This window comes from Sphaerisporangium sp. NPDC005289, assembly GCF_040607455.1.
In the GTDB taxonomy this organism is placed as follows: Bacteria; Actinomycetota; Actinomycetes; order Streptosporangiales; family Streptosporangiaceae; genus Sphaerisporangium; species Sphaerisporangium rhizosphaerae.
On sequence record NZ_JBEXGS010000031.1, the window covers coordinates 55,271 to 110,546 of the forward strand.

The 55,276-nt window shown below is 70.6% G+C and carries 47 protein-coding genes and 1 tRNA gene (1 of these 48 only partly in view); 27 read left to right on the forward strand and 21 right to left on the reverse strand.

The window, feature by feature from the left end:
* Positions 1 to 537, reverse strand: the 5' portion of a protein-coding gene (locus tag ABZT47_RS36070; protein WP_354852332.1) for a copper chaperone PCu(A)C. Its footprint begins 90 nt before the window's first position; 537 of the gene's 627 nt are visible here — the first part of the coding sequence; the start codon lies at positions 535 to 537; the stop codon falls past the left edge of the window.
* A 263-nt stretch (positions 538 to 800) separates the two neighbouring features.
* On the opposite strand from ABZT47_RS36070, the gene ABZT47_RS36075 reads away from it, so the two are divergent.
* From ABZT47_RS36075 to ABZT47_RS36085, 3 genes are all read left to right on the forward strand, one after another.
* Positions 801 to 1,283, forward strand: coding sequence for a CarD family transcriptional regulator (locus ABZT47_RS36075; RefSeq protein WP_184978896.1), 483 nt, complete (start codon positions 801 to 803; stop codon positions 1,281 to 1,283).
* Positions 1,284 to 1,300: 17 nt separating this feature from the next.
* Positions 1,301 to 1,759: a 2-C-methyl-D-erythritol 2,4-cyclodiphosphate synthase gene (gene ispF / locus ABZT47_RS36080; RefSeq protein ID WP_354852334.1), complete on the forward strand. Its 459-nt coding sequence runs from the start codon at positions 1,301 to 1,303 to the stop codon at positions 1,757 to 1,759.
* Between the two features lie 252 nt (positions 1,760 to 2,011).
* Positions 2,012 to 2,281, forward strand: a complete 270-nt coding sequence (locus tag ABZT47_RS36085; protein ID WP_354852336.1) for a GlsB/YeaQ/YmgE family stress response membrane protein — start codon at positions 2,012 to 2,014, stop codon at positions 2,279 to 2,281.
* Between the two features lie 660 nt (positions 2,282 to 2,941).
* On the opposite strand, the gene ABZT47_RS36090 is transcribed toward ABZT47_RS36085, so the two are convergent.
* On the reverse strand, positions 2,942 to 4,783 hold the full coding sequence (locus ABZT47_RS36090) for a DUF2637 domain-containing protein (RefSeq protein WP_354852338.1): 1,842 nt from the start codon (positions 4,781 to 4,783) through the stop codon (positions 2,942 to 2,944).
* A gap of 515 nt (positions 4,784 to 5,298) precedes the next feature.
* Here ABZT47_RS36090 and cysS point away from each other — a divergent pair.
* The 3 genes from cysS to ABZT47_RS36105 all read left to right on the forward strand — a co-directional run bounded on the left by cysS (position 5,299) and on the right by ABZT47_RS36105 (position 7,854).
* The gene (gene cysS, locus ABZT47_RS36095; protein ID WP_354852339.1) at positions 5,299 to 6,696 is read left to right on the forward strand and encodes a cysteine--tRNA ligase; all 1,398 of its coding nucleotides are present in this window, start codon (positions 5,299 to 5,301) and stop codon (positions 6,694 to 6,696) included.
* A 21-nt stretch (positions 6,697 to 6,717) separates the two neighbouring features.
* Positions 6,718 to 7,695: a 23S rRNA (guanosine(2251)-2'-O)-methyltransferase RlmB gene (gene rlmB / locus ABZT47_RS36100; RefSeq protein ID WP_354852341.1), complete on the forward strand. Its 978-nt coding sequence runs from the start codon at positions 6,718 to 6,720 to the stop codon at positions 7,693 to 7,695.
* Between the two features lie 86 nt (positions 7,696 to 7,781).
* A tRNA-Thr gene (locus ABZT47_RS36105) sits at positions 7,782 to 7,854 on the forward strand.
* Positions 7,855 to 7,919: 65 nt separating this feature from the next.
* Here the strand turns inward: ABZT47_RS36105 and ABZT47_RS36110 are convergent.
* Together ABZT47_RS36110 and ABZT47_RS36115 are read right to left on the reverse strand one after the other, a co-directional pair.
* A complete protein-coding gene (locus ABZT47_RS36110; protein ID WP_354852343.1) occupies positions 7,920 to 8,783 on the reverse strand; it encodes a tyrosine-type recombinase/integrase in 864 nt (287 codons plus the stop codon).
* The gene (locus tag ABZT47_RS36115; RefSeq protein WP_354852345.1) at positions 8,738 to 9,175 is read right to left on the reverse strand and encodes a hypothetical protein; all 438 of its coding nucleotides are present in this window, start codon (positions 9,173 to 9,175) and stop codon (positions 8,738 to 8,740) included. Before ABZT47_RS36115 ends, ABZT47_RS36110 begins: the two co-directional genes overlap by 46 nt.
* A gap of 446 nt (positions 9,176 to 9,621) precedes the next feature.
* Between ABZT47_RS36115 and ABZT47_RS36120 the strand changes: the two genes are divergently transcribed.
* Complete coding sequence (locus tag ABZT47_RS36120) at positions 9,622 to 12,330, forward strand: RICIN domain-containing protein (protein ID WP_354852346.1); 2,709 nt, start codon at positions 9,622 to 9,624, stop codon at positions 12,328 to 12,330.
* Positions 12,331 to 13,106: 776 nt separating this feature from the next.
* Here ABZT47_RS36120 and ABZT47_RS36125 read toward each other — a convergent pair.
* From ABZT47_RS36125 to ABZT47_RS36135, 3 genes are all read right to left on the reverse strand, one after another.
* A complete protein-coding gene (locus ABZT47_RS36125) occupies positions 13,107 to 13,700 on the reverse strand; it encodes a hypothetical protein (RefSeq protein WP_354852348.1) in 594 nt (197 codons plus the stop codon).
* Positions 13,701 to 13,865: 165 nt separating this feature from the next.
* A complete protein-coding gene (locus ABZT47_RS36130) occupies positions 13,866 to 18,155 on the reverse strand; it encodes an AAA family ATPase (protein WP_354852349.1) in 4,290 nt (1,429 codons plus the stop codon).
* Between the two features lie 56 nt (positions 18,156 to 18,211).
* The gene (locus ABZT47_RS36135; RefSeq protein WP_354852351.1) at positions 18,212 to 18,619 is read right to left on the reverse strand and encodes a hypothetical protein; all 408 of its coding nucleotides are present in this window, start codon (positions 18,617 to 18,619) and stop codon (positions 18,212 to 18,214) included.
* A 222-nt stretch (positions 18,620 to 18,841) separates the two neighbouring features.
* On the opposite strand from ABZT47_RS36135, the gene ABZT47_RS36140 reads away from it, so the two are divergent.
* On the forward strand, positions 18,842 to 19,285 hold the full coding sequence (locus tag ABZT47_RS36140) for an NUDIX domain-containing protein (protein WP_354852353.1): 444 nt from the start codon (positions 18,842 to 18,844) through the stop codon (positions 19,283 to 19,285).
* A 42-nt stretch (positions 19,286 to 19,327) separates the two neighbouring features.
* Here the strand turns inward: ABZT47_RS36140 and ABZT47_RS36145 are convergent, their stop codons facing one another.
* The 4 genes from ABZT47_RS36145 to ABZT47_RS36160 all read right to left on the reverse strand — a co-directional run bounded on the left by ABZT47_RS36145 (position 19,328) and on the right by ABZT47_RS36160 (position 21,478).
* Positions 19,328 to 19,768 carry an ATP-binding protein gene (locus tag ABZT47_RS36145; protein WP_354852355.1) on the reverse strand — a complete coding sequence of 147 codons (441 nt, stop codon included), beginning with the start codon at positions 19,766 to 19,768 and terminating at the stop codon, positions 19,328 to 19,330.
* A gap of 118 nt (positions 19,769 to 19,886) precedes the next feature.
* Positions 19,887 to 20,735 carry a helix-turn-helix transcriptional regulator gene (locus tag ABZT47_RS36150; protein WP_354852357.1) on the reverse strand — a complete coding sequence of 283 codons (849 nt, stop codon included), beginning with the start codon at positions 20,733 to 20,735 and terminating at the stop codon, positions 19,887 to 19,889.
* A gap of 13 nt (positions 20,736 to 20,748) precedes the next feature.
* Entirely contained in the window at positions 20,749 to 21,258 is a 510-nt protein-coding gene (locus tag ABZT47_RS36155) for a DUF6879 family protein (RefSeq protein ID WP_354852359.1), read from the reverse strand.
* Positions 21,236 to 21,478 (reverse strand): hypothetical protein, encoded by a 243-nt coding sequence (locus ABZT47_RS36160; protein ID WP_354852361.1) that lies wholly within the window; start codon positions 21,476 to 21,478, stop codon positions 21,236 to 21,238. Before ABZT47_RS36160 ends, ABZT47_RS36155 begins: the two co-directional genes overlap by 23 nt.
* A gap of 194 nt (positions 21,479 to 21,672) precedes the next feature.
* Here ABZT47_RS36160 and ABZT47_RS36165 point away from each other — a divergent pair, with 194 nt between their 5' ends.
* Complete coding sequence (locus ABZT47_RS36165; protein WP_354852363.1) at positions 21,673 to 22,929, forward strand: glycosyltransferase 87 family protein; 1,257 nt, start codon at positions 21,673 to 21,675, stop codon at positions 22,927 to 22,929.
* A 315-nt stretch (positions 22,930 to 23,244) separates the two neighbouring features.
* Complete coding sequence (rph, locus tag ABZT47_RS36170; protein ID WP_354852365.1) at positions 23,245 to 25,842, forward strand: rifamycin-inactivating phosphotransferase; 2,598 nt, start codon at positions 23,245 to 23,247, stop codon at positions 25,840 to 25,842.
* A gap of 36 nt (positions 25,843 to 25,878) precedes the next feature.
* Here rph and ABZT47_RS36175 read toward each other — a convergent pair whose 3' ends face one another.
* Positions 25,879 to 27,105 (reverse strand): YbfB/YjiJ family MFS transporter, encoded by a 1,227-nt coding sequence (locus ABZT47_RS36175; RefSeq protein WP_354852367.1) that lies wholly within the window; start codon positions 27,103 to 27,105, stop codon positions 25,879 to 25,881.
* Positions 27,106 to 27,428: 323 nt separating this feature from the next.
* Here ABZT47_RS36175 and ABZT47_RS36180 point away from each other — a divergent pair, with 323 nt between their 5' ends.
* Together ABZT47_RS36180 and ABZT47_RS36185 are read left to right on the forward strand one after the other, a co-directional pair.
* Entirely contained in the window at positions 27,429 to 28,355 is a 927-nt protein-coding gene (locus tag ABZT47_RS36180) for a LysR family transcriptional regulator (RefSeq protein WP_354852369.1), read from the forward strand.
* 110 nt (positions 28,356 to 28,465) lie between these two features.
* Positions 28,466 to 28,837 carry an SgcJ/EcaC family oxidoreductase gene (locus ABZT47_RS36185; protein WP_354852370.1) on the forward strand — a complete coding sequence of 124 codons (372 nt, stop codon included), beginning with the start codon at positions 28,466 to 28,468 and terminating at the stop codon, positions 28,835 to 28,837.
* 60 nt (positions 28,838 to 28,897) lie between these two features.
* Here the strand turns inward: ABZT47_RS36185 and ABZT47_RS36190 are convergent, their stop codons facing one another.
* Positions 28,898 to 29,887, reverse strand: coding sequence for a S66 peptidase family protein (locus ABZT47_RS36190; protein ID WP_354852372.1), 990 nt, complete (start codon positions 29,885 to 29,887; stop codon positions 28,898 to 28,900).
* A 119-nt stretch (positions 29,888 to 30,006) separates the two neighbouring features.
* Here ABZT47_RS36190 and ABZT47_RS36195 point away from each other — a divergent pair, with 119 nt between their 5' ends.
* The gene (locus ABZT47_RS36195) at positions 30,007 to 30,798 is read left to right on the forward strand and encodes a maleylpyruvate isomerase family mycothiol-dependent enzyme (protein WP_354852374.1); all 792 of its coding nucleotides are present in this window, start codon (positions 30,007 to 30,009) and stop codon (positions 30,796 to 30,798) included.
* Between the two features lie 87 nt (positions 30,799 to 30,885).
* On the opposite strand, the gene ABZT47_RS36200 is transcribed toward ABZT47_RS36195, so the two are convergent.
* Positions 30,886 to 33,183, reverse strand: coding sequence for an ATP-binding domain-containing protein (locus ABZT47_RS36200; RefSeq protein WP_354852376.1), 2,298 nt, complete (start codon positions 33,181 to 33,183; stop codon positions 30,886 to 30,888).
* Positions 33,184 to 33,339: 156 nt separating this feature from the next.
* Positions 33,340 to 33,714 (reverse strand): STAS domain-containing protein, encoded by a 375-nt coding sequence (locus ABZT47_RS36205; RefSeq protein WP_354852378.1) that lies wholly within the window; start codon positions 33,712 to 33,714, stop codon positions 33,340 to 33,342.
* A gap of 169 nt (positions 33,715 to 33,883) precedes the next feature.
* Here ABZT47_RS36205 and ABZT47_RS36210 point away from each other — a divergent pair, with 169 nt between their 5' ends.
* The 9 genes from ABZT47_RS36210 (at position 33,884) to ABZT47_RS36250 (ending at position 41,876) form a co-directional block, all read left to right on the forward strand.
* The gene (locus ABZT47_RS36210) at positions 33,884 to 35,665 is read left to right on the forward strand and encodes a glycosyltransferase family 2 protein (RefSeq protein ID WP_354852380.1); all 1,782 of its coding nucleotides are present in this window, start codon (positions 33,884 to 33,886) and stop codon (positions 35,663 to 35,665) included.
* Between the two features lie 256 nt (positions 35,666 to 35,921).
* Positions 35,922 to 36,980 (forward strand): energy-coupling factor ABC transporter permease, encoded by a 1,059-nt coding sequence (locus tag ABZT47_RS36215; RefSeq protein ID WP_354852382.1) that lies wholly within the window; start codon positions 35,922 to 35,924, stop codon positions 36,978 to 36,980.
* On the forward strand, positions 36,980 to 37,744 hold the full coding sequence (gene cbiQ / locus ABZT47_RS36220; RefSeq protein ID WP_354852384.1) for a cobalt ECF transporter T component CbiQ: 765 nt from the start codon (positions 36,980 to 36,982) through the stop codon (positions 37,742 to 37,744). The genes ABZT47_RS36215 and cbiQ overlap by 1 nt, the downstream gene beginning before the upstream one ends.
* Entirely contained in the window at positions 37,741 to 38,493 is a 753-nt protein-coding gene (locus ABZT47_RS36225; protein WP_354852386.1) for an ABC transporter ATP-binding protein, read from the forward strand. The genes cbiQ and ABZT47_RS36225 overlap by 4 nt, the downstream gene beginning before the upstream one ends.
* A gap of 85 nt (positions 38,494 to 38,578) precedes the next feature.
* Positions 38,579 to 38,920 (forward strand): STAS domain-containing protein, encoded by a 342-nt coding sequence (locus ABZT47_RS36230; protein ID WP_354852388.1) that lies wholly within the window; start codon positions 38,579 to 38,581, stop codon positions 38,918 to 38,920.
* Positions 38,921 to 38,968: 48 nt separating this feature from the next.
* Positions 38,969 to 39,742, forward strand: a complete 774-nt coding sequence (locus ABZT47_RS36235) for an SDR family NAD(P)-dependent oxidoreductase (protein ID WP_354852389.1) — start codon at positions 38,969 to 38,971, stop codon at positions 39,740 to 39,742.
* A 31-nt stretch (positions 39,743 to 39,773) separates the two neighbouring features.
* Complete coding sequence (locus ABZT47_RS36240; protein ID WP_354852390.1) at positions 39,774 to 40,538, forward strand: crotonase/enoyl-CoA hydratase family protein; 765 nt, start codon at positions 39,774 to 39,776, stop codon at positions 40,536 to 40,538.
* Between the two features lie 180 nt (positions 40,539 to 40,718).
* Positions 40,719 to 41,360, forward strand: a complete 642-nt coding sequence (locus tag ABZT47_RS36245; RefSeq protein WP_354852392.1) for a rhomboid family intramembrane serine protease — start codon at positions 40,719 to 40,721, stop codon at positions 41,358 to 41,360.
* 105 nt (positions 41,361 to 41,465) lie between these two features.
* On the forward strand, positions 41,466 to 41,876 hold the full coding sequence (locus tag ABZT47_RS36250) for a BlaI/MecI/CopY family transcriptional regulator (protein WP_354852394.1): 411 nt from the start codon (positions 41,466 to 41,468) through the stop codon (positions 41,874 to 41,876).
* 21 nt (positions 41,877 to 41,897) lie between these two features.
* On the opposite strand, the gene serC is transcribed toward ABZT47_RS36250, so the two are convergent.
* Positions 41,898 to 43,016, reverse strand: a complete 1,119-nt coding sequence (gene serC / locus ABZT47_RS36255) for a phosphoserine transaminase (protein ID WP_354852396.1) — start codon at positions 43,014 to 43,016, stop codon at positions 41,898 to 41,900.
* A 210-nt stretch (positions 43,017 to 43,226) separates the two neighbouring features.
* Positions 43,227 to 44,333 carry a citrate synthase 2 gene (locus tag ABZT47_RS36260; protein WP_354852398.1) on the reverse strand — a complete coding sequence of 369 codons (1,107 nt, stop codon included), beginning with the start codon at positions 44,331 to 44,333 and terminating at the stop codon, positions 43,227 to 43,229.
* 170 nt (positions 44,334 to 44,503) lie between these two features.
* On the opposite strand from ABZT47_RS36260, the gene pdxH reads away from it, so the two are divergent.
* The 4 genes from pdxH (at position 44,504) to ABZT47_RS36280 (ending at position 49,941) form a co-directional block, all read left to right on the forward strand.
* On the forward strand, positions 44,504 to 45,160 hold the full coding sequence (pdxH, locus tag ABZT47_RS36265) for a pyridoxamine 5'-phosphate oxidase (RefSeq protein WP_354852400.1): 657 nt from the start codon (positions 44,504 to 44,506) through the stop codon (positions 45,158 to 45,160).
* A 96-nt stretch (positions 45,161 to 45,256) separates the two neighbouring features.
* A complete protein-coding gene (locus tag ABZT47_RS36270; protein WP_354852402.1) occupies positions 45,257 to 46,519 on the forward strand; it encodes an MFS transporter in 1,263 nt (420 codons plus the stop codon).
* Positions 46,520 to 46,839: 320 nt separating this feature from the next.
* Positions 46,840 to 47,544 (forward strand): metal-dependent transcriptional regulator, encoded by a 705-nt coding sequence (locus ABZT47_RS36275; RefSeq protein WP_354852403.1) that lies wholly within the window; start codon positions 46,840 to 46,842, stop codon positions 47,542 to 47,544.
* Positions 47,545 to 47,712: 168 nt separating this feature from the next.
* Positions 47,713 to 49,941: a SpoIIE family protein phosphatase gene (locus ABZT47_RS36280; protein WP_354852404.1), complete on the forward strand. Its 2,229-nt coding sequence runs from the start codon at positions 47,713 to 47,715 to the stop codon at positions 49,939 to 49,941.
* Between the two features lie 9 nt (positions 49,942 to 49,950).
* Here ABZT47_RS36280 and ABZT47_RS36285 read toward each other — a convergent pair whose 3' ends face one another.
* The gene (locus ABZT47_RS36285; protein WP_354852406.1) at positions 49,951 to 50,607 is read right to left on the reverse strand and encodes a TMEM175 family protein; all 657 of its coding nucleotides are present in this window, start codon (positions 50,605 to 50,607) and stop codon (positions 49,951 to 49,953) included.
* 163 nt (positions 50,608 to 50,770) lie between these two features.
* Here ABZT47_RS36285 and ABZT47_RS36290 point away from each other — a divergent pair, with 163 nt between their 5' ends.
* A complete protein-coding gene (locus ABZT47_RS36290) occupies positions 50,771 to 50,941 on the forward strand; it encodes a hypothetical protein (protein ID WP_354852421.1) in 171 nt (56 codons plus the stop codon).
* A gap of 102 nt (positions 50,942 to 51,043) precedes the next feature.
* On the opposite strand, the gene ABZT47_RS36295 is transcribed toward ABZT47_RS36290, so the two are convergent.
* From ABZT47_RS36295 to ABZT47_RS36305, 3 genes are read right to left on the reverse strand one after another with little or no spacing between them, the layout of a single operon-like run.
* A complete protein-coding gene (locus ABZT47_RS36295; RefSeq protein WP_354852408.1) occupies positions 51,044 to 51,712 on the reverse strand; it encodes a response regulator in 669 nt (222 codons plus the stop codon).
* Positions 51,709 to 54,282, reverse strand: a complete 2,574-nt coding sequence (locus tag ABZT47_RS36300) for a DUF4118 domain-containing protein (protein ID WP_354852410.1) — start codon at positions 54,280 to 54,282, stop codon at positions 51,709 to 51,711. Before ABZT47_RS36300 ends, ABZT47_RS36295 begins: the two co-directional genes overlap by 4 nt.
* A 13-nt stretch (positions 54,283 to 54,295) precedes the next feature.
* Positions 54,296 to 55,153 (reverse strand): potassium-transporting ATPase subunit C, encoded by an 858-nt coding sequence (locus ABZT47_RS36305; protein ID WP_354852412.1) that lies wholly within the window; start codon positions 55,151 to 55,153, stop codon positions 54,296 to 54,298.
* Between the last annotated feature and the right edge of the window lie 123 nt (positions 55,154 to 55,276).

Here is a 55,276-nt window from a genome sequence, read left to right on the forward strand (position 1 = left end):
CGCGGCCGGCAGGCCGGCGTACTCACGGCTGCGCGTGACCACCGGGACGTTCATCGGGATGTCGCCGGCGTTGGCGAACTTCAGGGTCAGCTGGATCGTCTCGCCGCCGTACAGAGGCTTCTGGGTGCCCTCCAGGATGACCTGGGCGGGCTTGCCGCTGTTGACGAGCTGACCGGGGGGCACCGAGATCGGGCCGGGCGCCTTGACGGACGAGGCCACCTGGGGCGCCACGGCGACGCCTTCGAGCCGGTCGGCCGCCGTGCCGTAGTTCGCCATCGACAGGTAGAGCGGAAGCGAGCCGCCCGCCGCGATCTGGGCGCCGGACTCGGGGCCGAGGAGGAACGCCTGGGCGATCTTGATGCCGTTCCTGCCGTAGGTCTTGGCGGAGCCGTTGCTGTCGATGAGCACGTTCGCCTCGGTCGGCGCGTAGGCATTGCTCGTGTTGGCGTCGGTGCCCGCGCCACACGCGGCCAGCGCCGGAGCGGCTGCGAGCAGCGCGGTGATCATGATCACCCTTCGACGGCTGGTGCTGGTCACAGTCTGGGGTCTCCTTGGTACACATGGGTATGGCCAGTCGCAACCTTATCCGTGCGCAGGAGCCGTCGCTCAGGGGGGCCGGTGACGGCGCGGAGGCGGCAAGCGTCGCAGGTCATGGGGCCTTTTCGGACCCGGAATTCACACCGTGGAGCGGTTGTCAAGTCCCAAATCGAGGCTTTGACCTGCAGTTATGTTGATTTCACTGTTCCGGGAGGGGACTGACGCGTGGTATCCTGGAGTACAGCGGAAGGGGTACTTGTCACATGACTTTCCAGGTCGGCGACACTGTCGTCTACCCCCACCACGGGGCTGCTCGGATCGAAGCCATCACGACCCGCACGATTAAGGGCGAGGACAGAACCTATCTGGTGCTGAAGGTCGACAAGGGCGACCTTACCGTACAGGTGCCGGCGGACAACGCCGAGCTCGTCGGTGTGCGTGACGTCGTGGGCCAAGAAGGCCTTGAGCGCGTCTTCGACGTACTGCGCATGCCCCACACCGAAGAGCCCACCAACTGGTCCCGCCGGTACAAGGCGAACCTTGAGAAGCTGGCGTCCGGCGACGTCAACAAGGTTGCCGAGGTCGTGCGCGATTTGTGGCGGCGCGATAAGGAGCGCGGTCTGTCCGCCGGTGAGAAGCGCATGCTCGCGAAGGCCAGGCAGATACTGGTCAGCGAACTGGCTCTCGCCGAGAAGACCAACGAGGACAAGGCCGAGGCGCTTCTCGACGAGGTTCTCAACTCCTGAACACGACACGGCCAAGGGTGGGCGTCGGAGTCGACGTCCACCCTTTCGCATCCGGCCGCGAGCTGCGTCTGGCCGGCCTCCACTGGCCGGGCGAGACCGGGCTCGCGGGTCACTCCGACGGCGACGCCGCCGCACACGCCTGCTGCGACGCGCTGCTGTCCGCGGCCGGGCTCGGTGACATCGGCGGGCTGTTCGGCACCTCCGACCCACGCTGGGCGGGCGCGTCCGGCGTCACCCTGCTCGAGGAGACCGCGCGTCACCTACGAGCCGCCGGGTTCGAGATCGGCAACATCGCCGTGCAGATCATCGGCAACCGTCCCAAGCTGGCGCCACGCCGCGCCGAGGCCGAGAAGGTCCTCGGCGAAGCCGCGTCGGCCCCGGTCAGCGTCACCGCCACCACGACCGACGGCCTGGGCCTGACCGGCCGAGGTGAAGGCATCGCCGCCATGGCCACCGCCCTCGTCTTCGCCCCCTGACCCCTCCTCTGTTCCGCGGATGGCGGGTGGGCTTTCGCGCGCGCCTGTGCCGTGACGAGTCTCCTGTTGCCTCTGCGTGCTTCTGGGACGGGTGTGGAGCCCGTCCGAACCCCTCCATGGCGGTGCCGAGAGGATTGCATGGCGTCTATATGGCGGTCTGATCAGGGTTTTCTTACTTTCTAGGATTAGTACGCGATGTGGGGGTAGCCATCTTGTCAGCGTGAAGGTGCGACCCTCAATCGGAGGCTCAATATGTCCATTCAGACCATCCTCGGCGCCATCGTCATCGGTGCGATCATCGGCGCGCTCGGCCGGCTCGTGCTGCCGGGCCGGCAGCCCATCGGGTGGCTTCTGACCATCATCGTCGGCATCGTCGCCGCGCTGATCGGTACGGCCATCGCCCAGGTCATCGGTGTCGCGACCACCGACGGCATCGACTGGATCGAACTGGTCCTCCAGGTCGTCCTCGCCGTGGTGGGTGTCGGCGCCGTCGCCGCCATCAAGGGCCGGGAAAGGGTTTGATCTCTGGCGGAGCGCGCCACCCGGTGACCTTCGCCTGATCTTCGCCGCCTTTCCCCCGAGGGAACTGGCCTCTCGGCCCTAGGGCCCTGAGACACGACGGTCCAAGAAACACGGTGTCGCGCCTTCGACACCTTCGAGATCCGCCTGGTCCACCCGGACCAGGCGGATCTTCGTCGCTCCACCACCACCCCGGACGGCCCAGCCGTCTCCCCGGACGGTCCAGCCCGTCTCCCCGGACGGTCCAGCCCGGACCTCCGGGACGGTCCAGCCCGTAACCCGGCGGATCGCGCGGACGCGGGGGCGGCCTGAGGGCAAGACCGAGGTGTCCTGCGCCCACAACGCCAGGCCACGACCGTACGACCGGCGCGTGCACTCGCCAGGGCCCGCGAAGTTGACGGGGCGTGTGAGGCAAGGCTGAAGCGCCATAACGGGCCGGCGCCCGGCATCCATCGAGAGACGCCGAACCCGGACCAAGGTGGGCCGGGTGACCGGGAGCCGGGCCCTCGGCGCGCGCAGGTGACGGGGCGCACGCGGAGGCCTGAGGCGCGCCGCAGAGGCCGACGTCCGGCCTCCGGCTTCGAAGCGCGGGACTCGGTCGATCGGGCGGCCGGTTCAGGTCGGTCCGGTCACTCCTCGGGCGGCCGGGCAAGGCCGGGCCGGTCACTCCTCGGGCGGCAGGGGGGTGCTGCGCATCCGGCCGGAGGGCGGGGCCGCGGTCTGAGGCGTGTACGGCGGACGCCCGCTCTGGAGCGCCTCGTCCTCGTCCGCGCTGTCGGCGCCATCGTGGGCGGGGTCGGGCGCCGCGTCGGCCTCCCACGCCTCCCCGGACTCCCACCCCGCGACGTCCTGCGCCGCGACGTCCTGCGCCGCGACGTCCCACCCCGCGACGTCCTGCGCCGCGACGTCCTGCGCCGCGACGTCCTGCGCCGCGACGTCCTGCGCCGCGACGTCCTGCGCCGCGACGTCCTGCGCGGCGACGTCTTGCGGTGGGGTGTCGTGGGAGGGGAGGTCGTGCGGAGGAGCGTCCTGGGGCGACGCCTGTTCCTGCGGCGCCACATCGTGGGGCGCCCGGTCGGACAGCGGGCTGGCCTCCTCGCGCAGGTGCGGGTACGGCTGGGTGTCGGCGGACTCCTCTTCCGGCTCCATGTCCGCGGCCGTGTCCGGCGAGGACTGTGCGGACGCGGGATGGGTGACATTCGGATACGGCTGAGTGTCACCCAGCTCGCGCGTCGGCTTGGGCAGCGGATGGACCAGCACGTCACCGGCGCTGGGACGGACCAGGTCGCCCCAGCGAAGCGGCCGGCCCGGGTCCCTCTCGGCTCGCGGGCCCGCGGCCCGCTCGCGCGGCTTGGGCACCAGTCGCTGCTCGGGCTCAGGCGCCGGCGCCTCATGCGCGGCCTCCGGCAGCGGCGGAGCGGCCTCGGACAGCGGCGGGGCGGCCTCGGGCACCCGGCGCCCGGCACCCTGCGACGCCGGCTCCCCGGCACCCCGCACCGGCTCCCCAGCACCATGCACAGGCCGCCCGGCACTTTGCACCGGCTGCCCCGCACTTAGTACCGGCTCTCCGGCATCCTGAACCGGCTGCGTGACCCCTGAGGCCGGCCGTGCCGCGGCCCGCGCTTCCGGCGCGGCCGCAGGCGTGGCGGGAGCGGCCTGCGGCGGGGTGTGGGCGCCGGCGGCCGCCGCGCCGGCGTTCGGCCCGTCCGCCTGCGCTCCGTCCGCCTCCTCCGCCTCGTACGCGGTGTCGCCGCTACCGGCGGGATCGGTCGTGGCCGTGCCAGGGGCGTCGGCTCTGGACGGGGCGGGCTGGGGGGTGGGTTCCCTGCGAGGCGCGCGGAAGCCGTCGTCGCTCCGCAACGGCGGCAGTTCGTCCACGGTAGGCGTCTCGGGGGCGGGGGTGGGCGGCACCACCGGCACCACGTCCGGTTCGAGGTCGTCCGGCGAGGCGAGGTGCGGGACGATCTCGCGGTCATGGCCGGTCGTGTGGACGGCCGTCTCCAGCGGAGGGGCGAGGCCCGGGTCGCGCTCCTCCCGTCCGAACGGAAGGATGTCGTGCCCCGCGCCCTGGCCGGTGGGCCCCTCGGACGGCTCGTCATCGGCGGCCCGGGCCTGGAGGTGCCCGGCGGGGAGCAGGAACAGCCACAGCCCGACCAGCAGCATCACCCATGGCGCCACGGCGACGCCCACCGCGAGCTGTCGGCCTTCCACGGTCGTGTGCGTGGCCGCCAAGACGTTCGCCGCGCCCGCGGCCACGATGAGGACGGCCAGGATCAGCCAGGCCTGCAGGCGCATCAGCAGCCGGGCGGAGCCCAGCAGCAGCACGGCGATCAGGGCGATCACCAGCAGCGCGTCGAAGCCCGCCGGGTACAGGTAGGCGAGGTCGGCGCGCGCCCCGCCGGACAGGGCGATGGCGCGGATCGCGTCGAACGACAGCACGCAGGCGACGCCGGCGAGCGCCACCAGGGCCAGGCCGGCGACGGCGGTCGCGATGCGGCGCAGCACCAGTGCCATTCGGGACGGGCGGGCGGAGGCGGGCGGAGGACCGGGCCGGCGGGCGGACTGACCTGCCGCCAAGGGGGGTGTGACTTCCATGGCGCTTCGAGCCTACAGAATCGGCGTTGCCGTACCGGGAACGCCGCGCGGCGTCCCCCGAACCAGGACACGACCACAGGCCCACGATGTGCCCCGGGCGCCGGCGCGACCCGTGCCATCGGGCGCGAACCCCCACGGGCCGCGAGTACGGCCACCGGGACGCTCCCTTGAGACGCAGGTGCGAACGGCCGGAGGGTCCCCGGCGACCATGCCTCGTGGATGTACCGGAGGGGGCGAGACGGGAGCTTTAGGTATAAGCGGGGAGGCCATTGGACAAATCTTCAGGGACAAGCAGTCATGAAATGGAAGAATCCGGTCAAGCGTGGGCCCGGTGGGAAAGGCCGGCGGATTCACATTGCTTTTGCGCGTGTGTGAGGTCGGGCAACCCGTCCTGTCACGGCCTGCGAGGCATTAGCCTTGCGTTCGTGAGTCTGCGCCTATACGACACCAGCACCCGTGCGGTCCGCGACTTCGTCCCCGTCCAGCCTGGCCGGGTCTCGATTTACCTGTGCGGGGCCACTGTGCAGGCTCCGCCGCATATCGGGCACATCCGGTCGGGCGTCAACTTCGACGTCATCCGCCGGTGGCTGACCCGGTCGGGGTACGAGGTCTCGTTCTGCCGCAACGTCACCGACCTCGACGACAAGATCATACGTGTCGCCGCCGAAGAGGGCGTCCCCTGGTTCGTGATCGCCGAGCGCAACCAGCGCGCGTTCACGTGGGCCTACGACGCCCTCGGCTGCATCCCGCCCACCGTCGAGCCCCGGGCCATGGGCCACATCCCCGAGATGATCGAGCTGATCCAGCAGCTGATCGACAAGGGCCACGCCTACGCCGCCGGCGGCGACGTCTACTTCGACGTCATGTCCTACGCCGAGCGTTACGGCCGCCTCTCCAACCAGCGTCCCGAGAACATGCGGGCCGCCGGGGACACCGACACCGACTCCGCCAAGCGCGACGGCCGCGACTTCGCGCTGTGGAAGGGCGCCAAGCCCGGCGAGCCCACCTGGCAGACCCCGTGGGGCGCCGGCCGCCCCGGCTGGCACCTCGAGTGCTCGGCCATGGCCACCAAGTACCTCGGCGAGACCTTCGACATCCACGGCGGCGGCGTCGACCTGATCTTCCCGCACCACGAGAACGAGGTCGCGCAGTCGCAGGCGGCCGGCGACGGGTTCGCCCGCTACTGGCTGCACAACGGCATGCTCAAGATCGGCGCCGAGAAGATGAGCAAGTCCCTCGGCAACTCCCTGCTGGTCCCGGCCATGCTCACCAAGGTGCGCGCCGTCGAACTGCGCTACTACCTGGTCGCGGCGCACTACCGCTCCGCCATCGACTACTCCGAGGAGGCCCTGGCCGAGGCCGCCACCGGATACCAGCGCATCGAGGGCTTCGTCACCCGCGCCGCCGAGGTCATTCACGACGTCGACGCGGCGGCCCCGCTCCCGCAGGCGTTCGTGGACGCCATGGACGACGATCTCGGCGTGCCGCAGGCGCTCGCCGTGGTCCACGAGATCGTCCGCGAGGGCAACGTGGCGCTCGCCAACGGCAACAAGGAGCAGGTCGCCCGGCTCCTCGCCGAGACGCAGAACATGCTGGACGTCCTCGGTCTCGACCCGCGAAGCGCGCAGTGGCGCGAGTCCGGCGCCGACAGCGGCCTGCGCGACACGGTGGACGACCTGGTCAAGGTGGCTCTGGAGCAGCGCCAGGCGGCCCGCGCCCGCAAGGACTACGCCGCCGCCGACGCCATCCGCGACCAGCTCGCCGCCGCGGGCGTCATGGTCGAGGACACCCCCCAGGGCCCGCGCTGGGAACTGGCCCGCTGATCGCGCCGGTAGGCTGACAGCATGGCAGGTGGCGGTAAAGGGTCGGGCAGGCCCGGCAAGAGGCAGGGTGCCACGCGTGGCACCGGTGGGCAGGGCCGCAAGACCCTGCAGGGCAAGGGCGCGACTCCGCCTGCGCACGAGAGGCACTGGTACAAGGACAAGCAGCGGGCCGCCAGAGCCGCCGTGGCCGCGGCCGGCGCCCCGACCAGCTCCGCCGACCGGCCGGCGCGTCCGGCCCGCGGCGGCAAGCGGGAGGACGGCCCCGAGTTCATCGGCGGGCGCAACCCGGTGCTCGAGGCGCTCCGCGCCGAGGTGCCCGCCACGGCGCTCTACGTCGCCCAGCGCGTCGACAACGACGACCGCATCCGCGAGGCGATCAAGATCGTTTCCAACCGCGGCATCGCCCTGCTCGAGGCCGGCCGCGACAAGCTCGACAGGCTGACCGAGGGCACGATCCACCAGGGTCTCGTCCTCCAGCTTCCGCCCTACGAGTACGCCCACCCCGAAGACCTGGTCGAGCGGGCCCAGGAAGCCGCCGAGGTCCCGCTGATCATCGCTCTCGACGGGGTCACCGACCCGCGCAACCTCGGAGCCATCGCCCGCTCCGCCACGGCCTTCGGCGCCCACGGCATCCTGGTGCCCTCGCGCCGTTCGGCGGGCGTGACCGCGGGCGCGTGGAAGACCTCCGCGGGCACCCTCGCCCACCTGCCGGTCGCCCGGGCCGCCAACCTCACCAGCACCCTGCGCGAGTATCGCGACCAGGGCCTGTTCGTGGTCGGCCTGGACGGCGAGGCCTCCGCCGACATCGGCGACGTCGAACTCGCCACCGAGCCCCTGGTCGTCGTGGTCGGCTCGGAGGGCAAGGGCCTGTCCCGGCTGGTCCGCGAGTCCTGCGACGTCGTGGCCCGCATCCCCATGAACGCCGCCGCCGAGTCACTCAACGCGGGCGTGGCCGCGGGCATCGCCCTCTACGAGATCAACCGCCACCGCCGCCGCTGACCTCCCGCCCCCTCGTACGCTCTCGCCACACCAACATCGGTGACGGTGCCCGCGCCATACGACTAAACTCGTAACGCGCCACCCCCGCCGACGTAGCTCAATCGGCAGAGCAACGGTCTTGTAAACCGTAGGTCAGGGGTTCGATTCCCCTCGTCGGCTCCCACGTCAAAGGCCCCTTGCGATCACCACAAGGGGCCTTTTGCTAACACCTTTGCTAACAGCGGCTACGCGGCGGCGTCCTTGACGACGCTCGCGAAGACATCGGCCGCCATCGCCATCTGCTCGTTGATCACGTGCGCGTACACGCGAAGGGTGATCGCGGGGTCGGCATGGCCGAGCCGAGCCGCGACCACATGGACCGGAACGCCGGCCAACAAGAGCGTCGTCGCGTGGACGTGCCGTAGGTCGTGCAGCCTCGCGTGGGGGAGCGGCTTCTTCGGTCGGGGGCGGTCCTTGGGCGCGTTGTAGGCGGCGATGAGCTTCGCAACCAACGAGGTGACCGTGTCCGGGTAGATCGGCTCACCCCAGCCGGTCGTGAACACGTAGTCGTCCGTGCCCTTCCACTCCTCGCCGGCCACCAGCTTCTCGGCGACCTGACGGGCGCGATGCTCCCGGAGGACCTCTGCCGTCTCCTCGTCCAGGCTCACCACGCGCGACCGGCCGCTCTTGGTCGTGCCCTCCACCCGCTTGCCGTCGATCACGGATGAGCTTCCCTTGATCCGGACTTCCGGTACGTCGAGGTCGATGTCCCGCCATCGGAGGTTGAGCAGCTCTCCGCGCCGGGCACCGGTGTACGCGGCGAGCCGGTAGAACGCGAACAGCCGATGCCCTTCGGCGACCTTGAGGAACTCCCGGAGCTGCGCCGGGGTCCAGACGTTTCCCGGTTCGGCACGCTGGTTGCGCGGGAGCTTGGCGCGTTCAGCGGGGTTGTTCGGCAAGATCTCGTCAATGACCACCGCATCGCGCAGAGCTTTGCGGACCACGGTGTGGACGTGCGCGATCGTCGTAGGCGATAGCGGCTTGCCGTTCCTCCCGCCGCCATTCAGCAGGTCGCGGTACAGCTTCGTGATCGTCGCCGACCGAACCACCTGGAGGCGGAGATTCCGATGCGGGGGACGATATACAGCCTGATCAGCATTCGGTAACCGTGGAGCGTCTTGGGCTTGATCTCCACGGAGTGAGCCTCTATCCACTCTTCCAGGTAGTCACCGACGGTGATCGCGTTGCGGTTGACGTACTCGCCCCGTCGGGCGGCCATACGCGCCTCGTCCCGGGCGGCCTTGGCGTCATCCTCGGTGGTGAAGCCACCGACCCACTTGGGCTTGCTGACCCCGGTTTCCGGGTCGGTGACCCGGATGACGTACGACCAGGTTGTGCCGCGCTTCATCACGCCGTCACGCAGCTTCGGCGTGTTCTTCCTGGCTCCGTGCTTGCGGTTCGAGTCGTCCGGCCCCGGAGTCGCTGCGAAAGTGTTCCTCACGCTGCGGCCTCCTTCGCCAGGGGCGCCCGACGGCATCGAATCGATCCGTTTAACTGTGGGAAAGTTCGACACAGGTCTGGATGGTCCTGAGCATGCCGATTCGATCTTGAACCGTGTTCTAGGCGTCCAACGCAGCCTGAAAATTACATGCCGTCTAGGACCGCGTGATCTCATCAGGCGTGATGGGAGCCAGACGGCCGAAGTGATCTGATCTCTGTAGAACCCTGAGCATTGACGGGTGGGAGCGTGGGCCTTACGTATGATGTCGGCCATGCCGTCGAACCGATACGACGATCCCATTACGAGGAGACAGGATGCCCCCCCTCAAGCCGTCGGCTTTCACTGACGAACGGCGACGGCCTGAACGGCCGGGCGGTGGCGCCTGCGGAGGGGCGGCCGGACCCGGGAAGTGCCTCACAAACGGGATTCACCCGAAAGGATCACCGATGAAGCGGAGCGACCCCTCCTCCCGTCCTCGACGTACGGCGAGCAGGTGGCCGGCTGTGGTGGCGGCCCTGCTGGTCGCGACGATCGGAGCTCAGCCGGCTGTGGCGGCACAGCGGCCCGCGGTGAAGCCGTCGGACTCCGCCGCGACGGTCGCCGCCGCCGCTGGGGACATCGACGGCTTCACCGCGGGCAATGCCGCGATCGCCTCGGTCGATCTCGCCGGGACGTGGAGCTTCACCCCGGCGGGCCGGTCGACGACGTCGATCAAGGTGCCCGGAGGCGGCTGGTACAAGCAGGGGTTCACCGATGTGTCCCAGGCGGTGTACTCGCGGACGGTGACGGTGCCGGACTCCGGGCAGCCGCAATCGGCGTGGATCGAGTTCGGCGCCGTGAACCACCAGGCGACCTTGTCGGTGGACGGCCGCGTGGTCGCGACGCAGACCACGGCCTTCACCCCGTCGAAGTTCGACATCAGCGCCTACGCCGCCCCGGGGACCACTCATACGATCAGCGTCGACGTGAAGGGCCGCGGCGCGTTAAAGGCATCCAACGGCCGGTACCTGGTGCCCGACGCCGCCGAGTGGTCCGAGGCGGTCCCCCAGGGGATCTACCGTTCGGCGTTCCTGCGGGTGTACCCGGCGGTGTACGTCAGCGACACATTCGTGCGTACGTCGGTGGCGAACAAGACGTTGAGCTACGACGTGTCGGTGCGTAACACGTCGGGCAGTTCCCGGTCGGTGACGTTGACCGGGTCGCTGTCGTCCAACAACGGAACGGCTTTCAGCTACCCGGAACTGCCCAGCCGTACGGTCACCGTGGCGGCCCACTCGACCGGGACCGTGACCGTCGGGCCGGTCGCGTGGAACCTCGACAGCACCTCGTATTGGTGGCCCAACGTGCCGTACCGGTCGGGGTACCGGGCGCAGCTGCACCGGCTGACGGTGCATGCCGACACCGATGACGGGCACACCAGCGACGCCACGTACCGGTTCGGGTTCCGGGAGGCCACCCAGAACGGCGAGTACTACTACCTCAACGGCGTGCGCGTGAACTTCCGCGGCGACAACCTCCAGGGTGCCGACTACGACCGGATCAACAACGGCGGCAAGGGCGACGCCTACGACACCCTGCCCGGATTCCTTCCGCCTTCGTCGGGCAACGGCGGCTGGCCGCAGGCCGTGGACAACTACCAGCGGCTCAACTACAACGTGGTGCGCGTCCACCAGGAGCCGGCCAGCCCGTACATGTTGGATGTCGCCGACGAGATGGGCCTGATGCTCATCGACGAGGTCGCGATCCGCGGCTCCCAGTCCGGGCAGGATTGGATCACCGGGCACGACAACATGGTCAACCACGCCCGTGCGCTGGTCCTGCGCGACCGCAACCACCCCGCGGTCATCCGCTGGAGTCAGAACAACGAGCCGAACCAGAGCGGCCAGGATTCCGAACAGTTCGAGAAGGACCTGTACGCGGCGATGAACGGCGCCGACGGCACCCGGCCGATCATTGCCGAGCTGGGGGTCGGCGCGAATCTCAACGCGTATCCCGGGATGACGTACGCCAACTTCGCGGTGATCTCGCACTACGTCGACGGCTTCGGCAGGTACGGGGAGGGCCTGATCACCGTGAATGGGCGGCCCGACGGCGAGGGCGAGTACATCTGGCCGGCATGCAACACCAAGCAGGGCTTCGAGTGGTTCGCCACGGCAACCCTGGCCAAGCGCGGCAAGAACGCCACCGACTTGCGTCCGTACACGCTGCTGTCCGCGTGGGCCGGTTTCGTGCCCGGCGTGCGTTCCACGGACTTCACCCCGGAGGAGGGCGGTCATCCGCTCTACGGCGTGGACAACCTCCCGGACCCCTGGAGCAACCCGCAGATCCAACGCGTGCAGGCGGCGTTCAACCCGGTGGCAGCGGTCGACCTCCCGTACTGGTCCGCCTCCGGCGCCTCGGACTCGAACGGCACCTTCCCTCTGCCGCAGGCCGTGCCCACCTACGCCCGGAACGCCACGGTCACCCGCAACATCACCGTCTTCAACGACGACTTCGCCGACACTTCGGTGGGCTTCACCTGGACGGCGCGGCTCGACGCGCCGGACGGCGCGGTCGTCGCGTCCGGAAGCACGACCCTGACCGTCCCGCTCGGCTCGCGGGTCACCCAGCCGGTGTCCTTCACCACCCCGGCCACCGGCAACCGCGTGTACCTGCAGCTGTCGACCACGAAGTCCGGTAGCCCCGTCTTCACCGACGCGGTGGAGTACTTCAACCTCGGCGGAAGCAGCGGGAGCGGACCCGCACCGGGCACCTACCGCATCGTCAACCGCAACAGCGGCAAGCCGCTCGCTGTCGCGGGCAACTCCACCGCCGACGGTGCCAAGGTGGTCCAGCAGAGCGGCACCGCCACCTGGACCATCGCCACAACCTCCGACGGCTCCTACACCCTCAAGTACGTCCCGAGTGGAAAGATGCTCGACGTCAACGCCGGCAGCAGCACGGCCGGGCTGCAACTGCAGCAGTGGACGGCCAACGGCGGCACCAACCAGATGTGGTATCTGCGGTCCACCGGCAACGGCTACTACACCATCGTCAGCCACGACAGCGGACTGGTGGCGGACGTCTCCGGTGCGGCGACGAGCGACGGGGCACAGGTCGTGCAGTGGGCCGCCAACGGCGGGGCCAACCAGCAATGGCAATTTAACCAGAACTGACCGGACGACTCGGTTCTCGCGTGCTGCCGCGGCGTCGACCGCTACCCCTGGCCGCTCGGCCCTGCGGCCAGGGGTAGCGGCGAGATGTCAACTCCGAACGTCGGCAAGCGACCACCATCGAGTACCTTGTCTCCGCTCCCATCGGTACGGGCGGGCAGTCCACCGCAGTGAACGCATTGAACCGCCTCGCTCGCGAGCGGTAGGCGCTCGTCATTGATCGAACCCCCATGGGGGTTCGATCAATGACGGTCAATGGACCCCACGCTGATGGAGGTTCCGCAACAGTCGGCCGGCTCCTACAACCATGAGGAGATCCACATGGCTTGTTCGCACAGCTCGGGGGCCGCAGCGTTCGATGGTCCATGGTGAAGGGCGCTACGGCCGTCGTGTTGGTTCAATCACCGCCGCCATCCCTATAAAGGGCGTTATGGAATCGCAGTCCGAGCAAGAACGCCAGAGGGGGAAGCATGTTGGCCATCGCCTTCATCGCGCATCCCCGTGGGGGCGATAAGCCGCCTCCGGTGCGCCGGGTGACGATCTTGCTAACGCGGATCCTGACCGAGTCCCGAGACGGCCGTAGACGTCGACAGAAGACGATCAAGCCAGTCAGCCCGCTGAGCAGGCGGGAAGAGACGCTGAGGGACAGGAGTAGACGATCTTCTTCCGGCTTGTGAACCGTAGGTCAGGGGTTCGATTCCCCTCGTCGGCTCCCACGTCAAAGGCCCCTTGCGATCATCACAAGGGGCCTCCTGCCAACAGGTTCGCTAACAGCTGGGCTAGCAGACGCCGGGTAACTTACACACCTTGGCGGCCATCTTCCTGGCGTTCTTGGTCAGTCGGCCGGGGTCGTAGATTCCCTCGTCGGTCGTGTAGATCATCAGTGCGCGGCCCCGGCGCGCGGCGATGCCGGTCATCGTCACGTTCACGCTGCCGTCCTGCCAGGTCTGGTAACCCATGCCCATGGCCTCGTCTCCCGCCTTGGCCTTACTCGTCCGCCATTGGATCTTGAGTTGGGGCGCCGACGGGTCGCCCTTACGTGCGCACCGCTTGACCTCGGCGCGCAGACGGGTGAGCGCGGAATGGGCGCTCCGGGGGCTGTTGTAGATGACGAGCTGTTCGGAGGAGCTGCTGGGGCCGCTGGTCCAGTGCGTGATCGTGCGGGCGGCCACCCGGCCGCGGTCGACGGCGTGCCGGTGCCGGCACGGGTTCAGCTCCAACGGCTTGGTGAGCTTGTCGCTGATCTCGTAGCCCTGTTCGTCCGCCTCATGGGGGTCCTGGACCCTGCGCGCGTCGCGTTCGGTGAGCAGGAAGTTCTTCGGAATCTCGGTCACGGTCGCGGGGGACAGGGCCAGCAGCAAGGAGAGCGTCACGCTGATCATGAAGAGTTGGACGACGGCGGGAACGGCTTGGTTCTCGGTCCTCTCGCCGGATCGGCTCAGGCAGGTCGGGGTTGAACCGCCTGCGTCCCTTTCCGGCCGCGCATCCGTGGCCCTGGCATCCCTCGTCGGCTCCCACGTCAAAGGCCCTTGCGATCATCACGAGGGGCCTTCTGCTCGGTTGCTCATGCCGTCGCAGGAGCGCTCGTAGGGCAGTTGGGGGATGAGGTTCTTCCAGCCGTCGGGAGTGATGTCGGGCTTGCTGAGCCGCCCGCATATCTGCTCGGCGACCCGTCGAGGGTCGATGTTCCACGCCAGTGGCGGGCCGATCCCGGTGGCGACCACGGTCCGGTTCCGCGCGTCGTAGGCCACAGCGACGATCTTGTGGTCGGCGGGCAGGCTGGTCAGCAGGGTCTTGTCGCGTATCTTCCAGATGCGCACGGTCATGTCATCGCTCGCGCTGATGAGGGTCGCGCCGTCCGGGGCGTACACCAGGTCGTTGATCTGGGCGGTGTGCGCGTGCAGAGTGGCGGACACCTTCCTGGTGGCGAGATCGTAGAGGCGGATGAGGGTGTCACCGCCTCCGCCCGTGGCGAGCGTGCGGCCGTCGGGGCTGAAGGCGAGCGCCGGCACGCTCCCGGGTTGGGAGAGCCGGTCGTCGACCAGTGAGTTCCGGCGCGTGTCCCAGAGACGGACGATGCCTTCGAAGCTTCCGGTGGCCAGGGTCCGCCCGTCCGGGCTGTAGGCCAGCGACTGGACGCCCTGTGTCAGGGCCGTCGCCCGGGTGAAGGCGGGGTCGCCGCCGTTGCCCTCGAGCGTCGCGCGAAGTGAGCCGTCCGCCGGGTTCCACAGGCGGACCGTGGGGTCGTAGATGGCGGAGGTGGCCAGCGTGCGGCCGTCCGGGCTGAAGGCGATCGCGTTCATCACGCCGTGGTGGTGGGTCGTGATGGTCCTGAGCAACTTCTGACCGGGGACGTCCCACAGGCGCACGGTGCCGTACCGGTCGGACCGGTCGCCGGACGCGACGGCCAGCAGCGTCCCGTCCCGGCTGAAGGCGACGGCCATGGGGGTATGGCCCAGACCGGGGAATGTCGCCACGCGCCGGCGCGCGGGCATCGAGTACAGGACGACGTCGGACATCTCGGCCACCGCCAGCAGGTTCCGGGCGGGCGAGAAGGCCACCGTGATACCAGGGCTGAAGCGGCCGTTGAGGAAGTTGCCACGCGTGCTCCACAACTGGACGACGCCGTCGGAGCCGGCGCTGGCCAGTGTCGCGCCGTCAGGGCTGAATTCGACGCTGTTCACCTGGGCGATGTGACCGGTCAGATCGGCGAGCGGCCTGTCGCCCGCCGCGTGGTCCCATATCCGCACATGAGAGTCGTAGCCACCTGCGGCGAGGAGACTGCCGTCCGGGCTGAACGCCAGGCTGGAGACACTCCTGCCGGCGTCGTCACCCGCGATGGTCTTCATCTGCCTGCGCCGGGGGAGGTCCCAGAGCAGCACTCCACCGTCCTCGGCCGACACGGCCAGGGTGCGGCCGTCCCGGCTGATCGCCAGCCTGGTGTTCAGTTTCGCGGCGTGGCGGGTCAGCGAACGGGTGAACCGGCGGTGACGTACGTCCCAGAGTCGCACGGTGCCGTCGGGGGAGGCGATGACCAGAGTCCGTGTGTCCGGAGTGAAGCCCGCGTGGCTTCCCTGGCCGACCTCGAACGGCGCGACGACCAGGCGGCGGCGGACGACATCCCAGAGGCGCAGCTCGCCCCCGGCGCTGATGCCGGTCAGCAGCCTGCCATCGCGACTGAAAGCACCGAAGGTGACTTGTTCGTCGTCACCTGTCTCCAGCGCGGGCAGAGCCTTCGGATGACCACGGTCGGTCACCTCCCACAGGCGGATCATCCCCCTCATCGTGGCGGCCAAGGTCGTGCCGTCGGGACTGAAGGCGACGGTCGTGATGTTCATGGTCGTGCCCGGTTCGGCGGGGTTGGGGATCGTGGTGATCTGCCGATGGGTCGTGGCATCCCACAACTCCACCTCTCCGTTCTTGCCTCCTGTGGCGATCGTCTTCCCGTCAGGGCTGTAGACCGCCTTCCAGAGAAGCGGCGGGACGTTCCTCGGATCGAGCGTGTCGTCGAAGTGCTGGTTCTGGGTGCCGAGCAGCGCGCTGATCGCCTGGACGCTGTCCGGGGCCAGGCGGTAGGCCTCCACCGCCAGTTTGTGCGAGCCGAGGGGATTACCGGTCGCGTACTCGGACGCCACCTGGGGGGCGATCTGGCCGGACACCGCCACGCGATGCTGTTGCTCGGCGGCGGCCCTGCTCTCCCGGATCGTGACACCACCCGCCACGGCCACCATCAGGATCAGGACACCCAGCGCGGCGGCGAGGCGCGTCCTGATCCTCCCCCTTCTCCGGGTACGTCGGCTCTGGCGGAGGAAGTCCTGTTCCAGGGCGCCGAGTTCGTGGTCGTGCCCGGCCGCCCACGACTCCGCGGACTCCAGTGACGCGCCGCGCAACAGCAGGTAGGGATCACGATTCTGCTCGTGCCAGGCCGTCGCCGCCGTCGCCAGCCGTTGACGCAGGCGCAGCTCGTCGCGGTCCTCGGCGATCCACTCACGCAGCCGTGGCCAGGCGCGCAGGAGCGCCTCGTGGGATATCTCCGCGCCCTTCTCCGTCACGCTGATCAGACGGGCTTTGACCAGCGCGTCCCGCGCCGCGATGACAGGGGCGGGGGTGACGCCGGCCCTCGCGAGAAGCCCCGGCAGGTCGATCTCGCGTCGTGTGTCCTCCGTCTCCTCGCCGATCTGGACGCCGGCGAGGAGGATCCTCCGGATGGCCTCGCGCCCCTCGTCGTCCAGGCTGTCGTGCACCTTCTCCGCGCTCGTGGTGACCGACCGCCAGATCCCTCCCGCGGCGCGGTAGCCGGACATGGTGAGGGTCTTGCCCTCCCTGTTCCGCCAGGTGGCCAGGAGCGCGTGGGAGAGCAGGGGAAGCGCGCTGAGCACATCCTCCTCGCCGGGCCGTAGATCATGGAGCAGGAGGTCCACGAGTCCCGGCTCCAGTGACAGCCCGGCCGTCTCGGCGGGGCCCTCGATCGCCCGGCGCACCTGCGGCTCGGTCATGGGCCCGACCGGCACGTGCCCCGCGCCCAGGGCGGTGAGCAGGCCCGGATACGCCAGGCAGTGGCCGTAGAAGTCGGCTCTGACGGCCGGTACGACCAGTGCGCGGGCAGGGTCGGCCGTGCACAGGGCGTGGATGAAGGCGTTTCGCTCGGCGGGGTCCTGGCAGCGGGTGAACACCTCCTCGAACTGGTCGACGACCAGGATCAGGCGGTCGGTGGGCCGGCCCTGGTCCTGCATGGTCCTTTCGATGAGGCGGTTCACGGCGTGCGGGGCGTCGAAGAGTTCGTCGGCCGCGTCGTCGCCGGCTTCCTCAGGGGACATCGCCTGCACCAGCGCGGTCAGAGGGCTGTCGCCGGGGGTGAGGATGAGGGGCAGCCATCCGTCCTCGGCACCGGCCAGTGCCGGCAACAGTCCCGCGCGCAGTACCGAGGACTTTCCCGAACCCGAGGGGCCGATCACGAACAGGGGACCCGTTCGCCGGACGCCGACGGTCCGCACGAGTTCCCCGACCAGTTCCTCTCTGCCGAAGAAGAGACGGGCGTCGTCGGCGGTGAACTCGAATGGCTCCAGGCCCCGGTAGGGACAGGGCCCCTCCGCCGGAGGGATTCTGGTCTCGGGGCCGGGAAAGGTGTAGGCCCGATTCTGGGTGAGGGCGATTTCCCCCGCCCGTCCGAAATGCTGGGGAAAGTGTTGCGGAAATCCCCGCCTGGGCAGTTCCCGGTCGAGATAGCGGCTGATGTCGTCCAGGCTCAGCATGCGTGGTCCGAGTTCGTCGCCCTCGCGCAGGACGGTCAGCAGACATCCTGTGTACGCGGTGTGCCGCGCGCCCATGGGAGCCAGGGCCTGCTCGTCCCGGGCGGCGGCCGCCAGCAGGTGGCTGCGCCGCACCCGCATCCGTCCGAAGGCGTCGCTGATGGCGCTGGCCGCCGCGCCGTTCGCCCGTCCGGCGAAGCAGCAGTCCAGGACGACGATGATCGTTTCCGCCGGGCTGGCGATGAGCGCCTCACGCACCGCGGAGTAGGGCAGCGCCTTGTACGTGAGTCCCGTGCTCGGCCCGTCGGTGGCGGAGGTGGCGAGGTAGAGCTCACCGTGTGCGTCGAGGAGCCCGTGTCCCACGAAGGAGAACAGAAACGTGCCGCGCGCCTGCGAGGCCGCCCTGGCCAGCGTGCTTCCCAGCTCCGCCGGGTTCGCCGGATCCACGAGCGTTTCCAGGCGGCCGGGGGCGAGCCCACAGCACTCGACCAGGGCGAGCCCCAGGTCCCGCGCCGTCGTGGCGGCCGCCTCGACGTCCGGCAGGGCGGAACCCCGGACATGGCGGGCGGTGCCGGCCACGAGCGCCCGGCTTCCCGGGCGTTCAAGCGCTCGGCCGGCCGATTGCGTTCCGAGGATCACCCGCGCTCCGAGGGCCCTGGTAACTCCTGGTCCCGAGTTCGGGGAGTTCCTCCGTCTTCGCCCATGGCGCCTTCGAGCCGGCGGGTCAGTTCCGTGAGTTGTCCCGAGTCGAGCCTTCGGACGTTCCTGGCGGTGAGCGTGATCTCCCCGCCGTCCGGCCGGCGGACGGTGATCTCGACGTCTCCCACCCGCCGCCGCAGCCACGCCACCAGTGCGCTCGCCAGTGCGGTCGCGATTCCCCCCTGGCCGACGGCGGCGACGAGCACCTCAAGTGCCCCCAATCGCCCTGGACCGGGTGGGGTTCCCTGAGCCCGTACGTTTCCCAACAAGTCAGGATCGTCGTCCAGCCAACGTCGCAGAGCGTCGACGCTTTCCTCGCCCGTGACGGCGATCTGCACATCCATGGCGTCCACCCTATAGAAATTCGCCTATTGGCGGCATGCGCCACGAAAGCATCTCCGAACATCAAGATCGATCTTGATCTTTGGTGTAGCCCTGATGGTGGGGATTTCGCGTTCTTCGACTGCTAATTCAGCTTTGTACGAGATTGAGCCGTTTCATGGGCTGGTTAACGAATATCGGCGAAGGCTCTCGCGGCGCGGACTCCCCCCTGAAAGGATGGAGGGATGTCCGCTCCGCGAATCCGCGTCGCTGCCTACGTGATCCGTTACCGATGCACCCCGGAGCTCCTGGTCTTCGATCACGTGGGCGCGCCCGGTGCCGGTACTCAAGTGCCGGCGGGAGGGGTGCGGCCGGATGAAAGCCTGGAAGAGGCTGTTGTGCGGGAAGTCGCGGAGGAGACCGGCGTGACCGGGGTCTCCATCGTCCGCCTCATCGCGGTGGACGACAGACCGCACCCCAACACCGGACAGCCGCGGCGGACCACGTTCTTCCATCTCAGAGTTCATGCAGATGGCGATGATGCGTGGCACCACCATGTTCACGGCGACGGCGCGGATGCGGGCCTTCTGTTCGCGTGCCGCTTCGTTCCGATACCGCTGGTAGAGCGGCTGGCCGACGCTCAGGACGCCTGGCTGAGCGGCATCGACCGGCGAACGGGAAGGCGGTGAACTCGTGATAGGGCCTATTTCTGCTTCTGAGGTCAGGTCATCTCACAGGCTGCCGGGGTGTGCGCGCTCATCTCTGACGTCGGGCGAAGGCGGGCGCTCGTAGGCCACTTCGAACCATACGGTCCGCCCCGCCTCGTCCTCGTAGACCGACCAGGTCTTCGACATCAGATCGACGAGCATCAGGCCTCGCCCGCCCTCGGCATACGGGTCGTGGCAGACCTGCGGGGTGCTCTCCCCGCCGGCGTCCACCACGTCGACGTGGACGAAGTCCTGGCAGTCGGCCAGCGCCAGCGTCACCGTCCCTCCGTCTCTGGAGTCGGAATGGACGACGGAGTTGGTCACGACCTCGGAGACCAGGAGTGTCACCTCGTCGAGCGCGGGATGGCCGGCGCCGAGCTTCCGCCGTACGTACTCACGGGCCAGAGCGACCGATTCGGGGACGCCGACTAGATCGACAACGCCCAACAGGTGTCCAGTCACCATGCGCTCGCCTTCGTTCGCGGAAGTCCGCGTCGAAACTCACGGAGTCACGCGGGGGGCACGCTGGGACACTAGGAGCGGGTGATCGACCGGCTCAACCAACTTGCACGGACTTGCACGATCAGCTGAGAGCTCCGAGCGCCTTGGTGATCAGAGCGCGGGCCTTGCCGCCGTAGACCGCGTGCGCGGCCAGTTCCGTGAACCCTTTGACGTAGAGCGCGATCTCGCGAGGCTGGGTCACCGTCACGGCCGCCGACAGCATCTCCACGAACACCCGCTGGTCGTCGTAGATCGAGAAGGTCTCCATGGTCCACAACTTCCGGCGAGCCGCGAAGGGGATGATTCCCAGGGACACCGACGGCAGCGACATGCCTTCGAGCAGCTGCCCGAGCTGGCCGGCCATCACGTCATCGTCCGCGACACGGTCGTACAGGACCGACTCCTCCACGACCATCGCGAACCGGTGATCCCCCTCGTAGAGGAGCCGGGTACGTGCCGCGCGCGCCTCCACGGCCTCGTCGATGTCCCGCGGAGCCTCGTGGAACTCGGCGAACGATGTCAGCACCGCGCGCATGTAGCCGGGCGTCTGGAGGGGCCAGGGCATGAAGCTGGAGCAGTAGAACCGGAACAGGCGGGTCTGTTCGTACAGCGACACCCGCGTCTCCTGTAGCCGCTTCATGCTGCTGCGCTGTAGCCGCCGCCACTCCACGTACATGCTGTCGGCGTCACGAGTGGCGGCGATCAGGTCCGCGGCCTCGCCTTCGGCGTCGCAGATCCGGCACCAGGTGCGGATGTCCTCGTCCGAGGGAAGGGTGCGCCCGCGGATGAGGCGCGAGCACTTGGATTCGTCCCAGCCCGCGGCCTGGGCCAGGGCGCGGGCGGTCAGTCCTGCGTCCCGCAGGAGGTCGCGGAGGCGGTTTCCGATGGCCCGGCGGGCCTGCTCGGCGCTGGAGGAGGGGGAGGTGGACACGCGCGGCAGGTGGTCAGAGCGGCTTGTACTCGGCGTGGTCGATGCCGCGTTCCCACACGCGCTCGAAGGCCGTCAGGCAGAGCTTGACCACAGAGGGATCGTCGCACAGCTCGTGGCCGGCGGGCTCACCGGACCCGGAGTGGAAGTGGAAGAGGACCACGCGCTCGTCGAAGAGCCAGAAGTCGTTCCCCGGGAGCGCGAGGTCGGAAGCTCGTCGTCGTGACAGCCAGCGGACCTGCTCGCCGCCCGCGAGGTTCGCGAACGGCGTCGCGGAGTGCTCGTACCGGATGTAGTCGCTGACCGGCTCGGAGACCAGCCGCGCACGACGGATGACCACACCCCGGGCGACGGTCCTGCGGACCAGGTTCACCCACGGAGCGTCGAAGGCGGTGCGGTCGAAGGGAACGCCGTCCCGCCATGCCCGGAAGCCGGGGCTCGCGGTGCCATAGCCGTCGCGCATCTCCAGGTGCAGCGCGGAGCGCCGGCACTGAGCGAACAGGTCATCCCATGTCGCGGTCGCCATCACGGCACGCCTCCAGCAAGTAGTCACGCATCCGCGCGGGAAGCCTAATGATCATCTCGTCCGGTGCGAGAGGACTCCTGGCGACCACTTGGGCCACGTCCACAGGATCATCGACCACGATGCCCTGGATCACCACGCTGCCGTCCGCCTCGTCCACCCAGATGGAAGGGCAGCCGCCGTGCTCGCTGTCCGTGTCGATGCCGATGAACCGTAGCGCCATGACTGCCTCCCGTGCTTCGGATGTGTGCAGACTTGCGACATCACGACACTGACCGGCGTCTCCACCCTCAGTCAATAGCACCCGTTCCAGCGGGCTCGCCGCCGCCCGGCGGAACGGCCGGCACAGGCGAGGCGTGACAAGCTTTGGACAAGCCGGCGTGACTAGCGTTCACCGCAGCCAAGCCGGGAGTCGCCATGCCTTCTTCGGTGTCCGCAGGGCCGCGCATTCGTGTGGGCAAGAAAGATGGCGCGCGTTTTCCCATGGCATGCGGAGTACTGATCGCGCTGTGCGGCGCGCTGACGGCCTTCGCGTTCAACGCGGTCTACGCGAAGGGCTGGATCGATCTGGAGGTCTACCGGGAGGGCGGGGCGGCGGTACTGCGGGGCACCTCTGTCTATGACCTGATCGTCGGTGGAAGGTCGCTGCAGTTCACCTATTCGCCGTTCGCGGCGATGCTGTTCACGCCGCTCGCCCTGGTCGAGATGGAGACCGCCTCCGGCATCTGGGTGCTGATCTCCATACTCGCCCTTGAGGCGGTGATATGGATCCTCGTCGGCCTTACTACGGTGAAGCGCCGTGGCCGCCGGGCGACTCACGCATTGCTGGTCGTGATCGCGGCGCTTCCCCTGTATCCGGTGGCGCTGACGCTGTGGAACGGGCAGATAGGCATCATCCTGCTACTGGTGATAGTGGCAGATCTGACGCACGGCAAAGAGAAGTGGCGTGGCATAGGAACGGGCATCGCCGCCGGCATCAAACTCACTCCGCTGATATTCATCCCCTATCTCCTCCTCACGCGTCGTTACCGGGCCGCCCTGATGGCCTGCCTCGGTTTCCTCGGCACGGTGATCCTCGGATTCCTGCTGCTGCCGGCCGATTCGCGTGACTACTGGGGTGGCGCGTTCCTCGACACACACCGGGTGGTCGCCGGGCAGGGCGTGGACTTCTTCAACCAGTCGCTTCGCGGCGTGCTCGCGCTCGTGCCCGGCTCGTGGCCCATCATGCCCGTCTGGTTCGCCCTGTGCGCGGTCGTCGGCACGGGCGGACTTCTGGTCGCCGCACGGACCTGGAAGAAGGCGGGCGAGCTCGCCGGAATCACCGTCACCGGGATCGTGGGGCTGCTGGTCTCGCCCGTTTCCTGGCCGCACCATTGGGTCTGGTGCATACCGCTTCTGATGCTGTGGGCACAGCGGGCTCAGCGCTTGAACGCTCCGCTGGAGAAGGTGGGCGTGGGGTTCCTGTGGTCGATATTCCTGCTGCCGGGGTATGTCGCCCTGGCGACACTTCTCGTCTATCCATCCCACGCCGGAATGTGGTTGATGTCGCTGACGGGCAGTTATGTGCTCAGCGGATTGTCGACGTTGCTGGCGCTCGCGGTCCATTTCGGCCGGAGCGAACGGCGGCGGGGGAAGCGCGCGTCAGGGGATCCGTTCGCCGTCGTTCCGGGATAGCCGCCACGCATGGCGATCTCCTGGCCACCAGTGGAGGTGCGACGATCGACCGCACGGCATCGAAGGGTGACAGGGTGCGTGATCTCGCCTACGCGACGATGGCACTTCCTTCCATTTCCAACGTATAGCGCACCGGGGGGCTTGCGGCAAGACCCGGGTCTTGCCGCAGAATCGACGGCCGGACACAGCACCGACGAGAGATATGGGGGAAAACGTGGGTGTGTCGTCGATGTACGGGGGGCGCGACGCTCGGGAGCCGGTGAGTCGGCCGGCGATCGCCGTGCGGTGGAGCACGGTCGCCTCGGAGGTGTCGCGATGATCGAGCAGTACGTGGTGGACCTTCGAGAGGTCGACGAGACGCAGATCGCGGTCGTCGGCGGCAAGGCCGCGCACCTGGGCGCGCTGTCGCGGATCGAAGGCATCCGCGTGCCGGCCGGGTTCTGCGTGACGACGGCGGCCTTCCGGCGGATCATGGCCGAAGCGCCGTCCATGAATGATCGGCTCGATCGGCTGTCGCGCCTGAAGCCGGACGACCGGGAGGCGATCCGCACGCTCAGCGCGGAGATCCGCCGGACCATCGAAGGGACCGCCGTCCCGGGCGATCTGGCGGCGGTGATCACCGGCGCGCTCGCCGGGCCCGGCGAGCAAGCCGCCTACGCCGTGCGATCCAGCGCGACGGCGGAGGACATGCCGACGGCCTCCTTCGCGGGCCAGCAGGACACGTATCTGAACGTCATGGGGCCGGCGGCGATCCTGGAGCACGTCAGCCGGTGCTGGGCGTCGCTGTTCACCGAGCGGGCCGTGACCTACCGCCTGCGGAACGGCTTCGACCACCGCAAGGTCCACATGGCCGTGGTCGTGCAGCGGATGGTCTTCCCGGGCGCGGCCGGGATCCTGTTCACCGCCGACCCCGTCACCGGCGACCGGAAGGTCGCCACCGTGGACGCCGGCTTCGGCCTCGGCGAGGCCATGGTCTCCGGGCTGGTCACCCCGGACGTCTACAAAGTGCGCGACGGCGAAGTCGTCGCCAGGGCGGTCGCCGCGAAACAGCGTGCCCTTCACGCCCTGCCGGCCGGCGGGACGCAGGAGGTGGCGATCGACCCGCGGCGGCAGGAGCAGCCGGCGCTGACGGACGCGCAGGTCGTGCGGCTCGTGCGACTCGGACGGCGGATCGAAGCGCATTTCGCTCGCCCGCAGGACATCGAATGGTGCCTGGTCGACGATGACTTCCAGATCGTGCAGAGCCGGCCGATCACCGCGCTGTTCCCCATCCCCGCGGCGCGCGACCGGGAGAACCACGTCTACCTCTCCGTCGGTCATCAGCAGATGATGACCGACGCGATGAAGCCACTGGGGCTCTCCACGTGGCAGTTGACGGCCATGACGCCGATGCACGAGGCCGGCGGGAGGCTGTTCGTCGACGCCACCCGGATGCTGGCCTCGGCCGCGGGCCGTGCCGGGTTCCTGGAGATGGTGGGCAGGTCCGATCCGCTGACCAGGGACGCGCTGGAGACCGTCCTCGATCGCGACGACTTCGTCCTGGCGTCCCCGGACGCCGGTCCCGGCGGGCCGCCGCCCGGCGGCGCGCCCGCCCCGGTCGAGACCGATCCGGCCATCGTCACCGAGCTGGTCGAGCGCAGCCGGGCGTCCCTCGCCGCCCTGCGGCGCGACATCCGGACGAAGACCGGGCCGGCGCTGTTCGACTTCCTGCTGGAGGCGTTCCAGGAGCACAAGCGGGTCGTCAGTGATCCGCTGAGCATAAAAGTGATCATGGCCGGGATGGAGGCCACCTGGTGGCTCAACGACCGGCTGCGGGAATGGCTGGGGGAGACGAACGCGGCCGACACCCTCACGTTGTCCGCCCCCGGCAACGTCACCTCGGAGATGGGACTGGCGCTGCTCGACGTCGCTGACGTGATCCGCCCGCATCCGGAGGTGGTGGCGTTCCTGCAGGGCGTCCAGGACGACGGGTTCCTGGACGAGCTGCCGAAGTTCGCGGGCGGGACCGAGGCGCGCGACGCCATCGAGGCCTACCTCGACCGGTACGGCATGCGCTGCGTCGGCGAGATCGACATCACGAGGTGGCGTTGGCGCGAACGCCCTTCCACCCTCGTGCCCCTGATCCTCGACCACGTCAGGAACTTCGAGCCGGGCGCCGCCGAGCGGCGCTTCGAGCAAGGACGGCGGGAGGCGCGGAAGAAGACGCAGGAGGTGGTCGAACGCCTGCGCGCGCTGCCGGACGGGGAGCGGAAGGCCGAGGAGACCAAGCGGATGATCGAACGGGTCCGTACCTTCATCGGCTACCGGGAGTACCCGAAGTACGGCATCATCAGCCGCTACTTCGTCTACAAGCAGGCCTTGATGGAAGAGGCCGAGCGCCTCGTGCGGGCGAAGGTGCTCTCCGAGAAGGAGGACGTCTTCTACCTCACCTTCCAGGAGTTCCACGACGTCGTGTGCTCGAACCAGGTCGATGACGAGCTGATCCAGCGGCGCAAGGACGTGTTCCGGTCGTACGAGGCCCTCACGCCGCCCCGGGTGATGACCTCGGACGGTGAGATCATCACCGGAGCCTACCGGCGCGATGACGTGCCGGCAGGCGCCCTGGCCGGCCTGCCGGTCTCCGCCGGGACCATCGAAGGGCGCGCCCGCGTCATCCTGGACATGGCCCAGGCCGATCTCGAACCGGGCGACATCCTGGTCACGGTCCACACCGACCCGAGCTGGACGCCCCTGTTCGTCGCCATCGCCGGCCTGGTCACGGAGGTCGGAGGAACGATGACACACGGAGCGGTGATCGCACGGGAGTACGGCCTGCCGGCCGTCGTCAGCGTGGTGGACGCCACTCGGCTGATCACCGACGGGCAGCGGATCCGCGTGCACGGAAGCGACGGGTACGTCGAGCTACTGCCCTGACCGGCCGGTCACCGGCAAGCCCTTCCGCCGGCGTGATCACGGAGAGGTGACGCAGACGCTACCGGAGGGGCGTTGGTGGGGGAAGCCGACGCGGAGGACGGCGGCGGCCGCGGCGGCCGTGAGGACGACGACGGCGGCCAGGATCAGCGCCCGCTGGTAGCCGTGGTGGAGCAGCGGGGTGACGACCAGCGGACCGAGGATCTGGCCGACGGAGTATCCGGCGGTCAGCAGCGCGACCGAGCGGGGGAAGCGCAGGTGGGCGCCCGCGGCGAGGGCGAGGGTGCTGACGCCGACGAACGTCGCGCCGAACAGGACCGCGGAGACCAGTGCCGCCGCCACGCCGTGGACCAGGGCCGGCAGGGCGATGCCGACCGCCTGGATGACGAGCGCGGCGAGCAGCAGGCCGGGGCGGGACCAGCGGCGTCCGAGCCGGGCCCACAGCGCGGAGGACGGCACGGCGGCCACCCCGACCAGGATCCAGGCGCCGCTGCCCAGCCCGCCGGGGGAGTTCTGCTCGATCGCCGCCACCAGGAAGGTGCCGGCGACGATGTAGCCGACGCCTTCCAGGGTGTAGGAGGCGAACAGCGCGGTGAACCAGCGGTGCGGGCGCGTCCTCGGCCCGTCGCCCGCCGCCCCGGCGGGTTCCGCGCGCGCCGTCGGCGCGGCTTCGGGGCGAAGGTTCCACGAGGCCATGGTGAGGACCTCGGCGAGTACGGCCGCGGCGAACCAGGCCGTCCGCCAGTCGGCGAACGGGCGCAGCACCAGGACGATCAGGCCGGACAGCGCGATGCCGCCGCCGATCCCGCCGAACGCCCAGCCGGCCAGGTGCGCGGGGTGCTCGCGCAGGTGGCTCAGGAGAGAGGCGGCCGTGATGACGAAGACCAGGGCACTGGCGACCCCGGCCAGCAGGCGCAGCGCGATCCACACGGCCGGGCTCTCGGTGACGGGCATCGCGGCCAGGCTGCAGGTGAGCACCACCAGCGCGGCGCGCAGCAGGGTGGACGAGCGGACCAGCGCCGGGGACAGGATGCCGGCGAGCGCGCCGATGAGGTATCCGACGTAGTTGGCCGTGGCCAGGTTCGCGCCGGTCGCCGCGGACATCCCGGTCTGATCGTGCATCAGCGGAAGGATCGGGGTGTAGACGAACCGGCCGACCCCCATGCCCGCGGCGAGCGCCACGGCGGCCTGGGCGACGTGGATCCAGGGCGACCGGAGCGCGCCGTCTCCTCCGGCCGGGGAGGCGAGCAGGGGTCGTTCGGTCATGAGGAGGTCCTTGCGAGGTCGATCGAGGTCTGCGGGCTGAGCCTGCCGTTCGCCGCGCTGGCCGGCCGTCCGGCGGTGGCGGATACGAACGCGAGCGTTCGCCGCCGTGGCCCGCCCGTCCGGCGGTGGCGGGTACGAACGTGAGCCGTCATCGTGCGATGGCGGCGCGGCCCGGTCGTGAGGGGTGCCCGCGCGGTGAACGCACGGGTTCGCTCCACTCACGCGGGCGTTGGGCGACGTGCTCCATCGTCGGCCACGCGCCGGGGTGATCGCCACGACCGGCTTCCTCCCTGCTGGTAGGCGCGGCCTATCACCGACGTAGCATGACAAGGGTGGAACTGCGCCAGCTGCGATACTTCGTGGCGGTGGCCGAGGAACTGAACTTCGGCCGGGCCGCGGAGCGCCTGCTGATCGCGGGTCCGTCCCTGTCCCAGCAGATCAAGGCGCTGGAACGCGACCTGGGCGTGCGCCTGTTCGACCGCGACCGCCGCTCGGTGTCGCTCACCCCGTCCGGGGCGGCCCTGCTCCCGCACATCCGCGACCTGCTGGAACGCGCCGACGACGTCAGGCACCGCGCCCGCCGGCTGTGCGGGTCGGAGCCGGTCCTGCTCGGCTACGTCAACTGGCTTCCGCCGGACCTGACCGCCCGCACCGCCGCGGTGGCCCGCGTCCACGTCGACGCCTGGGTCGGCCCCTCGCACACCCAGGCCTCCCGGGTGGCGGACGGCGGCCTCGACCTCGCGGTGTGCTGGCTGCGCGCCGGTGACCTGGAGCGGCACGGCCTGAACTGCCGGCTCATCGGCGCCGACCGTCTGCACGCCGTCGCCGCCGGCGACGACACCGGCGAGGTGCCCGCCTCGGACACCGCCGTCCTGCTGGGCGACGACGCCTCCTGGTCGTCCTGGAACGCCTACGCCGGAGAACTGGCCGAAAGGACCGGCGCCCGCCCGGTGCGCGTCTCCGACGGCGGCATCACCGGCCCGGCGTTCTTCGACCACGTGCGCCGCAGCGGCCGTCCGGTCGTCAACTCGCCCAAGGGCCAGACCGCGTCACTGCCGCCGGACCTGGTGCGACGCCCGGTCGTCACGCCACAGCCCTACTGGACCTGGTCGCTGGTGTGGCGCCGGAGCGAGGTCCGCGCCGCGGTCCTCGCCGTCGTCGAGGCCCTAGGTGACGGCGGCGACGCCGGCGACTTCGGCGTTCACGGCCCGGACGCCTGGCTGCCCGAGGACGACCCGCACCGGCGGTAGGCGGGCGTCGCCTACCGTTGCACGACACGTCGAGGAGCCGGCCGGCCGTTCACCGCGGCTCACCGGTGCCCGTCGATGTGGGTCTTGATCTCGTCAACAGGAGAACGCCGATGAACGGCAACACAGATAACGAAGCGATCCTCCGGGGGGTCCTGGACCGGTGGAAGGCCGCGGTCGACGGCCACGAGCCCGAGCAGGTCGCGGCCCTGTTCACCGAGGACGCGATCTTCCAGGGGCTGCATCCCTACAGCGTCGGCAGGCCCGGCGTGGCGGCCTACTACGCCTCCCAGCCGCTCGGGCTGACCGCCGAGTACCGCGTCCTCGAGACCCGGGCGCTCGCCGACGGCCTCGTCCTCGGCTACCTGGCCGTCGACTTCTCCTTCACCGACCGCCCACCCATCGCCGTCAACCTCAGCGTCCTGGTGCGGCGGACGGAAGAGGGCTGGTCCCTCGCCCACTACCAGGTCTCCCGCCTCGCCTAGCCGATGACGCCGCCCCCGGGTCCCGGGCGAAACGCCTGGCCCCGGGGCGACGGCGCCGCGTCAATGGTCGAGCAGGGTGAGGGCGGGGGCGCCGGGAGTGGCGTCGAGGCGGGCGCGGCCGCCGATGGGGAAGGTCGCGAACGGATAGGTGTGGCCGACGTCGATGTTGCCCAGGACCGGGATGCCGGCGAGGGACGGCTGGGCGGCGATGAGCTGTTCCAGCAGGGAACGCGTCATGCCGCTCGACCTCTGGAAGCGTCCGATCGCCACTCCGCGCACCGACTCCGCGCCGGGTACCTGGAGCAGCGAGGTCAGATCGCGCGCGAAGGTCGCCGGGTGCGACTCGTAGTCGTCTTCGAGGATCAGCAGCGCGTCGTCGAGCGGGGGCATGTACGGGGTGCCCTGCAGCAGGTTGAGGGTGCACAGGTTGCCGCCCACGACGCGCCCCTCGGCGGTGCCCGGGTGGATCGGCCACCAGCCCTCGTTGGGCGCCGGCTCGCGCTTGTCCTGGTCCAGCCACCACAGATCGTCGCTCCACTGCTCCGAGGGGGTGAGCGTGACCGGCGCGCTGTCGAACACCGCCGCGGTGAACCACTCCAAGATCTGCTCGAAGTGGTCGCGCATGCCGAACGTCGCCCAGTGCGGCCCCGAATAGGTGACCAGGCCGGTGCGGGCGAAGATGGCGTTCTGCAGGGCCGTGATGTCGGAGTAGCCGCACAGGATCTTCGGGTTGGCGCCGATCAATTCCCAGTCCAGGAAGGGCAGGAGCTGGTTGGAGCTGTAGCCGCCGATCACCGTCAGGATCGCCGCGACCGAAGGGTCGGCGAAGGCCTCGTGCAGGTCGGTGACCCGCGAGGCGACAGAGGAGGAGTCGAAAGCGTCCCGCTCGTCCACATGCCGCCCGTAGGTCAGCGTCAGGCCGAGTTCGGCGAACCGGCGCTCGGTGATGGAGCTGTGGTCGTTCTCCAGCACCATCGCACGGGACGAGGCGGGCGCCACCACCCGCACGGTGTCGCCCCTGCGCAGCTTCCGGGGGAATGTCACGTTCATTTCGCGAGGGTAGCGGCCCGCCCTCGGCCGGCGAACCTCATTTTCCGGCCGAGGAAGATTCTCGCGGGTGCCGGTGTTCGTCCGTTCGGACTGCCCCGAAGATGTGACAGGAGAGACGAATGACCGATCGAGCGGATGAGATGATCAAGGCGTTGCGCTCCGGCCTCGACGACCTGGCCGGGCTGGTGCGCGGCTTCACCGCCGACGACCTCGCCCGCCGGTCCGGCGCCTCCGAGTGGGACGTCTCGCAGGTGCTCAGCCACCTCGGCAGCGGCGCCGAGATCTTCCTCGCGACCATCGACGGGGCCCTGAGCGGCGCCGGAGCCCCGGACGGGGATTTCATCAAGAGCATCTGGGCCCGGTGGGACGGGTGGTCGCGCGCCGAGCGCGCCGAGCACGTCGTGGGCGCGAACGAGGCGCTGGTGAGCCGGCTGGAGGGGCTGGACCGGCAGACCAAGGACGAACTGCGCATCCCGCTCTGGTTCCCCGCCCCGCCGAGGGACGTGGCCGGACTGACCGGCATGCGGCTCACCGAGTTCGCCTACCACACCTGGGACGTCAAGGTCGCCTTCGACCAGGCGGCGACGCTGGAGCCGTGGGCGGTCGCGCAGTTGCTCGACGAGGCCGGCGTGCTGCTCGGCTTCACCGGCAGCGCCGGCGAGTTGAACGGCCAGGCGGCCATCGCGGTGCGGTTGACCTCCCCGGAGCGGTCCTTTGGCCTCGGCATCGACGACGCGGTGTCCCTGACCGACGTCCCCGGCGCGCCGGACGGCGTGCTTTCCGCCCCGGCGGAGTGGTGGCTGCGCCTGGTCGCCGGCCGTCACGCCCCCGAGCACACGCCCGCCGAAGTGAGCCTGGACTCCGAGAAGATCACCCTGGACGACCTGCGCCGCGTCTTCCCGGGCTTCTGACCGGCCGCCTCAGCCGCCCCACCCCTCGCCGTCCTCGCCACCCGTCAGTGCCCGGCCGGCCGCCGTCGCTCGCTTCTCACCGGGCGGTCACCCGGCGCCCAGCCGGGACAGGACGGGCGGCAGGCCGTCCTGGTGGACGACGGTCAGCCGCCGGGTGGCCCGGGTGATCGCGACGTAGAGATCCTGGCCGCCCTTCGGGGACTGGGCCAGGATCTCGCCGGGCTCGACGATCACCACCGCGTCGAACTCCAGCCCCTTGGCCTGGGTGACGGTCAGGACGACCGACGGCGAGTCCAGGGCGTCCGCCGTCAGCGCGGACGCCGCCTCGGGGAGCGTCGCGGCGATCTCGCCGTGCCGGGCGTCGGCGGTGAGGACGGCCAGCCGTCCCTCGCCGATCCCGGCCAGCTCCGACCGCACCAGCTCCGGGAGGAGGCGGCGCAGCTCCGCGCGGGGCACCCGCAGGGCGCGCGGCGGCGCCCCGCCGTCGCGGACGGAGATCGGCGGCTCCTGGTCCGGGGCCACCGACCTGAGCACGTCCACGGCGACCTCCATGATCTCCGCAGGGGTGCGGTAGTTGACCAGCAGCCGCGCCTCGCGCCAGCGGTCCTTGAGGTGCGGGTCGAGCATCGCGCCCCATGACCGGGCGCCCGCTGCCGCGCCGGTCTGGGCGACGTCGCCCACGATGGTCAGCGACCGCGCCGGCACCCGCCGCATGATCGTGCGCCAGGCCATCGCCGACAGCTCCTGCGCCTCGTCCACGATGACGTGGCCGTAGGCCCAGAGCCGGTCGCGCTCGGCCCGCTGCGCGGTGGTGAGCGTGTCGCCGCCGTCGTCGTGCCGGTCGGCCAGGGCGCCGGCGTCCAAGATCTCCATCTCGGCGACCCCGCTGATGTGCAGCACCTCGCGCGCGTACAGCTCGACCTCATCGCGTTCGCGCGCCGCGGCGCGCTCGGCCGCCCTGGCCTCGGCGTCGTCCTCGCCGAGCAGGTCGGCCGCCTCGTCCAGCAGCGGGACGTCCTCGACCGTCCAGGGTGAGCCCGCCGGCCGGGCGAGCGCCTCGCGCTCCGCGGGCGAAAGGGACGCGGCGGCCGAGCGCAGCGCCGCGTCGTCGGCGAACAGCTCCGACAGCAGCCGCTGCGGCGTGAGATAAGGCCACAGCAGGTCCAGCGCCTCGCGCACCTCGCGCGTCTGCCACAGGGCCTGGCGGGCGTAGTGCAGGTCCCCCTCCTCCAGGGGCCGGTCAAGGCGCCGCGCCTCGTCCAGGGCGAGCGCGCTCAGGACCGAGTCGACGAACAGCTTGCGCGCCACGTTGTGCGGGCCGCGCACGGCCCGCGCGCGGTCGCGGGCGCGCTCGCAGGCGGCGTGGCCGACGCTCAGCTCCATGCGCTCGACGACGACCTCGACCCCGCCGCGCACCGACGTCTTGGTGGGGACCCGGACGGAGAGGTCGCCGTCGGGGACGCGCTGGCGGTCGCGCACGGCGGCCCTGACCACCTCGACCATGCGGGTGTCGCCCTTGACCAGCGCCGTCCGCGGCTCGTCGGCCGCCGTGGCGCGCACGCCGGGGTACAGCTCGCCGATGGTGGTCAGCACGACGTCGGTCTCGCCGAGCGAGGGCAGCACCTGGCCGATGTACCGCAGGAACATGGCGTTGGGCCCGACCACCAGCACCCCGCGCCGCTCCAGCGTCCGCCGGTGCGCGTACAGCAGATAGGCCGCGCGGTGCAGGGCGGCCACGGTCTTGCCCGTGCCGGGGCCGCCCTGGACGACGAGCGCGCCGGCCAGGCCGGAGCGGATCACCTGGTCCTGCTCGGCCTGGATGGTGGCGACGACGTCGCCCATGCGGCCGGTGCGCCCGCGCCGCAGCGCCGCCATGAGAGCGGCCTCGCCGACCAGCGTGCGGCGGTCGGGCTCGCTCATCCGCGCGAGGTCGAACACCTCGTCGTCCAGGCCGACGACGGTGCGGCCGCGGGTGTGCAGGTGCCGGCGGCGCACCAGGGGCCCCGGGTCGCTCGGGGTGGCGGTGTAGAACGGGCGGGCCGCGGGGGCGCGCCAGTCGATCAGGACCAGTTCGTCGCGGGCGTCCCGCAGCCCCACGCGGCCGATGTAGTAGGTGTCGCCCTCGACGTCGTCGACGCGGCCGAAGCACAGGCCGCGCTCCACGCCGGACAGTTGGGCCAGCCGCCGGGCGTGCTCGTGGGCGTACACGTCGCGTTCGAGCCGCGCCTGGTGGGTGCCGCCGGGCCCGCCGCGCCCGTGTTCGTGGCGCAGCGCCGTCTCGGCGCGCTCGCGTACGGCGTCGAGGCGCTCGTACAGCATGGAGACGTAGGACTGTTCGGCGCGCAGGGCTTCGGTCCGGGCGCTGGAGGATGCGCGACGCTCCATAGATGTGGTATACTCCTTACGGGCAGGATGTATGGCATCTTGATGAAGACATGCCAAGTGCACGAGCGTAACAGCTCGCGCCCACCCTCGCATCCGTCCGACGCGGCCCGTGCGGGCCGCGCGTCCATCACCCGGTCGTCGCCCGTAGGCGGCGCGTCATGCCGCCTGCACCGTCGCCACGGCGTCCGCCGTGCTCTGGTAAGTGTCGAAGTGGTGGTCCAGATGGGTGATGGTCAGCAACCTCGAGACCATCATGCCGGGCGTCACCGCCAGCGCCAGCCTCCCACCCATCTCGCGAACCCGGTTGTAGGTGTTGACCAGCAGCCCCAACCCCAGTGAGTCGCAGAAGCTCGTGCGCGTCAGGTCGAGCACGAGGCAAGGAGGGCGCACCCCCTCTATGGCGTGGTCGAGCTCCGCGCGCAGGCGCGGCACGGCACTCATGTCGAGTTCCCCGTCGATCTGAACGATGACGCATTGTCCGTCGAGTCGTTCACTGATGTGCAATCCCGTTTCGTGCGCCGGATAGGCCATCTCGTCACCTCCGTCGGGGCCGGGCTACCCCGACAAACGGGTAATAAGCCCGCGCGGCCAAATGAGCAGGTAAAACGGGTGATGCCAACGCGGTGATTGCGCCGCCAGGCGCGGGTCATCGGTTACATAATGAATCGCAATGAAGACGGAAAGTAGTCGGCGTGTCGACGTGAGCATCGTGGTGCCCGTCCACAACTGCCGCCCCTACCTCGACCGGTGCCTCACGTCGTTGCTCACCCAGGCCGTGAGCAAGGAGATCGTCGTCGTGGACGACGGCTCCACCGACGGCAGCCGCGAGCTGCTCGCCGACTATGCCGAGAAGTTTCCCGAGATACGGGTCTGGCACCAGCAGCCGTCCGGCGGCGCGGCCCGGCCGCGCAACCGCGCGATCGCGCACTCCAGCGGGCGCTACGTCTTCTTCTGCGACGCCGACGACCACCTCGGTCCCGAGGCGCTCCAGCGCATGGTGGCCATGGCCGAGCGCAACGGCTCCGACATCGTGCTCGGCAAGATGGTGGGGCACGGCCGCACGGTGCCCACCTCCATGTTCCGGGAGAACCGCGACCACGCGCCGCTCGGCGAGAGCACCGTCTACAACACCCTCACCTGCTTCAAGCTCTTCCGGCGCGAGCTGCTGACCCGCCACCGGATCCGGTTCGACGAGTCGCTGCGCGTGGGGGAGGACATCGTCTTCTCCGTGCACGCCTACTGCCACGCGCGCACGATCTCCGTGGTCGCCGACCACGACTGCTACCACCTGACGGCCCGCCCGGACGGCACCAGCATCATGCAGGAGCCCGGCAGCCGTGACCCGCTCGCCTGGCTGCGCATGATCCGCACGCCCATCGAGCTGATGACGCGCCACGTCCCCGAAGGGCCGCTGCGCGACCACCTCATGCGCCGGCACTTCCGTTTCGACATCCTGGCCCAGCTCGGCGCGCCGTTCCTGGACGCGGACGCCGTGCGGCGCCGTGCCATCGCCGGGGAGGTGTCCGACATGTGCGCGGCGTGGCTGACCGACGGCGTGCTCGAACGGCTGCGCCCCATCGACCGGCTTCGCGCCGCCTCCCTGGGGGACGCCGCGCGGCTCGAACGGCTCGCCCGGGTCGAGACCGCCGTGCTGCGCCGCCGCCTGACCGCCCTCGAATGGAGGGGGCACCGCCTGGAGATCTCGGGCCGCGCGTCGTTGTCGGACTCCTGGAACGGCGTGGCGGTCGGTCTGCTGCTCAGGGAACGCTCCACCGGAGCCGAGCGGCGGGTGCCGGTGACCTCGGTGGCGGACGTCTTCGCCGCCGGGGTCGAGGTCTCGCACCTGCCCCCCGGAGTGTGGGACATGTACGTCGTGCTGGCGTGCGAGGGAGTGCGCCGGGTGGCGCGGTTCGGCGCCGACCGCGACTCCGGGGTCGCCTGTCCCGCCGTCCGGCTGACCGGCGCGATAGCGGTGCCCTACTTCACCCGCCCGCACGGCAACCTCACCATCGACATCGGCGGCCATGTGGCGGCGGTCCCCGGGTCGGCGCGGCTGACCCGCGCCGCGTGGGGTGGCAAGGGGTCGCTGACCATCGAGGGCACGGTGACGGTCGGGGAGGGGTGCGCGGTCGCCGGCCGCGCCCGCCAGGTGGTCTGGCGCGAACGCTCCTCCGGCAGCGAGCGGCGGGTCCCGGTGACCGCCGCCGGCGCGGCGGGGTTCACCGCCACCTCCTCGCTCGACGCCACGGGCGTCTGGGAGGCCGAGCTGGAGCTCGACCTCGGCGGGCCGCCGCTGCGCTATCCCGTGCAGGTCGGCGAGACCGAGGTCGCCGGGCTCGGGCCGGGGATGGCCTGGTGGCGGGGGCGCAGGCGCTGGACGGCCACCGCGCGGGCGTCCAAGATCCGCCGCAGGCTCGTGGTCACCGTCTCGGCGCGCGGCCCGCGAGCGGTCGTCCGCCGCACCATCCGCATCGGCCGCTGACCCCGCGCAGACCCCGGCGGAGCCCGCTGGCCAGGTGGTTTCCGGCCGGCCGATCCTCGGCCGAGCCCGCACCGAGTAGGGGGCTTCACTTGGGGGCGGCCACGGATATGTACCTCTGGGGCCACATAAGGGGTGGCGCCCACCCCTACCAGTGAGAGGGCTACGCCCCAGCATTTAGGTCGTTCTTGCCAGTCTCTTGCAGCTACGAGGTAATGGCTTAGAGTTGGCACGACTCGATCCCACCTCGGAGGCTCTGGTGCACGTACCAGACGGTTTCTTCAACGCGGCGGTCTCCATCGGCGCGGGGGCCTTCGCCGCCGCCGGCCTGGCCGTCTGCCTGCGCGGCGCGCGCCGCGAACTCGACGACCGCACCGCCCCGATGGCGGGCCTCGTCGCGGCGTTCATCTTCGCCGTCCAGATGCTCAACTTCCCCGTGGCGGCCGGCACCAGCGGCCACCTTCTCGGCGGCACACTGGCCGCGGTGCTCGTAGGGCCGTACACGGCCGTGTTGTGCGTGGCGGTGGTGCTGCTCGTCCAGGGGTTCTTCTTCGCGGACGGCGGCCTCACCGCGCTCGGCGTCAACATCACCCTGATGGCCATCGTCACCTCCGTCGTCGGCTGGGCGGTGTTCCGCCTGATCGTCCGCAGTGCCCCCCGCAGCCGCGCGGCCATCCCGGTCGCGGCCTTCATCGGCGCCGCCGTCTCGGTGCCGGTCGCGGCGATGGGCTTCACCCTGCTGTTCTGGATCGGCGGCACCGCGCCGATCGACGTGTCCTCGGTGGCGATCGCGATGGGCGGCGTGCACGTCCTCATCGGTCTCGGCGAGGGCCTGATCACCGCGCTCACCGTGAGCAGCGTGCTGGCCGTGCGCCCCGACCTGGTCTACGGCGCGAAGGGGTTGAAGGCCAAGCTGGTGCTGCGCACCGCCGACGGCGCCAGCACCGAGGTCGCCGGCGGGCCCGCGCCCGCGCCGTCCCGCAGCCTGCGGCCGCTGCTCATCGGCGGCGCCCTGGTCACCGTCCTGCTGGCCGGCGTGGTCTCCTTCTACGCCTCCAGCAGCCCCGACGGGCTGGAGAAGGTCGCCGGCGACAAGGGGCTGAACGTCAACGAGCGCGACCACTCCCTCGGCGGCGGGCCGCTGTCGGACTACAGCGTCAAGGGCGTGCAGGACGAGCGGCTGTCGGTGGGCGTCGCGGGCGTCGCCGGCGTCGGCATCACGGTGCTGGCCGGCGGTGCGATCTTCTACGTGGTGCGGCGCCGCAACCGCCAGGGCGAGGCCGAGGGCCGGCTCGACGGTGACAAAGTGAGCGCCTGATGGGCGCCGGGCACACCCACCAGCTCTACCGGCCGGGCGACACGGTGATCCACCGCCTGCCGCCCCAGTGCAAGCTCCCCGCGGTCGCGGCGTTCGCCGTGGTGGTGGTCGCCACGCCGCGGGAGGCGTTCTGGGCCTTCGGGGTCTACGCCCTGCTGCTCGCCGCGGTCGCCGCGGTGGCCAGGGTGCCGGCGAGGTTCCTGCTGCGCCGCATGGTCATCGAGGTGCCGTTCGTGATCTTCGCGGTGGCACTGCCGATCATCGGCCTGGGCGAGCGCGTGGAGGTGCTCGGCCTGTCGCTCAGCTCCGCGGGCCTGTGGTCGGCCTGGAACATCCTGGCCAAGGCCACCCTCGGCGTCGTGGCCAGCATCCTGCTGGCCGCGACCACCGAGCCCCGCACGATGCTGCTCGGCGCGCAGCGGCTGCGCCTGCCGCAGACCCTCGTGCAGATAGCCATGTTCATGCTGCGCTACATGGACGTGATCCTGGACGAGATGCGCCGCATGCGCGTCGCCCGCGAGGCGCGGGGCTTCGTGGCCCGCGACGTGCGCCACCTGCCGGTCATCGCCAAGTCGGCCGGCGCGCTGTTCATCCGCTCCTACGAGCGCGGCGAGCGCGTGCACCTGGCGATGCTGAGCAGGGGCTACACAGGGTCCATGCCCGTCATCGACAACCTGCGCGCCTCGGCGCGCAGCTGGGCGACCGCCTCCCTGCTTCCCATGGCCGCTCTGGCGACGGCCGTACTGTCCTGGAGTCTCACGTGAGCAATCCGCCACCTTCCCTGCGCGTCAGCGAACTGGCCTACGCCTACCCCGACGGCACCCAGGCGCTCTACGGCGTCGACCTCACCATCGGGCGCGGCGAGCGGGTCGCGCTGCTCGGCCCGAACGGCGCGGGCAAGACGACCCTGGTCATGCACCTCAACGGCATCCTGACCGCCGGGCACGGCGAGGTCGAGGTGGCCGGTCTGCCCGTGCGCAAGGAAAACCTGGGCGAGATCCGCCGCCGCGTCGGCCTGGTCTTCCAGGACCCCGACGACCAGCTGTTCATGCCCACGGTCCGCGAGGACGTCGCGTTCGGCCCGGCCAACATGGGCGTGCGCGGCTTCGAGCTGGAGCTGCGGGTGAACGAGGCGCTCGCGCAGGTCGGGCTGCCCGACATCGCCGACCGGCCGCCGCACCACCTGTCGTTCGGGCAGCGCCGCAGGGTCGCGGTCGCCACGGTGCTGGCCATGCAGCCGGAGATCCTCGTGCTGGACGAGCCGTCGTCCAACCTCGACCCGGCCTCGCGGCGCGAGCTGGCCGAGATCCTGCGCTCCCTGGACGTCACCGTGCTGATGGTCACCCACGACCTGCCCTACGCCCTGGAACTGTGCGAGCGCTCGCTGATCCTGTCGGACGGGGTCATCGCGGCCGACGCGCCGACCCGTGAGATCCTCGCCGACCCCGACCTGCTCGCCGCCCATCGCCTGGAGCTCCCGTTCGGCTTCGCGGTGGCTCCTCAGCCGCTCTGATCCGCTTTCAAGCGGCGATGCTGTGGCGTACTGAGCCCGTCGCCGCGCCGCCAGGACTAAAGTGGGCCCCGCAAGGAGGTTCCACATGAAGTTGCGGCTGGCGCGGCGGGCGTTCGGAGACGCCGTCGTCGTCGCTGTCGAGGGCGAGCTCGATCTGTTCACCGCGCCCTTCCTGCGCGACGAGGTGCGTGATGCGATCAAGCAGGACAGCAGCCGCCTGGTGCTCGATCTCGCCTCGCTGTCCTTCATGGACTCAAGCGGCCTGTCGGTGCTCATCGAGGCGTGGCGCCTGGCGACCGGCGAGGGCGGCGGGGTGTCGCTCGCGGCCCCGCAGGCGCCGGTGGCGCGCATCCTGCGCACGACCGGTCTCGACCGGCGCATCAAGGTTTATCCTGACGTCGACGCCGCCATCTCGGCCGAGATTTGAGCCACCCCCAGTAGAACTTCATTCGGTTGCCACGTTAAGGTCCGGGATATGGACCTGAACGGAGCAGCAGCAATCATCTCAGGCGCCGCCAGCGGCCTCGGCGAGGCCACGGCGCGCGAGCTCGCGGCGGCGGGCGCGACCGTCGTGCTGGCCGACCTGAACACCGAGCGCGGCAAGGCTATCGCCGACGAGCTCGGCGGCGTCTTCGTGCAGACCGACGTCTCCGACGAGGCCTCGGTCCAGGCGGCCGTGGACGCCGCCGTGGCGACCGGCAAGCCCCTGCGCGCGGTGGTCAACAGCGCCGGCATCGGCTGGGCGTCGCGCACCGTGGGCCGGGACGGCTCGCCGCACGACCTGGCGAGCTACCGCAAGGTGATCGACGTCAACCTGATCGGCACCTTCAACCTCATGCGCATCGGCGCGGCGGCCATGGCCAGGACCGAGCCGGTCGACGCCGACGGCGCGCGCGGCGTGGTGATCAACACCGCGTCGGTCGCCGGCCTGGAGGGCCAGACCGGCCAGGTGGCCTACTCCGCGTCCAAGGGCGGCATCATCGGCATGACGCTGCCGGCCGCCCGCGACCTGGCCGCGATCGGCGTGCGGGTGCTGACGATCTGCCCGGGCATCATCGACACGCCCATCTACGGGTCGGGCCCGGAGGCCGAGGCGTTCAAAGCCAAGCTGTACGCGCCGGTGCCCTTCCCCAAGCGCATGGGCCGGGCCTCGGAGTTCGCCCACCTGGTGCGGTCGCTGGTCGAGAACGACTACATGAACGGCGAGGTCATCCGCTTCGACGGCGGGATCCGCTTCCAGCCCAAGTGAGCCCGCTCGTATCCGCGAACCGGAGGCAAGGGTGTCTGACGAGGTTCTCGTCGAGGTCGACGGCGGCATCGCCGTCATCACGATCAACAGGCCGCAGGCCAGGAACGCCATCAACGGCGCCGTCGCGCGCGGCGTGGTGGCCGCCCTGGACGAACTGGAGGACCGCAAGGACGTCTCGGTGTACGTCCTGACCGGCGCCGGCGGCAACTTCTCCGCCGGCATGGACCTCAAGGGGTTCCTCAGCGGAGACTTCCCGGCGGTCGAGGGGCGCGGGTTCGGCGGCCTGGTCGAGGCGCCGCCGAAGAAGCCGATCATCGCGGCGGTGGAGGGGTACGCGCTGGCCGGGGGGTTCGAGCTGGTGCTGTCCTGCGACATCGTCATCGCCTCCGAGGAGGCGAAGTTCGGCCTGCCCGAGCCCAAGCGCGGCCTGGTGGCGGGCGCGGGAGGCGTGATGCGCCTGCCGCGCCGCATTCCCTACCACATCGCCATGGAGATCGCCCTCACCGGTGACTTCTACCCGGCCGCGCGGCTGGCCGAGCTGGGCCTGGTGAACCGGGTGACCCCGCCCGGCGGCGCGCTCGCCGCGGCCAAGGAGTTCGCCGCCAAGATCGCCGCCAACGCCCCGTTGTCGCTGCTGGCGACCAAGCGCATCCTGGTCGAGTCGGCCGACTGGTCGCTGGACGAGATGTTCGCCCACCAGTCGGCGATCATGAACCCGGTCTTCGGGTCCAAGGACGCCATGGAGGGCGCCGCGGCGTTCGCCGAGAAGCGCGCGCCCAATTGGACGGGCGAGTGATCGTCTCCGGGAAATGATCGTCACGCCGCCGGCGATCAGCGCCGGCGGCGCGGAAGGCGCATGATCCGATACCCGGAACATGCGCCTTTTTCGCGTGCATCGGAAATCGCGGGTTAAACACGGTCCGCGTACGGTAAAGGGAGGACAAAAAGCGTTCCAGGTCCCGCTGCGAGGAGAACGATGAGCGACTACGCGACCAGAGTGAGAGCTCCGGGCGCCACCTCGGGCGAGAAGGTACGCCGGCGTGTGGTCGACCTGGTCACCGGCGCTCTCGGCGCCGCCATCGTCATCGCGCTCCTGGTGTGCGTCGAGTGGGCGGTCGAGGTGGTCGATTACGTCCTGCCGGAGAACCTGGACCAGTACGGCATCCGCCCGCACCAGGTGGACGGCCTGAGCGGCATCCTGTTCGCGCCGTTCCTGCACGCGGGTTTCGGCCATCTGATGGCCAACACCGTGCCGCTGGCCATCCTCGGCTTCCTCGCCGCGCTGCGCGGCCTCGGGCGTTTCGTCCTCGCCAGCGTCATCATCATCGTGGTCAGCGGCCTGGGGGTGTGGCTGGTCAGCCCGCCCGGGGTGACGCTGGGGGCGAGCGGGCTGGTGTTCGGCTACTTCGGGTACGTCGTGACGCGGGGCCTGTTCGACCGGCACCTGCTGGACATCGCGCTCGGCATCGGCGTCGCCGCGCTGTACTACTCGCTCATCTGGGGCGTGCTGCCGGGCCAACCCGGCATCTCCTGGCAGGCCCACCTGTTCGGGCTGGTCGGCGGGGTGATCGCGGCCTGGACGCTGCGCCGCAGGAGGCGCGCGGCGGCGCTCGCGTGAACACCGAAGACCGACGGCGGAACGGCGCCGGTCGCCACCGCGGAGAAAACGCGGGATGAACGATGGCAACTGACATGGCGGGTGCCCGTGGGCCACAATGTCGGCGTGAATAGCCTGGGCTCCCTGGAGCGCGCCATCATGGAGGTGCTCTGGGACGCGGCCCACCCCCTGCTCGTCCGCGAGGTGCAGGGAAAGCTCAACGCGGACGCCGAACGGCCGCTCGCGTACACCACCGTGCAGACCGTCGCCGAACGGCTCGTCAGGAAGGGCCTGCTGAGCCGCACCGCCGAGCGCAAGGCCTTTCGCTACTCCGCCCGGCGCAGCCGCGACGAGCACGTCACGGCGGTCATGCTGGCCGCCCTGGCCGAGACCGACGACCGTGCCCCGGTGCTGTCGTGCTTCGCGCAGAGCGTCGAACTGGACGACGCCCTGCGCCTGCTGGAGGAGCTGGCGCGCCGCACCGGCGCGCCGCCCCCCATCACCGGGCCCGGCTGGGTGCCCCCGCCCTCGTCCTGACGGGCGGTGAGTGGGCGCCGGTCAGCCCTGGAGCCGCTCGACCACGTGGTCCACGCAGGCCGTCAGCGCCTCGATGTCGGCCGGGTCGATGGCCGGGAACATCGCGACGCGCAGCTGGTTGCGGCCGAGCTTGCGGTAGGGCTCGGTGTCGACGATGCCGTTGGCCCGCAGCACCTTGGCGACCTCGGCGGCGTCCACCTCGGGCGCGAAGTCGATGGTGCCGACGACGCTGGACCGCTGGGCGGGATCGGCGACGAACGGCGTGGTGTAGGAGGTCTTCTCGGCCCAGGTGTACAGCCGCCCGGCCGAGTCGGCGGTGCGCGCGGTGGTCCAGGCCAGGCCGCCGTTGCGGTTCATCCACTCGATCTGGTCGGCGAGCAGGAACAGCGTGGCCACGGCCGGGGTGTTGTAGGTCTGGTCCTTGACCGAGTTGTCGATCGCGGTCGGCAGGCTGAAGAACTCGGGCACGAACCGGTCGGTCGCGGCGATCTCCTCCACCCGGGCCAGGGCGCGGGGGGAGAACAGGGCGATCCACAGGCCGCCGTCGGAGGCGAAGCTCTTCTGCGGCGCGAAGTAGTAGACGTCGAACTCCCCGGCCTCGACGGGCAGGCCGCCGGCCCCGGAGGTGGCGTCGACGAGCACGAGCGACTCGTCGTCGGCCACGCGCTTGATCGGCATGGCCACGCCGGTGGAGGTCTCGTTGTGGGTGAGCGCGTAGACGTCCACGCCGGCCTCGGGCGTGGCCCGCGGGTGGCTGCCCACCTCGGACTTGATCACGGTCGGCTCGGCGAGCCAGGGCGCCTTGGCGGCGACGGCCGCGAACTTCGACGAGAACTCGCCGAAGTGGAGGTGCTGGGACTTCTCCCTGATGAGCCCGAAGGCCGCGATGTCCCAGAACGCCGTGGTGCCTCCGTTGCCGAGCACCACCTCATACCCCTCGGGCAGCGAGAACAGGTCGGTGAGGCCCTCGCGCACCCGGCGGACGAGGTTCTTGACCGGCTTCTGGCGATGGGAGGTGCCCATGACGCTCGCGCCGGCGGAGGCCAGGGCGGCCAGCTGCTCGGGGCGTACCTTGGAAGGCCCGCAGCCGAAACGGCCGTCAGCGGGCTTCAGTTCAGCGGGAATCTCGATGTCAGCCACCTAACCAGGGTAGTGAGCCGCCCCGGTGCTCACGTCGCCGGTCCGGATCCTGAGACCCGGTGGGCGTGTCGCCTGAGACTCGGCGGGCGGGCCGCCGGGGCGGCGGGCACGCGAAAGGCCCGCAACCTGCGGCTGCGGGCCCTGTGCGGGCGCGGCGTCGGTGGCCGGCTTCGCCGGGGGGCGTGACCGGTTCCCGTGCGGACGGCGGGGTCAGTTCTTGCCGGCGACCTCGTCGGCTCCGGGGACGTCGTCGATCGAGCGCTGCGGGGGGCCGACGTACTTGGCGCTTGGGCGGACCAGCCTGCCCGTGCGCTTCTGCTCCAGAATGTGCGCCGCCCACCCGGCGGTGCGGGCGCAGGTGAACATCGAGGTGAACATGTGCGGGGGCACCTCGGCGAAGTCCAGCATGATCGCGGCCCAGAACTCCACGTTGGTGGCCAGGACGCGGTCGGGCTTGCGGGCGTGCAGCTCGGCCAGGGCGGCCTTCTCCAGCGCGCAGGCGACCTCGTAGCGGGGGGCGTTGAGCTCCTGCGCGGTGCGGCGCAGCACGCGGGCGCGGGGGTCCTCGGCGCGGTACACGCGGTGGCCGAAGCCCATCAGACGCTCGCCGGAGTCCAGCGCGCGCTTGACGTAGGTCTCGGCGTCGCCGATGCGCTCGACCTCCTCGATCATGTGCAGCACGCGGGCGGGGGCGCCACCGTGCAGCGGGCCCGACATCGCGCCCACCGCGCCCGACAGGGCGGCGGCGACGTCCGCGCCGGTGGAGGCGATCACGCGGGCGGTGAAGGTGGAGGCGTTCATGCCGTGCTCGGCGGCGGAGGTCCAGTAGGCGTCGATGGCCTTGACGTGCTTGGGGTCGGGCTCACCGCGCCAGCGGATCATGAAGCGCTCGACGATGGTGTCGGCCTCGTCGACGCGCGACTGCGGGACCATCGGCAGGCCCAGGCCGCGGGCCGACTGGGCGACGAACGACAGCGCGGTGACCGAGGCGCGTGCGAGATCGTCGCGGGCCTGGTCTTCGTCGATGTCGAGGAGCTGGCGGAAGCCGTAGGCGGGGGCCAGCATGGCCAGGGCGCTCTGGACGTCGACGCGGATGTCACCGGAGTGGACAGGGATGGGGTACGGCTCGGCCGGAGGAAGGCCGGGCTTGAACTTGTTGTCGACGAGCAGGCCCCACACATTGCCGTAGGAGACGCGGCCGACCAGCTCTTCGATGTCGACGCCCCGGTAACGCAGGGCGCCCCCTTCTTTGTCCGGTTCCGCGATCTCGGTCTCGAACGCTACTACGCCTTCGAGCCCGGGTTTGAAGTCGGACATTCTCGGCCGCCTCCCTTTCTTGAAGTCAAAGCCTTGATGTCGAGATACCGGCGGGTCATATTCAACCCCCTCGGCGTGGGTGCTCTGCCGCAGGGCCCACCGAAACGCGATCCGCCCTGGTGGGGGGTGCGACTTCGGCTGTGGCGCCGGACGCGGAAGAATACCGGTCTGTGGATGCCGCATCGAGCCCGCCGCCGCCGTTCGCGGCGCTGCGCCGTACGTACGAGGGCCTGCCGCTCAGCGAGGCCGATCTCGCCGCCGACCCTGTGACGCAGTTCGCGTCATGGTTCGCCGACGCCGTGGACGCGGGGTTCCCCGAGCCGAACGCCATGGTGCTCGCCACCTCCTCCGCCGGGGGCCGCCCGGCCGCGAGGACCGTCCTGCTCAAGGGATACGACCAGGAAGGCTTCGTCTTCTACACCAACTACGAGTCGCGCAAGGGCCGCGACCTGGCGGAGAACCCCCGGGCCTGCCTGGTGTTCCCCTGGCACCCCATGCGCCGCCAGGTGCGCGTGGAGGGCACCGTGGTGCGCCTGCCGCGGGAGGATTCCGCCGCCTACTTCCATTCTCGCCCGTACGGCTCTCGCATAGGCGCCTGGGCCTCCCGGCAGTCGGCGGTCGTGCGGTCGCGGGAGGAGCTGGACGACCGCTACCGCGAGCTCGCCGAGCGCTGGCCGGAGGAGCCGCCGATGCCCGAGTTCTGGGGCGGGTTCCGCGTGGTCCCGGCGGAGGTCGAGTTCTGGCAGGGGCAGGTCGACCGCATGCACGACCGGTTGCGCTACCGCCGCGCGGGCGGGGTGTGGCTGGTGGAGCGGCTGGCCCCCTGACCTTCGGTCGGCACCCCCTCCCTCTGAACCGCTCACCCCCACAACCTGGGTAATGTGTCCGGAGATTTCTCAAATGTCCGGGTTGGTGAGGTGGAAATGGCGCTCGTCCTTCAGTCGGTGCTGAAGCGTGTCGCCGTCGACACCCGCCCGCTGGGCGTCGCCCCGTACCGGCGGCTGCTGCTCGGGCAGGGTGTCTCGTTCATCGGCTTCCAGCTCACCTCGGTGGCCGTCAGCGCCCAGGTGTACGACATCACCCACTCCTCCCTGTGGGTGGGCCTGCTCGGACCGGCCAACCTCATCCCGCTGGTCGTCTTCGGCCTGTGGGGCGGCGCCGTCGCCGACGCCGTCGACCGCCGCAAGCTGTTGCTCATGGGCTCGGTGGTCGCCTGGCTGGCGACGGCCGCCCTGCTGCTGCACGCCTGGGCGGGGCTGAACAACGTGTACCTGATGCTCGCCATCGTCGCCGTCCAGTCCACCGGCTTCGCCGTCACCTCGCCGACGCGCAGCGCGATCATCCCGAGGCTGGTGGCCGCCGAGCGCGTCGCCGCGGCCAACACTCTGAACTTCCTGGTCAGCAGCGTCGGGACGGTGCTCGGCCCGCTGCTCGCCGGCATCGTCCTGGCCAAGTCCGGATACGCCGCCGCCTACCTCATCGACGCCCTGCTGTTCGGCGCCGGGTTCTACGCCGCCGTCCGACTGCCCCGCCTGGCCCCCGTCGGCGAGGTGTCCCGGCCGGGCCTGCGGTCGGTCGTGGACGGCCTGCGGTACATCGCCACCCGCCCGATCGTGATGATGTCCTTCGTCGTGGACATCATCGCCATGGCCTTCGCCCTGCCCCGCGCCCTGTACCCGGAATTGACGGCCGAGCGCTTCGGCGGGTCGCCGGTCGCGTTCGGCTGGCTGTCGGCGAGCCTGGCGATCGGCGCCGTCGCGGCCGGGCTGGTGTCCGGCTGGGTCGGCAGGGTGCGCCGCCAGGGGGTGGCGCTGACAATCGTGATCGCGCTATGGGGGCTCACCGTCGCGGCGGCGGCGTTCGCGCAGCCGCTGTGGCTGATCGTGGCGCTGCTCGCCGTCGGCGGCGCCATCGACCTGGTCTCCTCGGTCTGGAGGCAGACGATCCTGCAGACCTACGCCCCCGACGAGATGCGCGGGCGCATGCAGGGCGTGTTCATGGTCGTGGTCGCCGGCGGTCCCCGCCTTGGTGACCTGCGGGCCGGCGCGACGGCCGGCGCCTTCGGGCTCGTGCCGGCCTGGGCGGGCGGCGGGCTGCTGTGCGCCGCGATCGTGCTGGTCGCCGGGCTCTCGATCCCGGCGTTCCGCAACTACGACGCGGTGCGCGACGGGCTCGCGCGGCGCTGATCCCGGCGCGGCCGGCCGGGACGGGCGGCGCCGCCGGGGGCGCGCGGCCGTCGAGGGAGCCGGTGCGGACCTGTCCTGCGAGATCAGGTTCCGTGGGTTCAGGCGACGCGCGTGGCGAAGGATGCGATCCTAGAGAAGGAGTCACATGTTGCCGCCGCCGCGGTCGTCGTTCCCCGTCTCGCACCGTTGTGTCGGTAGGTCTGCGTAAGCTCTGTCCGGACGCCGATCCGTTCCCGGGAGACAGCGCCATCGGCCTGTGCGGACACGGCCGTGGCCCCCGGGAGCCGGACGTAGCATCGATACTTGGGAGGGGAGGAGCCTTGACCGCACACGGCCTGATCGACACCACCGAGATGTACCTCCGCACGATCTTCGAGTTGGAGGAGGAGGGGATCACCCCTCTGCGCGCCCGCATCGCCGAGCGGCTGCAGCAGAGCGGCCCCACCGTCAGCCAGACGGTGGCCCGCATGGAGCGTGACGGCCTGGTCCGCGTCGAGGGCGACCGTCACCTGACCATGACCGACCTCGGGCGCACGCTCGCCACGCGGGTGATGCGCAAGCACCGCCTGGCCGAGTGCCTGCTCACCCAGGTCATCGGCCTTCCCTGGGAAGAGGTGCACGTCGAGGCCTGCCGCTGGGAGCACGTCATGTCCGAGTCGGTGGAGTCCCGCCTGGTCACCCTGCTCGACAACCCGGTGGTCTGCCCCCACGGCAACCCCATCCCAGGTCTGGACGAACTGGGCGTCAAAGAGTCCGACTCGTCCGCCGATGAGGTGATCTCGGCCATGGCCGATCTCGCCGGGCCCAGAGGCATACCCGTAGTCGTGCGGCGAATTAGCGAACAAGTGCAAAGTGATCCTGCTGTGATGCTTAAACTCAAGCAAGTTGGGATACAACCCGGACGCGAGGTGACGCTCGCGGCGAGCGACGACGGTGTACGGGTGACAGGTGACGATGAAGCGCACAACACGCCCGCGGAGTTCCCGCGCGATGTCGCCGCGCACGTCTTCGTCTCCCGGCGCTGACCGGTCAGAGCGTGATCGCTTGCATACCAGTGGGGGGTCTCCCTTTCCCTTGTCCCTCAGCCCCGCCTTCCCCGAGCCTCCGGCCGGTCGTCGCCTGACCGCCGAGGCTGTTGCAGGAGCGCACGTGGTCGCCTTCGCCCATGCCCCTCTCCGAGGGGCGGCCGCCCGATGAAGCGATGGGGGGACCTCTCGCAGGACGCGGCCGACCATCTGACGCCCGAGTCGGTCCTCGACCACGCCGAGATGGCCGTGGTCGTCACCGACCGGTTCAGCAACGTGCTCTACTGGAACCCGTTCGCCGAACGCCTGTTCGGCAGCCCCGACAGGCCAGGCGCCGCCGACCCGACCGTCCTGTCCCTGGGCATCATGGAGAAGGACCACCCCCTGGCCGTCGAGCTGGCCAAGCACGTCCTCAAGGGCGGCGTGTGGGAGGGCACCTTCGACGTGGTGCGCGGCGACGGCACCATCATCTACGTCCGTGCGCAGGCCGTCCCCCTGCGGCACCCCTCCGGCTCGGTCACCGGCATCGTCATCACCGCCCGCGAGGCGATGCGCAGCAACGAACGCGAGAAAGACCGCTTCGGCCTGCTCGAACGCATCGGCGAGCGCCTGGCCGGCTCCCTGTACGTCGAAGAGACGCTCAACCGCGTCGCCGAGATGCTGGTGCCCCAGTTCGCCGACCACTGCTTCATCGAGCTGTCCGAAGGCGACCGGCTGGTCCGCAAGGTCTCCACCCACGTCAAGGGGTGGACGCCCCCGCCGGGCACCTGGCGCCCCATCGGGTCCGAGATCCGCTACCCCGCCGGCCACTACGCCGAGATCGCGCTGCGCCGCCAGGAGACCATCATCGTCGAGGACTTCGCGACGATGAGCTACCCCTCGCCCAGCGAGGAGGCCACCAGGCTCTGCAGCGAGATCGGCATGACCTCCGCCATCGTCGCGCCGCTGTGCGCGCGGGGCGAGACGCTCGGCCTGATGTACCTCGGCATGTCCAACCTCACCGACCGGCGCTCGCCGCACTACGACGCCTTCGACCGCGACTTCGTCGGCGCCATCGCCACCCGGGTCGCCATCGCCGTCGACAACGCGCTGCTGTTCGAGGAAGAGCGCCACACCGCCGAGTCCTTCCAGAAGTACCTGCTGCCCCGCGAGCTGCCGCAGCTCGACGGCCTGGAGATCGCGGTCCGCTACTACCCCGCCGCCCCGCTCGCCTCGCACGGCCAGGGCATCCAGACCCAGGTGGGCGGCGACTGGTACGACGTGATCCCGCTGTCGGCGGGGCGGGTCGGCATCGTCATCGGCGACGTCGAGGGCCGCGGCGCCAAGGCCGCGGCCGTCATGGGCCAGTTGCGCGCCGCGCTGCGCGCCTTCGCCCAGGACGACAAGTCCCCGGCCGACATCCTGGCGCGGCTCAACGAGTGGACCCGCATCATCGCCGCGCCCGAGCGCGACGACTACGGCACCGACGTCAGCACCCCGCCGATCGTCACCTGCCAGTACCTGGTGTACGACGCGTGGTCGCGCCAGTTGTCCTTCGCCAACGCCGGGCACTCCCCGCCGCTGCTCATCGTCGACGGCGTGGTCACCGAGCTCGACATCTCCGAGGTCGGCCAGCCGCTCGGCGTCAACGCCAAGGGCATGCACGCCGACCTGGTCTACAAGGAGGAGACGCGGGTGCTGCCGCCCGGCGCCGCCCTCCTGCTCTACACCGACGGCCTGGTCGACCGCCGCCCGGCCCGCGAGTCCGGCGAGGCGCCGCTCAGCGACGAAGAGACGCTGCGCATCCTGTGCGAGAAGGTCGCCAAGGCCTCGGCCGAGTCGGTCGAGCGCGTCGCCGACGCCGCCACCGTCGCGGTCCCCGGCGAGATCGACGACGACATGGCCATCCTGGTGATCCGCTCCGCGGGCAAGGAGCTCAAGTTCGAAGAGCGCACCTTCCCCGCCCAGCCGATCATGGTGGGCGAGGCCCGGCGCATGGCCTCGGAGGCGTTCGCGAGCTGGGACGTCCCCGAAGACCGGGTCGAGCTGGCCTGCCTGCTGGTCTCCGAGGTCGTCACCAACGTCGTGCTGCACGCCGCCAGCGCCAGCGTCCCGCGCCGCGAGCTGGTGCTGGACGGCCCGCCGCTGCCGTTCGACGAGTCCTGGGACGTTCCGGGGCTGGACAACGACATCGTCAACGAGAAGGAGTTCACGCTGCGGCTGCGCCGGGGCGAGGAGTCCATCTGGGTGGAGGTCTTCGACCAGGATCTCCGCCTGCCGCGCATCCGCAGCGCCGGCGAGAACGACGAGGGCGGCCGCGGCCTGTACCTGGTCGACCAGCTCGCCCGCCGCTGGGGCTCGCGTCCCACCAAGGAGGGCAAGGCCGTCTGGTTCGAGATCCCCACCAAGGGCCGCTGAGCCCGCCGGTCAGGGGTCGCGGCGATCGAAGACGCGGCGGGTGACGCGCGAGGCGACGATCGTCAGCAACCAGAAGTATCTGCCCCACGACGGGCTGGCGAAGCTCACCGGGATCGACAGCAGGAACACCGACGCCGCGGTGCCGGCGCCCACCAGCAGCCCCCGCAGCGCGTGCGGGGGCGTCCCGGGACGCAGCAGGCCGGCGCGGGTCGCGTGCCGGGCCATCAGCACCATCAGCAGGGCGATCGCGCTGATGACGATGGCGTACAGCACCGGGCCCAGCACGAGGGCGCCCTCGCTGTTCACCCGGGTGGCGAACGGCACCACCACGACCAGGAACAGCCAGCCGAGGTTGTAGCGCAGCAGCGCTGTGTCCACCACATGAATCTTGCGGAAGAACTGGTGGTGGGCCATCCAGAACGCGGCGATGACCCCGAAGCTGATCACGAAGTTCAGGTACTCCTCGGGAAGCAGCTCCACGAACGAGTGCCAGACCTCGGCGTCGGTCTCCCCGGTCGGCACGGGCAGTTCCAGCGCGAGCAGCGTCATCGCGATGGCGATCACCGCGTCGGAGAAGAAGATCAGGCGGTCGCGGACGTGCCGCCGGTCCTCCTCGTCGGTGAAGTGGGGGCTCTCCTGGACGTGCGTCCTGTTCAGATCCGGCACGGGGTGAAGTGTGCCACGGACGCGACACCCGTGGGGAGGGCAGGCAAGAGTGCCGCCGGGGGCGGGGTGATCGCGGCTAGAGTGGCGTGCGGGCCCTTCCCGGGCGAGGTGCCGCGTGGCGCCGCCGGGCGGGCCCGGCGCGCACGGGCCGATCCGGAGGGCGGTGGCGATGGAGAACGGCGGGCTGATCCTGCTGGTCTTCCTGGCGTTCCTTTTCGCCTGGGGGCTGAACCGCTTCCGCAAGATGATCAGGCTCGGCCCGGTGGCCTACGCCGGAGTGATGATCACCTTCGTCATCGTGATCCTCGCCCTCTACACCCAGACCCAGCGCTGATCCGCCGGCCGCCGAGCCGAAGCCGGGGAAGCCGACGGCGATGACGTCGCGAGACGGGCGAGCAGGTCGAGACCGGCTCCCACGCCTGCCCGTCGAGGCAGGTCAGGGCGTGAAGCGGTAGCCCATGCCGGGCTCGGTGATCAGGTGGACGGGGCGGGCCGGGTCGCGTTCGAGCTTCTTGCGGAGCTGGGCCATGTACTGGCGCAGGTAGTGGGTCTCCTTGGCGTAGGCCGCGCCCCACACCTCGCCGAGCATCTGGCGCTGGCTGACCAGCCGGCCGGGGTTGCGCAGCAGCAGCTCCAGCATGCGCCACTCGGTGCGGGTGAGCCGGACGTCTCCGGAGACGGTCTTGGTGGCCAGGTCGACCGTGTGGTCGCCGACGCGGACCTGCGTGCTCTCGGCCTCCTGCGTGGACACCCGGCGGGTGACGGCCCGGATGCGGGCGAACAGCTCCTCGATGTCGAACGGCTTGGTGACGTAGTCGTCGGCCCCCGCGTCCAGGGCGTCGATCTTGTCCTGGTTGCCGGCCCGGCCGGACAGCACGACGATCGGCACGCGCGTCCAGCCGCGCAGCCCGTGGATGACCTCGACCCCGTCCATGTCGGGAAGTCCGAGGTCGAGCAGGATCAGGTCGGGGTGGAACTGGGCGGCCTCGCGCAGCGCGGCGCCCCCGTCGGCGGCCACGGCGACCTCGTAGTGGCGGGCGACCAGGTTGATGCGCAGGGCGCGCAGCAGTTGCGGCTCGTCGTCGACGACCAGGACCCGGGTCATCGGTGCTCTCCGACGGGCATAGAGATGATCATGGTGAGCCCTCCTCCGGGGGTCTCGTCGGGCGTCAGGGTGCCGTTCATCGCCTCGGCCAGCCCTCGGGAGAGCGCCAGGCCCAAGCCGACGCCGGTGTGGCCGGCCCGGTCGCCCAGGCGCTGGAACGGCAGGAAGACCTGGTCGTGGGCGTCCGGCGGGATGCCGGGGCCGCGGTCGATGACCCGGATCTCCACCCGGTCGCCGTAGTGGCTGCCGGTGACCAGTACCCGGTGCTCGGGCGGGCTGTAGCGGACGGCGTTGGACATCAGGTTGACCAGGATGCGCTCGAGCAGCGCCGGATCGGCCATGATCTCGGGCAGGTCGCCGGGGATGTCGTCCTGGACGCGCTCGCCGAGCGGCCCGAGGTCGTCGATGGCGCGCGGCATGACGTCCTCCAGCGCGACGGGGTGCAGGGTGAGCCCCAGCACGCCGGCCTGCAGGCGGCTCATGTCGAGCAGGTTGGCGACCAGGCGGTCCAGCCTGGCCAGCGACTCCTCGGCCGTGGCGAGCAGTTCGGCCCGGTCCTGCGGCGTCCACTCGATGGTCGTGTTGCGCAGACTGTCCACGGCGGCCTTGGCCGAGGCGAGCGGCGTGCGCAGGTCGTGGCTGACTGCGGCGAGCAGGGCCGTGCGCATCCGGTCGGCCTCGGCCAGCGGCCGCGCGGCCTCGGCCTCCTGCCGCAGGCGCTCCTGGCGCAGGGCGACGGCGGCCTCGGCGGCGAACGCCTCCAGCACCCGGCGGTCGGAGGCGTCCAGCAGGTGGCCGCGGACGGCGAGCACGAGCCGGTCGTCGACCTGCACGTCGGTGTCGGAGTCGTCGGGGCTCGCGCAGGGCGGCCCGCCGGAGGTGGCCACGATCCGCCACGACTGCGGCGCGGAACGGTGGTCGGGACCGGCCGGGCCGACGCGTTCGAGCAGCGTCACCGACGTCAGGGTGAAGGTCTCGCGCAGCCGGGCCAGCAGGGACGGCAGCGCGGCCTCGCCGCGCAGTACGTGCCCGGCCAGCGTGGACAGCACCTCGGCCTCGGCTCCGGCGCGGGCGGCCTCGCGGGTGCGCCGCGCCGCCAGGTCGACCACCGTGCTGACCGTGGCCGCGACCAGCACGAACACGAACAGCGCCAGCAGGTTCTCCGGCTCGGCCACCGTGAGCGTGTTCAGCGGCGGGGTGAAGTACCAGTTGAGCAGCCCGAACGCGCCCACCGCGGCGACGACCGCCGGCGAACGGCCGCCGACCAGGGCGACGACGACGACCGTCAGCAGGAACAGCAGGATCTCCCCGGGCAGCGCCAGCGTGCCGCGCAGCGGGACCAGCGCCGCGGTCAGCGCGGGAAGGCCGGCGACGGCCAGCGCCCACCCGGCCAGACGCCGGCGGCGGGTGAGCACGGCGCGGGAACGCGACGCCCTCCGCAGTCCCTTGCTGACCTCCTCGTGGGTGATCATGTGGACGTCGATGGACCCCGAGCGCGCGGTCGTGGTCACCCCGACGCCGGGGGAGAGCACCTGCGCGAAGCGCCCGCGCCGGGAGGCGCCGAGCACGAGCTGGGTGGCGTTGACGCCGCGGGCGAAGTCGAGCAGGGCGCGCGGGATGTCGTCGCCGACGACCTGGTGGTAGGTGCCGCCCATGCTCTCGACCAGCGTCCGCTGACGGGCCAGGTGGGCCGGGTCGGCGCCGGCCAGGCCGTCGGGGGCGGTGACATGGACGGCCAGCAGGTCGGCGCCCTGGGTACGGGCCGCGATGCGCGCGGCGCGCCGCACGAGGGTGTCGCCCTCGGGACCGCCGGTCAGCGCGACGACGACCCGTTCGCGCGCCTCCCAGGTGCCGGCGATGCCGTGGTCGGCGCGGTAGCGTTCGAGCTGCTCGTCCACCTTCCCCGCGACCCAGAGCAGGGCCAGCTCGCGCAGCGCGGTCAGGTTGCCCTCCCGGAAGTAGTTGGACAGGGCCGCGTCGATCTTCTCCGGCGGGTAGACGTTGCCGTGCGCGAGCCTGCGGCGCAGCGCCTCGGGCGACATGTCGACCAGCTCCACCTGGTCGGCCCGGCGCACGACCTCGTCGGGGACGGTCTCACGCTGCGGGACGCCCGCGATCTGCTCCACGACGTCGTTGAGCGACTCCAGGTGCTGGATGTTGACGGTGGAGATGACGTCGATGCCGGCGTCGAGGATCTCCTCGATGTCCTGCCAGCGCTTGGCGTTGCGCGACCCCGGCACGTTGGTGTGCGCGAGCTCGTCGATCAGTGCGATCTTGGGCTTGCGCGCGATGACGGCGTCGACGTCCAGCTCGGTGAAGGTCGCGCCCCGGTAGGTGAGGGTTCTGCGGGGCAGCGTCTCCAGCCCGTCGATCAGTTCGGCCGTGCGGGCGCGGCCGTGCGTCTCCACCAGGCCGACCACCACGTCCCTGCCGCGCGTGAGCGCCCGGCGGCCCTGCGCGAGCATCGCGTAGGTCTTGCCGACGCCGGGGGCGGCCCCCAGGTAGACGCGCAGCCGCCCGCGTGCCGCGCCGGGCGCGCGCGCCGCGTCCGCCTCCCGTGCCGTGCTCACCGCTCGCCTTCCGTCATCCCGCGTCCAGTGCCAGGTTGAGCGCCAGGACGTTGACCGCAGGTTCCCCTATGAACCCCAAGCTACGACCGCTGGTGTGCCGCTCGATGAGGGCCTTGACCCGGGCGAGGGGCAGGCCGCGTTGCCGGGCGACGCGAGGCGCCTGGAGTGCGGCGTAGGCGGGGGAGATGTGCGGGTCGAGTCCGGAGCCGCCGGCGGTGACGGCGTCGGGGGGGACGAGGGCGGTCGCGGTGCCGCGGACGGTGACGGTGCGGCCGGCGGCGTAGTTCTGGCCTGGTGTGCCGCACTGGACGGTGAGGCCCTGGTAGGTGGTGATGAAGGGGGTGGCGGGGCAGGGCTGGTTGACGCTGACGGCGCGGGTGGGGGCGCCGGTGGCGGGGAAGACCTTCAGGACGGCGCCGACGCCGTCGGGGGTGCAGTAGGGGCGTGCGCCGCTGACCCCTTCCACCTCGCCGACGGCCTTGCTCCGCGCGCAGACCTGGCTCAACAGGGACCGCCGGCCATGGCCCCGCACGCCGGATGCCACGGGGACGGGCAACACGTTCACGATGTCCGCAGGGCCCAGGTTGCTCGCCGCGCTCGCCATGGGGTCGTATCCTGCGGCCGACGGGCGGGACTGGAAGTACTTGCGCACCGGGTTGCCGTCGGCGTCGGTGAAGTTCTGCCCGATGAGCGCGCTGCCCGCGTCCTCGCCGTGGATCCGCACGATGGAGCCATTGGCCTCGCCGTTGAACAGCGCCTGCGCCACTCCGGTGACCACCAGCGGATAGACGACTCCGGTGATCACGGTGAGCGCCAGCAGGGCGCGCAGGGCGGCCAGGTGCCGGTTGATCCAGCTTGGCAGATGGCGCATCTATGACATCCCCGGAAGCAACCGAACGAGCAGGTCGATGAGTTTGATGCCGATGAACGGGACGATGATGCCGCCCAGGCCGTAGATGTAGAGGTTGCGGGACAGGAGTTGGGAGGCGCTGGA

What these genes read in the sequence shown, in the direction of transcription:
- ABZT47_RS36230 (WP_354852388.1), top strand. Translation starts at nt 38,579, where the DNA reads ATGAAGTTGCGGCTGGCGCGGCGGGCGTTCGGAGACGCCGTCGTCGTC.
- ABZT47_RS36245 (WP_354852392.1), top strand. Translation starts at nt 40,719, where the DNA reads ATGAGCGACTACGCGACCAGAGTGAGAGCTCCGGGCGCCACCTCGGGC.
- ABZT47_RS36180 (WP_354852369.1), top strand. Translation starts at nt 27,429, where the DNA reads ATGACAAGGGTGGAACTGCGCCAGCTGCGATACTTCGTGGCGGTGGCC.
- rlmB (WP_354852341.1), top strand. Translation starts at nt 6,718, where the DNA reads ATGGCAGGTGGCGGTAAAGGGTCGGGCAGGCCCGGCAAGAGGCAGGGT.
- ABZT47_RS36195 (WP_354852374.1), top strand. Translation starts at nt 30,007, where the DNA reads ATGACCGATCGAGCGGATGAGATGATCAAGGCGTTGCGCTCCGGCCTC.
- ABZT47_RS36165 (WP_354852363.1), top strand. Translation starts at nt 21,673, where the DNA reads ATGCCTTCTTCGGTGTCCGCAGGGCCGCGCATTCGTGTGGGCAAGAAA.
- ABZT47_RS36200 (WP_354852376.1), bottom strand. Translation starts at nt 33,183, where the DNA reads ATGGAGCGTCGCGCATCCTCCAGCGCCCGGACCGAAGCCCTGCGCGCC.
- ABZT47_RS36190 (WP_354852372.1), bottom strand. Translation starts at nt 29,887, where the DNA reads ATGAACGTGACATTCCCCCGGAAGCTGCGCAGGGGCGACACCGTGCGG.
- ABZT47_RS36235 (WP_354852389.1), top strand. Translation starts at nt 38,969, where the DNA reads ATGGACCTGAACGGAGCAGCAGCAATCATCTCAGGCGCCGCCAGCGGC.
- ABZT47_RS36295 (WP_354852408.1), bottom strand. Translation starts at nt 51,712, where the DNA reads ATGACCCGGGTCCTGGTCGTCGACGACGAGCCGCAACTGCTGCGCGCC.
- ABZT47_RS36305 (WP_354852412.1), bottom strand. Translation starts at nt 55,153, where the DNA reads ATGCGCCATCTGCCAAGCTGGATCAACCGGCACCTGGCCGCCCTGCGC.
- ABZT47_RS36205 (WP_354852378.1), bottom strand. Translation starts at nt 33,714, where the DNA reads ATGGCCTATCCGGCGCACGAAACGGGATTGCACATCAGTGAACGACTC.
- ABZT47_RS36155 (WP_354852359.1), bottom strand. Translation starts at nt 21,258, where the DNA reads ATGGCGACCGCGACATGGGATGACCTGTTCGCTCAGTGCCGGCGCTCC.
- ABZT47_RS36120 (WP_354852346.1), top strand. Translation starts at nt 9,622, where the DNA reads ATGAAGCGGAGCGACCCCTCCTCCCGTCCTCGACGTACGGCGAGCAGG.
- ABZT47_RS36270 (WP_354852402.1), top strand. Translation starts at nt 45,257, where the DNA reads ATGGCGCTCGTCCTTCAGTCGGTGCTGAAGCGTGTCGCCGTCGACACC.
- rph (WP_354852365.1), top strand. Translation starts at nt 23,245, where the DNA reads ATGATCGAGCAGTACGTGGTGGACCTTCGAGAGGTCGACGAGACGCAG.
- ABZT47_RS36260 (WP_354852398.1), bottom strand. Translation starts at nt 44,333, where the DNA reads ATGTCCGACTTCAAACCCGGGCTCGAAGGCGTAGTAGCGTTCGAGACC.
- ABZT47_RS36175 (WP_354852367.1), bottom strand. Translation starts at nt 27,105, where the DNA reads ATGACCGAACGACCCCTGCTCGCCTCCCCGGCCGGAGGAGACGGCGCG.
- ABZT47_RS36280 (WP_354852404.1), top strand. Translation starts at nt 47,713, where the DNA reads ATGAAGCGATGGGGGGACCTCTCGCAGGACGCGGCCGACCATCTGACG.
- ABZT47_RS36085 (WP_354852336.1), top strand. Translation starts at nt 2,012, where the DNA reads ATGTCCATTCAGACCATCCTCGGCGCCATCGTCATCGGTGCGATCATC.
- ABZT47_RS36145 (WP_354852355.1), bottom strand. Translation starts at nt 19,768, where the DNA reads ATGGTGACTGGACACCTGTTGGGCGTTGTCGATCTAGTCGGCGTCCCC.
- ABZT47_RS36160 (WP_354852361.1), bottom strand. Translation starts at nt 21,478, where the DNA reads ATGGCGCTACGGTTCATCGGCATCGACACGGACAGCGAGCACGGCGGC.
- cbiQ (WP_354852384.1), top strand. Translation starts at nt 36,980, where the DNA reads ATGGGCGCCGGGCACACCCACCAGCTCTACCGGCCGGGCGACACGGTG.
- ABZT47_RS36075 (WP_184978896.1), top strand. Translation starts at nt 801, where the DNA reads ATGACTTTCCAGGTCGGCGACACTGTCGTCTACCCCCACCACGGGGCT.
- ABZT47_RS36185 (WP_354852370.1), top strand. Translation starts at nt 28,466, where the DNA reads ATGAACGGCAACACAGATAACGAAGCGATCCTCCGGGGGGTCCTGGAC.
- ABZT47_RS36140 (WP_354852353.1), top strand. Translation starts at nt 18,842, where the DNA reads ATGTCCGCTCCGCGAATCCGCGTCGCTGCCTACGTGATCCGTTACCGA.
- ABZT47_RS36135 (WP_354852351.1), bottom strand. Translation starts at nt 18,619, where the DNA reads ATGGATGTGCAGATCGCCGTCACGGGCGAGGAAAGCGTCGACGCTCTG.